We start from the raw sequence: 43398 nt of genomic DNA on the forward strand, positions 1-43398 counted from the left end.
GATGGCTTTGAACGAACAATGTACTATGACATGATAAGCTATGGTGTACCTTTATCGACATATCCGAAAGGTTATCACGTAACCCCAAATACACCACTCCCCTTTATTAGTCTAGCTGCTCAAAAGCGGCATATAGCTGTATATCATATGGGCATTTATGCAGATAAGGTATTGCTTTCTTGGTTTCAAGATGAATATGCAAAGCGTGTACCAACAAAACTGAATATGGGGAAAAGTTGTATTCGTTTTACGAGTATTAAAAATATTCCATATGATTTGATTGGAGAGCTTGTGTCAAAGATGACACCAGACGAGTGGATTTTGAAATATGAAGGAGAGTTGACCAAATGAAAAGCGCTACAACATTTTTAATGTTTCAAGGACAGGCAAACAATGCAATCGAGCAATATAAACAATGGTTTACGGATTTAACAGTGGAGAGCCTGACTTATATGGAAGATTCTCAGCAAGTTGCAATGGCTGTGCTCGATTTAAAAGGTCTGAAAATTATGGTGAATGATAGTGTCATTACGCACAATTTTACGTTTACACCCTCGACATCCATTTTTGTAGAATGTGAGACGCTAGAAGAAATCGGAAGTCTTGCAGCACAAGTATTGGAGGGTGGAAAAGCATTAATGCCACTTGACAATTATGGCTTTTCCAAACAATTTGCCTGGATTGAGGACCGTTTCGGTGTATCATGGCAATTTACGTATAATTAAATATAAGGAGGAGTATATATGAATAAGTGGATGGAGCGTGCTATAGGGCTGGCGCTTGCAAACGTTGCACAGGGTGGACAACCATTTGGAGCTATATTAGTTAAAGATGGCGAAATCATTGGCGAAGGCGTCAATGAACTACACCTACGTCCAGATAGCACAGGGCATGCAGAATTATTAGCTTTACGACGTGCACAGGAAAAACTAGGTACTATAGATTTGCGTGGTACGGTAATGTATGCAAGTGGTGCGCCCTGCCCCATGTGCTTTGGCGCAATGGCCATGGCAGGCGTAGATAAGGCCTATTTTGCCAATTCACTAGCAGATGCACTAGCTGTTGGTTTAGGCCGCTCAAGTGAGGTATATGCTGATTTACAAAAAGCGGAAGCAGAACGAGCATTTCAAATGATACATTTACCAGTAGAGGATGATGAGAAAAATCCGATGCATGTTTGGTATAAAAAAGCGTAATAACGTAAAAGGAGAATAAGGTATGGCAGTAAATTTAGTGAAGCACGACATTAAATATGCAGAAGCGATGCATGCATTATCTTCAATGCCACAGGTGAGAGATGCACTTGGGTTACCTGCTGGCAAAGTAGAAGATACCATTAATTTTATTAAACGAGAATGTATAGATGAAGAAGAGGGGAAGACCGTCCCTCGTGTTGTATTGAATGAGGAAGGACAAGTTATTGGTGTGACAGCATTGATGTTTATAGATCATGCGAAAAAGAGCTGTCATATTGGTTCATGGCTTGGCTATGAATTTTGGGGTAAGGGCTATAATCTAGAGGCCAAAAAAGCAATACTAGAAATTGCGTTTTATGAATTAGGGCTAAAGCGTGTTTTTGCAGGAGCGAGAAAGGTCAATATTCGCTCACAAAAGGCGCAAGAAAAGTTACCGTTTATCCGTTTAGGTGTAGAGCAAGATTTTCCACATGAGCACAAGTGGTTAGAGGTAAAGGAAAAACAACCATGTGTTCTAAATGTCTTTGAACGTGAGGATTTTGTTCGTTACAGTACTTCTTTAGAGTTAGTAGAAGGATCGCGAGAAAGCTATTTGCCACTGTTATTAATTGCGGATGAAAGTGAAGAAGCTGTTCGCCAATATATGAATGATGGTGATTTATATGAGATTAAATGCGGTGAAAAATTGGCTGGAGTTGCCTTGCTTCTTGCACAGTCAACCACAACGATTGAATTAAAAAATATCGCTATTAAACCAGAGTTTCAAGGTAGAGGTATTGGTAAGGTAGCGTTGCAAAAAATTAGTACTGTTAGTAAATCACAAGGTTATAAAAATGTAATAGTAGGGACTGCCAATTCTAGCATTGATAATATTGCTTTTTATCAAAAGTCTGGTTTTCGTATGGAAACAATTGAAAAGGATTTTTTCAGTAGTTATGCAGAGCCAATCTATGAAAATGGTATACGTGCCTTAGATATGATTATGTTTTCAAAGGCGCTATAGATCGAGATCGAGGCGAAACATTCCTCGATTTTTTATGTTGTCGTGCATACTAGTTCAAGCTGTGAAAAAGACGAGTAAAATCCACAGGGCAAAGGCTATAGTGCGACGATGTCCTAATAACCGTAAGTTAATATTAATAACAGTCAGCAACATAAAAAGAAATACCCGTCCAACTTTTGGTTGAGCGGGTATTTCTATTTGCCTAGCAGTAAAGCCATCAATTTTTCTTTAGAATGTAAAAAATCATCGAGTGAATAGCGATCTAGTACAGCTAAATAAGCTTGTAATGCTTCATATAGGACGCCCTTTAGCTGACATTCAGGAGCTATTTTACAGAGGTTATTTTCTTTATCGAAGCATTCCACCAAATGAAAATCTTCTTCTGTATGACGAACGATTTCACCGATTGTTAACGTCTTTGGATCGATTGCTAGACGTATACCGCCACCGCGTCCGCGGATTGTTTCGATGTAACCAAGCTGCCCAAGCTGGTGTGTCACCTTCATTAAATGATTTTTTGATATATTATAGGCATCGGAAATTTCTTGAATAGTTGATAGTTGACCGTCTTCCTTCGCTCCTAGATAAATGAGTGTCCGAAGAGAGTAATCTGTGTATAAAGTTAATCGCATTAGAACACCCTACTTTCTAAAGTTCATAAATAATTATAGCATTTTCATCTATTCCATAGTAATCCGAATGCTTGTTGAAAAGATGTATTTAAAATACATTAATTATGTCTATTTTGTTAAAGATGTATTTTATATATTGCTTTAAGAAAATGAAAGCGTTATATTGTAATCACGAAAGGATGGTATGCGATATGTTAAAACAAGAAACAGTACAAATTATTAAAGCGACAGTTCCGGTATTAGAAGTTCATGGTGTGGCAATTACAAAGACGTTTTACAAAAATATGTTTCAGGCTCATCCGGAATTATTAAATATTTTTAATCACACGAACCAAGAACAAGGGCGTCAACAAACAGCATTAGCAAACACGGTGTATGCGGCAGCTGTTCATATTGAAAATTTACAGGCGATTTTACCAGCAGTTATGTTAATTGCTCATAAACACCGTAGTTTAGGTATTTTACCTGAGCATTACCCAATTGTAGGGGAACACTTATTAAAAGCAATTAAAGAAGTCCTTGGAGATGCAGCAACAGACGATATTATTAATGCATGGGCTGAAGCGTACGGCATGATTGCAGATATATTCATTCAAGTTGAAGAAGAGTTATATCAAAAATCAGAAGTAAATGGTGGATGGCGTTTATTCAAACCATTAAAAGTAGCTAAAAAAGAAGTTGAAAGTGACCTAGTAACTTCTCTTTATTTTGTGAATGAGGATGGCTCACCACTACCAGCTTACGAGCCAGGTCAATACATTAGTATCCGAGTGAAAGTACCTGGGGAAGAATATTTAATGAACCGTCAATATACACTTTCACAAGCAACAGCAGAACAGGGTTATCGTATATCTGTAAAACGTGAAAGTGATCATACACCAAATGGCAAAGTATCAAACTTTATTCACGACGTTTTACAAGTGGGTGATTTAGTAGACGTAAGTGTTCCAGCAGGTCTATTTGTTCTAGAAGAAACATCTACACCAATCACATTCGTAAGTGGAGGTATTGGCGTTACACCACTAAATAGTATGCTTCAATCTCTAAAAGATGATGCGGCAAATGAAGTGAACTTTATTCAATGTGCGCGTAATGAGAACGTAATAGCATTTAGTGATGACATTCAAGAAAAAATAAATACCCTTCCTAATGCAACATATACAGCTTTATACTCTGATGAAGACAAGCTCATTACAAAAGAGTTATTGGCTGAAAGCATAGCGAATAATACGGACGTATATGTATGTGGCCCAACTGGATTTATGGAAGCGGTTATTAAAAACTTACATGAAATTGGCGTAGCAGACGAAAAAATTCACTATGAATTCTTTGGTCCAGCAATGCAATTAGCAAAATAATAAGGATTTCCCTGTTACGAGCGTTTTTGACGCTTGTAACAGGTTTTTTTATTTTAAAGATCTGTGTTAGAAGCTGAGGCGGATAGAAGTAAGGAAATGACGGATAGAACTCACAAATTAACGGCTAGCTTATATATGCTTGACAATATACCTAATGGGGTATATTATGAATCGTGTAAGCAAGATGCGATTTTGATTTGGAAGGAGGCGTGCACAAGAATGGCGTATAATGCAAAAACAGCAAACCGAGTGAAGAGAATGGAAGGTCAATTGCGTGGGATTTTGCGGATGATGGAACATGGGCAACATTGTAAAGATGTTATTACACAGCTATCTGCCGTACGTTCAGCAGTTGATCGAACTATTGGAGTGATTGTTAGCGAGAATTTGTTGAATTGTGTAGCGACCGCTGAAGGAGATTCAGAAAAAATGAATACTGCTATTCAAGAAGCAATGGATTTAGTCGTGAAAAGTAGGTAAATAATATATACCCTTTATAGTATGTGGTTAGGAGGAATTATCACTTGGAAACATGGATTATCATTGCTATTGTTATTGCTTTTTTAGTATGGAGGATGAAGCCGACGAAAGGTGTTCAGTCAATATCAGTAGCACAATTAAAAAATATGTTGGATGATAAGGATAAAGTATTTGTGGATGTGCGAACGCCAGCTGAATACAAGCGAGGGAATATTCAGCAATTCAAAAATATCCCACTTGGCTCCAGCTTTGACAAACTACCACAAGACAAAGAAATTGTAGTCATATGTCAAAGTGGTATGCGTAGTAGTCAAGCGTGTAAACAACTAAAGAAACAAGGATTCGAGCGTGTAACAAATGTCCGTGGCGGCATGAACGCTTACTAGGAGGGCAATAGAGTGAAAGAAATTGCGGCGAAAGAAGTTCAACAAGCATTAGAGCAAGGGCAAGCTATCAAACTAATTGATGTACGTGAAGTAAATGAAGTGGCGTCTGGGCATATTCCGGGCATCATTCATATTCCTTTGGGTTTATTGGAATTTCGATTACACGAGTTAAAGAAAAATGAACCGTATATTATGGTTTGTCGTTCAAGTGCTCGGAGTGCTCAGGCCACACAATATTTAGCAGATCGAGGTTTTGATGTCACAAATATGCTTGGTGGCATGCTTGCCTGGGAAGGCGAAGTGCAGTAAGCGATTTTATTAGCCTCTGTCTATATTTTTTTACTAAAAATAATACCCTTATAGGTATAAGGAGGAAGTTATGAGTATTAAGGCAGATTTTCAGTTAGATGCTAAAGGGCTTTCGTGCCCCATGCCTATCGTAAAAACAAAAAAGGCAATGGCAGATTTAGTGGATGGTCAGATTCTAGAAGTGCTAGCAACGGATAAAGGTTCTAGGGCGGATATAGCTGCTTGGGCTGAAACTGTAGGTCATCGATACATTGGTACAACGGAAGAAGATGCTGTGTTAAAGCATTATATTCGTAAATGCGAAAATGACACAATAGTTGAAAAAGCGTTTGAACCGACAATTGAGTTAGTTGAAGTGGTTGGAAAAAATGGGCTTATCCTAGATGTGCGTGAAGAGGTGGAGTTCGCCTTCGGTCATATTGATGGTGCTCTGTCTATTCCGTTAGGTGATCTTGAGGCGCGCATCTCTGAGCTTGACAAGGAACAAGAGATATATGTGATTTGTCGTACAGGAAAGCGTAGCGATTTTGTAGCGCAAAGGCTTGTGGCAAATGGTTTTGCAAAGGTTTATAACGTACTTCCAGGTATGACAGCCTGGACGGGCGAACTCATAAAAACTATTTAATTGGAGGAATTTGATATGTCAAACAAAGTAGCAATTATTGCAAGTAATGGTGGTCTTTTCGACGCGTATAAAGTGTTCAATATCGCAACAGCAGCGGCAGCTTCTGACAAAGAGGTTGCAATCTTTTTCACATTCGAAGGGTTAAATTTAATACACAAACAAGGTATGCATGCGCTATCTATGCCTGCTGGAACTGAACATTTTGCTGAAGGCTTTGCAAAAGCAAATGTTCCTGCTATACCGCAATTAGTTGAAATGGCACAAGAGTTAGGTGTGAAGTTTATTGCATGTCAAATGACGATGGATGTAATGGGTTTGACAACAGATGATTTCGTTGCGGGTATTGAGGTTGGCGGTGCAGTAACGTTCCTGGAATTTGCTAAAGATGCAGCGCCATCATTAACGTTTTAATGTTTAGTAGATAAAAGTAAGCGGAGAGATTTGTCCTTTCCGCTAAAAAAATCGACAAAATAATACCTGAGGGGGTACTTTGAGTGTCAGTACAACAATGGAGCGCTGCAGATGTAGCGAAAAAAGTAATTAATAATGAGGAGTTATTTATTTTAGATGTACGTAATGCGGATGCATTTGAGGATTGGAAAATTGATGGACATAAGTTCGAATACCTTAATATTCCGTATTATGAGTTACTAGATGGCGTAGAAGGTATTTTAGCGAAAATCCCAACTGACAAAGAGGTCTTAGTCGTTTGTGCGAAAGAGGGCTCGTCAATGATGGTAGCTGATATGTTAGCGGAAGCTGGTCTTAAAGCAGCTTATTTAGCCGGCGGTATGAAAACATGGAGTGAATATTTAGAGCCGATTAAAGTAGGGGATTTAACAGGTGGCGGTGAGCTTTATCAATTCGTGCGTTTAGGAAAAGGCTGTCTGTCTTATATGGTAATTTCTGAGGGTGAGGCAGCAATTATTGACGCAGTTCGTTTTACAGAGGTATTTTTAAATTTTGCAAGTGAGAAAAACGTAAAAATTAAGCATGTATTTGATACGCATTTACACGCCGATCATATTTCAGGAGGCCGTCATATAGCAGCTGCAACTGGTGCGACGTATTATCTACCCCCAAAAGATGCGGAGGAAGTTGTATATGATTATGAGCCGTTAGTAAATGGTACTACGGTACAAATTGGTGCATCGAACATTGATGTAGGGGCCATTTATTCGCCAGGACATACAATCGGTTCAACATCATTTGTTGTAGATAGCAAATATTTGTTAACTGGGGACATTTTGTTTATCGATTCGATTGGACGTCCGGATTTAGCTGGTCTTGCAGAAGACTGGGTTGAAGATTTACGTGAAACACTTTATAAACGTTACCGCGAACTTTCAGATGATTTAGTTGTGTTACCGGCTCATTTTATGATTATTGATGAGTTAAATGAAGATGGCACTGTGGGCAAGCGTCTAGGTGAATTATTTGCTGAAAACCATGGCTTAAATATTGAAGATGAGGTAACGTTCCGAAGTATTGTAACTGATAATTTACCGCCGCAACCAAATGCCTACCAAGAAATTCGCCAAGTGAATATGGGCAAAATCACACCAGCACAAGATGAACAAACAGAGATGGAAATAGGACCAAATCGCTGTGCCGTAAGATAGTGCCTGGCACGCACACAATTTGCACACAATTCGGACATGAGAGGAGATTAACATGAATTCAAACTTACAATTAGATGCAAAGGGTTTATCTTGCCCAATGCCCATCGTGAAAACGAAAAAGGCTATGGACACTCTAGTATCGGGTGAAATTTTAGAAGTGCAAGTAACGGATAAAGGTGCTTTAGCGGATATCCCGGCTTGGACTAAAGTAGGGGGCCACGCAATTCTTGGTCAATCCGAAAATGCTGGTGTTATTACATTCTTTATTCAAAAAGCGTAATGTGATTGGTGAGTGTTCGAGCTTGGACACTCACCTTTCTTCTTCGTATTGTAGTTACTGTTTACTGAAGCAATGGAGAATGTAAGTCTACGGCTAAATGAATTTTCTGGCGAGGGTGGGTTTATTTCGCGAAAGACGTAATTGATAAGAAAGAAGGAAAAATGAATGGATATAACATGGATCATGACAATATTTGTAATCGGTTTTGTAGGTTCCTATGTGTCAGGAATGCTGGGGATTGGTGGCTCGATTATTAAATATCCTATGTTATTATATATACCCCCTTTACTTGGCTTTACAGCGTTTACAGCACATGAGGTATCGGGTATTAGTGCCGTACAAGTGTTTTTTGCTTCAATTGCAGGCGTGTGGGCTTACCGTAAAGGTGGCTATTTAAATAAGTCTCTGATTGTCTATATGGGGGCTGCTATTTTAGTTGGGAGCTTTGTCGGTAGTTATGGTTCCCGGTTTTTATCGGAAACAGGTGTTAATGTCGTATATGGTATATTAGCGCTAATTGCGGCGGTAATGATGTTTATCCCGAAAAAGCACATTGATGATAAGCCAATGCATGAGGTTAGTTTTAACAAAGTTTTAGCATCAATTTTAGCGTTCATCGTGGGGATTGGTTCAGGGATTGTTGGAGCGGCAGGTGGCTTCCTGCTCGTGCCGATTATGCTTGTTGTATTAGGGATTCCAACGCGTATGACCATTGCAACAAGTTTAGCGATTACTTTTATTTCATCCATCGGTGGTACAATAGGGAAGTTAATGACAGGTCAAGTTGATTATTATCCAGCAGCGATAATGATTGTGGCTAGTCTGATTGCTGCGCCATTAGGAGCGAAGGCAGGGAAAAATATGAATACAAAGGTATTGCAAGGTATTTTGGCGGTACTTATACTCGCAACTGCAGTAAAGATTTGGATGGATATTTTGTAGGAGGTATACAATGAAAATTGAAATATTTTCCGATTTTTCCTGCCCTTTTTGTTATATAGGGGAAAAGGAATTACAACGTGCCATTGAACAGGCTGGATATACTGGACAAGTAGAAATAGAATTTAAAGCGTTCCAAATAAATCCTAAGGCACCAAAAGAGATAGGACAGAACTTTTTGGAATATTTAATGGCCGATCATGGGATGACGATGGGAGAAGCGAAGCAAATGACAGTTGGTATTGAAAAGCGAGCAAGGGAAGTAGGGCTTGCTTATTATTATAATGACATGAAAATTGCGCATACAGAGAAGGCTCATCGCTTAGCAAAATGGACAAAACAATTTAGTAAAGAAGTGGCATATAACGAAGCTTTGATGGCTGCTTATTTTATAGAAGGTAAAGATTTAAATGATGAAGCTGTTTTACTAGCAGTTATCGAAGACTTAGGTTTAAATGTAGTTGATGCACAAGAAGTGCTTTTTTCAAGTGAAGCTTTTATAGAAGAATTGAACATGGATCGTTATGATGCACAGCAAATTGGTGTGAAAAGTGTACCATTCTTTGTATTCGAAAATCGTTATGGCATTAAAGGTGCAGAGCCAAATGAAGTATTTGTACGTACATTGCATCAAACTGCTGAAATGGTCGGTGTGAAGTCTTCGTTGAAGTGGGCTGGGGATGGTGAGTTTGCATGTGCTGACGGAGACTGTAAACTATAATAAAATGGAAGTGACCGAGTACAGTGATGTGCTCGGTTTTTTTCTAGCATAAAATTAAATATACATAAAGGGGTATTAAGTCTAGGTTTTTCTGTTATAGCACAATATTATTTTCAATATTTATCCAACTTTGTTGTATATAAGGTTCAAATATTTAGTGGTGTGAGAAAAATCACATCTAAAAATACATTATTTTGCTAAAGTGAAATTAAAGATACAGAGGGGGGTATGGAAGATGAAAGCTATAGTAACGGGGATAGCAGGAACGGTATTATTAGCTGGTTCACTTTTTGTGGGAGCGGTCATCAGCGATAAAATCTTAGGTGATGCAAATGGAGAGACAGAAGATGCAACGGTACAAACGCAAGTACCGACAACAGCAGCTTCTCAGAAAGTTGTCTACGCACCACCAAGTATCGAAGAGGTACCAGATGGACCTATGAAAGAAGCTATTTTGTATGGCTATGAACTTGTGAATAATACACATGTTGCCGCAGATGAATACGTTGGCAATCAATTATCTTGCACAAGTTGTCATGCAGGAGCAGGTTATGATGAACAAGTTTCTTCTTTGGTAGGCGTTATGGCAAATTATCCGCAATACATTGGTCGTTCGGGAAGTATTGTAACGATAGAAGAACGCATTAATGGCTGTATGATACGAAGTATGAATGGTAAGAAATTCGAAATAAATAGTGACGAGTTGGAAGCGATGGTAGCGTACTTTGCCTATATTTCAGAAGGTGTTCCAATTGGGGCAGAACGTGAATGGGCTGGTGCAAGTAATATGAAGAGTGTACCAATACCGGATGTAGCAAATGGTGAGGAACTATATGCACAGTCTTGTATCGCTTGTCATGCTGCAGATGGCTCGGGTACTGGTGCAAATACAGGTCCAGCATTATGGGGTGAAAATTCCTTTAATGATGGTGCGGGAATGGCTCGTATGTCGAAAATGGCTGGTTACATTCAAAATAACATGCCAATTGGTGCGGGTGGTACTTTAACAGATCAAGATGCTTCTGATTTAGCGGCATATATTTTATCGCAGGATCGACCAGAATGGGCAAATCATGATAAAGATTGGCCAAAAGGTGGCCGTCCGAACGATATTATGGACAAAGAGAAACGACAACAAGTAAAGAACAATACGATTGATTGGGAGCAAGTACTTTCTACAAATTAAACCAAAAGGGATGCTGTGATTTGACGGCATCCCTTTCATATTATTTGAAGTTATATGCTGTAACAATTTTTTCTTGATTTGTTGTCATGTCATTGAAGTATTCGTATAAGCAAATGCCTAGGAATGATCCTGCCACATTAAAGACATTGGTGTAGCCGTTATTTTGCAGAGCCATAACGGCATTATAACTGCGCTGACCCGAGCGGCAGTGTACATAAATTGGTACGTCCTTTGGAATTTCATTCATACGTTCACGAAGCTCACTTAATGGAATATTTATCGCATTAATTAAATGTCCAGCCTCATACTCGTTTTTCTCGCGCACATCCAAAATATATGCCTTACGTTCAACTAGACCTCGAACCTCATCTACGTTAACTTGCTGGTAATGACCGAATAACTGATTCTGTGCTACTAGTGCTGCTAGATTAACCACATCCCGCGCTGTACTAAACATCGGAGAGTACGATAATTCAAGCTCTTTTAAGTCTGCTAATGTACCGTTCATTGTAATCATTGTCGCAATGACGTCGATTCGTTTGTCTGCATTGCCCTTTCCAATAGCCTGAGCACCAAGAATTTTCCCTGTTGGCACCTCGTAGACAAGTTTAAAATGTAGCGGATTACTATTTGGCATTAAGCCTACTTTGTCGGGTGCTATAATATATACACTTTTTGCTTGGAAGCCATTCGCAAGTGCTGTTTTTTCATTTAACCCCGTAGCAGCGCACGTCAGATCAAAAATTTGTACGCTCGCAGATCCGATTACTCCCTTGTTCTGTTGAGGCATATTATACATGTGATTAGCTGCTGCGCGTGCTTAACGAGTGAGACGTTGAAACCTGCAAGACGTAAATTTTCCGCCACTTCTACACCGATAAAGCCACCACCAATCACGGCAATATCTTCTACATCATCACTTTTAACATAATTGTTTAATCGTTCGATATCTACTACATTACGAACAGTGAATACATGAGGAGAATCGACTCCCTCTAAGTTTGGTACGATGGGGCTTGCGCCAGGAGATAACACCAACGTATCGTAGCTTTCTTCATAGCTAGTGTCGTTTATTAAATTCTTTACAGTTACGGTTTTTGCATCGCGGTTAATGGAAACTACTTCGTGACTAACTCGTGCTTCGATATTGTATTTTGATTGAAAAGTCTGTGGTGTCATTAAAATCAATTTGCTACTGTTTTCAACGATTCCGCTTAAATGAAACGGTAAAGAGCAATTGGAGAATGATACATTGGGTCCTTTTTCAAACATAATAACCTCGGCTTGCTCATCTAAGCGACGAATTCTTGCAGCTGTTGAGGCACCACCTGCGACACCACCAACTATTAAAAACTTTTTACTCATATATACACATCCTTTTCCAATATATACTTATAAGGGTATTGAGAATGTTAAATGTTGAATTATTAACGATTTATTTGGCTTATAATCTTATAGAGCATTAATATAAATGAATTGTATACCTTCTCGGGTATATAATCAATGATAATTATTTATTCTTTTCAGTAAACTTGGCTTAATAATTATATATTGAAATAAAGTACAAGGAACCGAGGGTGGTGAATGCTGCTTCTGTCGCTTTGTTTTCGTCGCAGAGCAAAGTACGAGCAATGAGGATGCTCAGCACAGGCGCGAAAAAGCGACCGTCCGCAATGACATGTGTAGTCAAGTACATATTTTGAAAAAGAGCCAAAAAATAACGAATAGGACTTCTAATATTGACAATGGTTGTACGAAATATTTGATGGGATGGTAAAAATAGCTATTAACTTCATTTACAACAGGGGGTTAGTAAAAGAAAGTACATGCATGAATTTGTTATACTAGCAGTATTAGGAAGAAACAATGGGGGCGGTACTGTTGATTTTTGTTAAATTTCTTATTCAAATTATAGTCGTTTCGGGGATCATTTACTTTGTCAGTGGTCGTTTAATAGGTTCGAGTATAAATTTTGTACGAAGAGTGTTATCAGTTGTGATTAGTGTGACACTGACGTCCTTTGTTTACTGGTATTCATACTTGCGTCATACAGATTTTTTATCGGAATCAATGGTGCAAACTATAACAGAGGTAAGTACGCTCATTTGGATAGGCAGTATGCTCCTAATATCCATGCTACTTTACCTCGTGTTTGAACTCTTTGATTCGAGTGGTATTGCTAGTGGAGATCGACGACACGGACAGAAATCTATACTGTTAAGGTTACGTAGTTACTGGCGTCAACAAAAGCGATTGCGCCAGGTATTAAAAATTGCAGTCACTAATGGTGTTGTACAAACAATTAAATATGCAAGACAGCGTGAAAATGAAAAGGAGCTTGCGATTGCACTAAGAAAGACATTAGAGCAGTGTGGTGGGATATTCATCAAGTTTGGTCAAGTATTATCTACACGCAAGGAGTTGTTTTCACCCATATTCATAGATGAATTAGAGCGGCTCCAACAAAGTGTGAGGCCGTTGCAACCTGAGCAAGTAACAAAGATATTGGAACATGCCCTTCCTAAACCTGTAGATGAGGTATTCACTACTTTTCATATGGAGCCTTTAGCGGCTGCATCTATTGGACAAGTACATAATGCACGACTGAAAAATTACGATGAAGTTGTGGTGAAATTACTCCGTCCAGAAGTGAAAGGTATAATGCGTGATGATCTGGATATATTAGAGGAATTTGCGAACTGGCTTACAAGCAAGTCAACGTGGGCAGAATCATTGGGGTTTCGAGAGTTGGCTGGTGGATTTGCGGATGGTTTGCGTGAGGAAACTCATTTAGACATTGAGGTCCGTAATACATTGCAGGTGACGAATGCGCTTGCGAAAAGTGATTATAAGGTGCGCATTCCTAAAATTTATACGCAATATAGTGATGAAGATATTATTGTCATGGAGTACGTACGAGGGAAAAGCGTGGCAGAAGGTGCATCAGAGTTTAAACGACTATCAATAGATCGTAGGCAGTTTGCACAGACAATACTGTATTCTTTCTTTGAGCAAATGCTTTTTTCTGGTATATTTCACGCAGATCCGCACCCTGGCAATATTTATATCGATGAGACAGATGGTGCACCAATTTTGCTCGACTTCGGGGCTGTCGGACGTTTAGGAACTACCCAACAAGAAGGTTTAAAGCTATTTTTAATGGGCATTCAGCAAAATGATTCGAGCATCTTATACGACGGCTTAATGCTATTAGTAGAGAATGCAAATCATGTAGAACGGGCACGAATGGAGCAAGCAATAGATCAAATTTTGTTAAAAATTTCTTATGTCGATCGTATTCCAACCGAAGAATTGATTCATTCGTTATTTACCGTTGTCCGTGATTTTGGCCTTGCATTTTATCCGTCGGTTGGTCTAGCGCTTCGATCGTTAGTGACGTTGGATGGTACGTTGCGAATTATTGAGCCGCAATTTGATATTTTCACAGAAGCAAAGGATTTTTCTTCCGCCTATATGCGCGCAGCATTTTTAAAACCTTTTAAAGAACCAATGGCTACAAAGGAACGTTTGCAAGAAGAACTATCGATGCTAATTCCAACGTTACGAAAGATGCCAAGAAGAGTTGATCAACTCATTCAACGTGTGGAAAGTGGAAAAATCATATTACATCATGATATTTTTTCAGATGAACATAATGCTCGTTTTATTACACAACTGTTTTCACGTTTTGTTCTGTTACTAGTGGGGATTACGTTTGGCATAATTTCAGTAGCTTTATTAGCTATCTCACAATTTATACATGATTCCTATGCCGTATACTTAAATACAGCAGCGTACTTAGGTTTATTCTTATGTGCCATCCTGTTAGTACGGTTATCGATTCAAGCTTTACGTTCAATGAAACAATAGGTAGGGGAAAAATGCCCTTACCTTTTTTAATTCCTGAGAAATATATAATTTGTATATTACAAAACCATTACAAATAATGATGAGTGGTTGGTGGAGTGAAGAGGTAAATAAGTATTAGTGTAGCGTATTATCGGTTATTGTAGAGTAATTGAGCAGTGTTGGTAATATTACAAAAATGTTTCGAGTTTTACTAAACTATTAAAACGACGAGAAATAGTATAAAAGTTATGCTTTTAATGCTAAACTTTAAAAGGCTAATAAAAGTATAAAAAAATTCGAATATATATAGAAATCGTTCAAGTGATTACATAGAACACCGAGAGCGAAATTGATGGATGAAGGGAAATGAAGTTTAGTGGGTAAGCGCAATAAATGGCGTAAGTCGATGGTGCTAACATTAGCACTTGCTGGCGGCTTATTATTTAATACAGTACAACCAACCGAAGTGCACGCAGAAGAAACTTCTCAACAAATGATTGAGAAAAAAGCTCAAATTGATGCAGAAGTTAAAAAATTAGAGGCAGAATTAATAAGTCTTCAAAACGATATTGATGAAAAAGTTAAAGTATTTAATCAAGTACAGGCAGATATTAAAGAAGTTGATGCTAGTATCGTGGAAACAGAAAAGCGTATCGAGCAACGTTCTGCTATTTTGAGTGAACGTATGGCTGCATACCAAGCGCAGGATAACACTGTGGGTGTTTATTTAAGCGTAGTGCTTGAAGCAAAAAGCTTTGCAGACTTAATGGATCGTGTCGTAGCGGTTAAAACATTAATGGACGCTGACCAAGAATTGGTTAACCAACAAGAGGCAGATAAAGCAAAATTAGAAGAACAAAAAGCAACTCTAGATGAAAAACAAAAAGAATTACAAAAGCAATTCCAAGCGCTTCAACAAAAAGAAAGCGAAATGGAAGTTAAAAAAGCTGAAAACGAAGCAAAATCACTTGCGTTAAAGGCTCAGATTGCCACTAAACAAGAAGAGGAACGCTTAGAGGCGGAGCGTAAAGCAGCTGAAGAAGAAGCGGCTCGTTTACGTGCACTACAATCTGCTACACCTGTAATGCAAGCAACTAGTAATGGCGGTGGGAAACCACAATCAATCGTAGTTGGTTCAGGTACAGGTACAGCTTCTTCAGGCGATGCTATTTCAACAGCTAAGCAATTTTTAGGCCGTGGTTATGTATGGGGCGGTAGCAATCCTTCAACAGGTTTTGACTGTTCTGGTCTTGTACAATGGTCATACAAGCAAGCGGGAGTTTCATTACCACGTACAGCATCTCAACAATATCTAGCAACACAACGCATTTCAGCAAGTGAAGCGCGTGTAGGTGACTTAGTATTCTTTAGTTATGGTTCAGGCGTAGCACATGTTGGTATTTACCTAGGCAACAACACGATGATTGATGCTCAAAACAAAGGTGTTGTCATTGAATCACTTGATTGGTGGAATCAATATTTAGTAGGCTTCGGTCGCATTCAATAATCCTACTATTTATAAGACGATTTAAATAGCAAAAAGGTCATCTTTGTAGAGCAAATTACAGAGATGGCCTTTTTTAAACGTTAAAGAAATATAAATTTTCTTATTCAATTTTAGGTATTCATGCAGCGATAAATTAATGACGCGGCGAAAGCCACTTTATGTGGCATGTGCGCTATACATTCTTTTTCAGCGCTTGTCGCAGCTATATGGCCGCGAGTGCGCTTTTCTTATAAGTTAGTTAAACTTTGAAATTCAACTTGATAATACCTGTTTCTTTTAAAGCAATGAATAAAATAATAAAAAATGGTCCAGTGAGTAAACCAATGATACCAAATAGCTGAAGTCCGATAAACATGGCTATTAATGTTGGCAAGGTAGATAATCCGATATGATCTCCCATCAACTTGGGCTCGACTACTCGACGAATTATGAGTAGAATAACTGCTAAGATGAATAATTGGACAGAAATGGATGTGTTTCCCATTAATAAATGATAAAGCCCCCAAGGTGCTAAAATAATAATTGATCCCAGAAATGGAACGATGTCAATTAGCCAAATGATTAAGGTCATTGTGACAGCATATTTGGGCTGAATAAGGAGAAGTCCAACAAGTGTGACACCTCCAATAATAAAGCTCACGAGTAGATGTGCCTTCATAAAACCAAAAAATGCGTCTTTTAAACGATTAGAAATTATTTTCATTTTTTTCGCAGTAGATGGCTTCAAATATTTGTAAGTAACTTGTTTTAATTTTGGTAAATCTAGCATAAATAGAAATAGAGCAATCATATATACGAGAAGACTAATAAAGAGGCTTGGAATTTCTGAAAAGAATGCAGTAACTTTGGTATAATTAAAGATGTTTAGAAAAGATTCTTCAATTTTCTTAATGAAATCCATTGTTGTACTTTGAAGTGAAGCACTCACTTCAGCGGGGAAGTCTTCCGTATATTTAGAAATGTTATCTTGCATGTTTAACCACATTTCCGATAGTTTAGAAATATAATAGGGGGCTTGCTTTGAAACTACTATAATTTGCGACATGAGCTGTGTAATAGTAAAGTAACAAATAATAGAAATAAAGATAACGCTCATTATGTAAATGAAGGCGACTGCAATTTTCCGAGACATTTTCCATTTTCGTTTAAAAAACATTACAATTGGTTCTAAGAAAAAAGCGGTAATCCCCGCCAATATAATAGGCACGGAGACTGGTATGATAAAATATGCCGCAACTATTAGACATATAATCACAAGCGTTCGTAAAATCAACTTTCGGGTAATAGATTTATTCATAAACTCTCCTTCTTTGTATAAACTAAGTTAAGTGTAACATAAAAAATTTAAAATTTTATAACGTTCTGACAGAATAAAGGTAGGGATGAATCATGGAAAAAGAGATTTTGCAACTTTTTAGTAATATAACAGAGCATGACCGTGAAATCCAATTCGAGTCTTATGAAGAATTGATAAAAATTATGCAAGAACCAGTTGACTGGACATACTCAGTCTGGGAGCATCTCGTTCAAGCCCTTACATATAAAGATGGACATGTACGTGCACGTGCAGTACAGTTTTTATGCGCATTGGCGGCTAAAAGTGATCCAGAAGAACGTGTACTAGAGGATTTTTTGAAAATTTGGGCAGTAACGTATGATGATAAAACTGTAACGGCAAGACATAGTCTACAAGCAATCTGGCAAATTGGGCTTGCTGGACAAGTGCAAAGAGATTTAATTGTTTCGTATTTAGCAAAAAGATTCCAAACGTGTATTGACGAAAAACACCCGACACTGATCCGCTACGATATTATTGTATCCTTTAAAAAGTTGTTTGATGCCACGAATGACAGGAATCTATTAGAAATTGCAAAGAGATTAATTGATGAAGAACAAAACGTAAAATATAAAAAGAAATATCAGACAGCCATTCGATAAACAAGCGTAATGGCTGTTTTTTATGTTGAAATTCATTTGTTGGAGAAAATTTAGTTTATTGCCATAATCATGAAAAATATGAAAATGAGGTTTAAAAGCCAAATGGTGAAATTTTATCGATGGAAACATATCGTGGGAAGCCGATGCTTATTGTCAACACAGCAAACAAATGTCGTTTTACATATCAGTTTGAATATTTACAAAAAAATGTATGAAAAATAGGGCAAGGATAATTTCGTTGTGTTAGGTTTTCTTTGTGACCAATTTGACAATCAAAATCCAGAAGATGGTGAAGAAACTACACAGCTATGTAAAGTAAATTATGGTGTGATATTTCCAATTTTTGAATTAGTGCAAGTAAATGGTGAGACTACACATCCATTATTCAATTATTTAAAGCATGAAGTGAATTTTCGTGAATTTGGAAAGGCAAATATACAGGAGAAAATGTTAGCTCAAACGATAGTCCAAATAGCACCTAGCTTTTTAGATGGTCGCAATATTCGCTGGAACTTTACACAATTTTTAGTAGATGGTAATGGTAAAACAACTGCGCGCTTCGAACAAACGGATTCTCAACTTGATATTGAACAAGCTATCGAAAGAATTTTATAGTCATTATTGAATTTAGAATTTTCAGGTGAGAACTACAAATAGCTAATCGTTATGTAGAAATAGTGCTAGGTTTTATATGTTTTTGACCGAGTTTTCCGCAATTTCGCAACTACTTTTTCATCACAATATATGATAAACTGCTTTACAAGTGAATAATTCTTGCAGAATAAGGGTGCTAGGCCATAGCATAATCGGGAATTCGGTGTAAAACCGAAGCTGTTTCCGCAACTGTAAGTACATAAATCATAAATTTAAGCCACTGTCTAAGATTAGATGGGAAGGTATTTATGACATCGCTACATCTAGGTAGTGAACTGTACAAGCCAGGAGACCGACCTTTATTTGAACGTATAAGTACTCTTCGGAAGTTAGGAGGATATGCGGCAAATACATAGGCAATGTCGTGTCAAAGCGACACTATTTATGCATTTTCGTCGTTACTCTATTAATCGGGAGTGGCGTTTTTTTTATGCACTTTAACCTTCATCCAGTAAGTAAGGAGAATTTCACGAAAGAAAGTGGGGGTCTTAGTTTTGAAAAAAGATGCGCGTTATTCATGTTATCCGTTTATGCGTGAAAAAGTATCAACGGTTGATTATGAAATTCGTACAGATAGTTTAACAACACATGTAGGTGTTGCCCTGGCGGCTGTAAAGAAAGAAACGGTGGAGGTTGTAGCAGGCGATTTGCTGGCAATTTTGCCGATGGCTTATCATGTCAATGGTTCAGTACGTGGCAAATTGGCAGTTACCGATGAAGATTTAGCATGGTTAAGTAATCGTTATGATTTTTACGTTGAGCATGTTAGGGAAGAGATTCAAAACTTTGTTTTACCACAAGGAACGGAGGCTGCTGCTGCCCTTCATTTATGTCGAAGTGAAGCGAAAAAATCATACCGTGTCTTGCACAAAGTGTCTGAAGAGCGAGAAGTACCAGCTATTCTCTTCGATTATTTAGGATTACTGGCGAATGTGTTTTTTGTCATGGCTGTATACATGAATCAACAAGCTGGAATTGCTGAAATTCCGTTTATAAGTAAATCATACCCAATGAAAAAGAAAAAAGGAGAATGAGATAAGTGAAGAAATTATTTAATTTCCAATGGCTATCAATTTTGATGTTAGCACTTGTCCTAGTGGGCTGCGGTACAACTGATGAAGCGAAGAATGGGGAAACATCTCAGAAACAAAAATCAACTGAAGCAACAGGCTATAAAGTGACTGATGATCGTGGTGTAGAAGTGACATTTGATGCTGTACCAAAAACTGTGGTGTCATTACAGCCAAGCAATACAGAAATTTTATTTGCATTAGGTGTTGGGGATAAAATCGTAGGCGCAACAGATTATGATACATATCCAGCAGAAGCACAAAACATTGAACGAGTATCAGATTCTATGACGTTTAATAGCGAGCGCATTTTAGCATTAAAGCCAGATGTAGTGATTGCTTATACTACTGGCAAGGATGACGCGTTAAAAGGACTTGAAGATGCAGGTGTAAAAGTATTTGTTATCCAGTCAGCAGCCTCATTTAAAGATGTTTATGGGGATATAGAACAAATTGCGACTGTCATGGGTGTTGAGGATAAAGGTGAGCAATTAAATAAAGACATTAAGGCTAAAATAGCTAATGTTCAAGCAAAAGTAAAAGATGTAGAAAAACAAAAAAATGTTTACTTGGAGATTAGTCCAAAGCCAGACATTTATACAACAGCAGCAGGTACATTCCAACAAGAAATTTTAAATGCTGCTAATGTGAGCAATGTATTTGCTGACCAAAAGGGTTGGGTAAAGGTTTCTGAGGAAGACGTCATTGCTAAAAACCCTGAAGTTATTCTAACAACTGTGAATTACGCTAAGGATCCTGCGGCAGAAATTATTGCCCGTAATGGTTGGAATACGATTACAGCGATTCAAAACAAAGCAGTATATTATGTAGATGCTGATATTTCCACTCGTCCTGGTCCACGTATTGGGGAAGCGGTTGAGTTAGTAGCCAAAGCTGTTTATCCTGAGCTGTTTCAATAATTAAAGACTTTTAAGAGCCGTTCTATTAGATTAGGACGGCTTTTTGTTAGGTATGACACCTTGCCGAAATTAGCTCGGAAAGAGGGAGAAGCGCTCAGGTGCCCTGGAAATGCGCTCTGGTAAGAAGGCAAGATTTATTTTAGATAGCGCTATACATCGCATGTCTTTTTGGTGAAAAGGCATTGCTATGTACAGAAAAGCCCTGGTGTGAAAATTGGTATTATCCTCAGTTGTTTTATAGAATAGAAAGTAAGGTGATTGCTAATATAAGGGAGGCGTTGTGGTTGACACAGTTTGACATGAAGGTTATTCCGTTTGAAGCAGTCTATAATTTCCGTGATATGGGTGGCTATCAGACGAAGGATGGACGTACTGTCAAAAAAGGCTTAATCTATCGTTCGGCAGCACTTGGAAAAATGACGATGGCGGATAAAGAACGCTTTGAGACACTAGGTGTGAAAACGATTTTTGATTATCGAGACAAACATGAAGCGCAAAATAATCCTAATCCGACATTTCTAAATGCTAGATATATACAAATCCCTGCAAAAGGGAACCATGCTTTTGAAATGCCTACGAATACTGGCGGGCAAAGTTTTTACAAAGTTGTAAGTCCAGAAATGTTCTGTGATTTTTATGCACAAATGCCCTTTAATAATGCTTCTTTTAAAGAATTAATGGCTACCATTCAAAACCCGGAAAATTTAGGGCTTGTTCATCATTGTGCAGTAGGGAAAGATCGAACAGGTATAGGTGGTGCACTGATTTTATTAGCGTTAGATGTCCCTGAGGAGATTATTATGCAAGATTATTTAGATACGAATGAACTTTTACGCCCGATGGTAGACCGAATGGCGCAGGCGATTCAAAAGGATTTTAATGATCGAGAATTACAGCAGTTCTATGCATTAATGTCTGCCAGAGAAGACTATTTACAAGCAGCGTTCGATGCAATGGAAGTTCGTTATGGCTCAAAAACCGCATTTTTAGAGCAAGAGTTTGGTCTAACTCAAGCCAAACGTGAACAATTACAGGCTAATTGTTTAAATGAATAAGAACCCTTTCACATGAGCCCTGTGAGAGGGTTTTTTTTATGCTCTGCTTTTGTGAGATGCCGGGTTTTTTAGTGAGTTAGGCCACTGACGAACAGGACGACAGATTTTGTCACCCTTCTCACTGAATAAGTCTTTACAGCAGACAAATCTATGATAAGATACAATAGATTTTTATGTAATGTAGAGAGAGAAGTGGAAGTAATTGGCACATACGATTAGAGTGAAAAAAGCGGCCGAACATTTAAGTTTATTTCATTTAACGTGGCCGATTTTTTTAGAAGTTTTTTTATTTATGTTAATGGGGCTAGCTGATACATTTATGCTTAGTGCTTTATCTGATAATGCTGTTTCAGGGGTTGGTGCGGCTAATCAATATATTCATATTGCAATATTAATACTTGAAGTTGTCGGAAATGGCGCTTCGATTGTTGTTTCGCAGTATCTAGGCTCAAAGCGTTACTTCGAAGCAGCGAAGATTTCAGCATTGGCGGTTACCATGAATTTATGCGTAGGGCTCATTATGAGTGTTGTGTTCTTCTTTGGTGCAAGCAAATTAATGTCTATGATGAATTTAACGGGTGAAGTATTGCTTTATGCCCAAAGCTATTTAGTTATTATCGGTAGCTTTATTTTCCTTCAAGCAATTATCAATGCATTAGCAGCGGTAATTCGTGTACATGGTTGGACAAAGCAAACGATGTATGTTTCCCTTGGCATGAACGTGCTTCATGTTGTATTAAATTATGGCTTTATTTTTGGTAATTTAGGTTTACCAGAGTTAGGCGTAAAAGGGGCAGCTATTTCCTCTGTTATCAGCCGTGGACTGGCAGTAATTGCGTTTTTATGGCTGTTGTATCAAGTAATGGAAGTGCGGGTCAAACTAGAATATTATTTCACCTATTCAAAAGAATATGTCCGGAAAATATTAAATATCGGTTTACCGTCAGCTTTTGAGCAGGTATTATATCAGTTCTGCCAAATTATTTTCCTTTACTATGCCACATACTTAGGAGCTGAAACGCTTGCGGCAAGACAATATGCTATGAATATTTCTATGTTTACGTACTTATTTGCTATTGCAATCGGTACAGGGACAGCGATTATCATAGGTCGCAATGTCGGTGCTGGTCAGAAGGATGAGGCATATCATCAACTGTGGTCGAGTGTACGTGCAGCATTTACGTTCACGATAATAATGGTGATAGTAGTGACGTTTTTCCGTACACCACTTATGGGCATTTTTACAGATAATCCAGAAGTTATTGCCATTGGGGCATCTGTCTTAGTGTTGAGTATTTTACTTGAAACTGGGCGTACAATGAATATTGTTATTATTAATTCACTACGTGCCTCAGGAGATGCAAGATTTCCTGTGAAAATTGGTTTCCTGTCAATGGTCTGTATGAGTCTACCGCTTGGCTATTTGTTCGTATTCGTTTTAGATTGGGGATTAGTAGGAATTTGGCTAGCTATTTCAGCAGATGAATGGTTGCGTGCCATCATCGTATACTTTAGATGGAAAAGTAGGAAATGGGAGCGTTTTGCACTCGTTTCACCAACAGAGCAGAAGGAGGCGAATTAAATGAGCGCATTATCAAAACGAGCTGCAGGAGCGGTATTGATGAACAACAATATTACGCTATTTGCTTGTCCAATTTGTAAAGAGTCTATGCGGGTGCATGAACAAGGGCGACTTGAGTGTTCAATGCATCATTCTTTCGATATTGCCAAGCAAGGCTATATTAATATGCTGACACATAGTGCTGCGTCAAAATACAGTAAGGATCTTTTTGAATCTCGCAAAGCTATTATTGATAGTGGTATGTACGATGTACTGGAAGGGAAAATTATAGAACTAATGGCTGCTGCTAAAACAGTGCTGGATACAGGCTGTGGTGAGGGCTCACATTTAGCGCGCATAATGGCACATAGAGAGGGTATAGGCATTGGAATTGATATTGCAAAGGAAGGTATCCTTGCTGCAGCTCGCCATTATCCAGAGCAAATTTGGTGTGTCGGTGACTTAGCGAAGAGTCCATTTGCAAAAACTAGCTTTGAGGCCATATTAAATATTTTATCGCCAGCTAATTATGAGGAATTTAAGCGGCTACTAGTACCTGGCGGATGTGTGATCAAGGTTGTACCACAAAGTGGCTATTTACAAGAGCTTCGCGCGCAGCTATATGCCGATTCAGCTAAGGAAACGTATTCCAATGAACAAACCGTAGAACGATTTAGGGAGAGTTTTGCTGAAGTGATGGTTGAACGTGTTACTTATAAGGTTCCACTTGCTTCAGAGCTTGTTCCTGCACTCCTTGAAATGACACCGATGGGTTGGCATAAGACAGAAGGAACAAGTATTACGCTACGTGAAATTACGATTGATGTTGATGTGTTAGTGGGAAAGGTCTAATTAGTGTATAGGTAATTGCAGTATACTAGTCTTTTCGATTACAATAGTGATAACTATTTAACAAGATAGGAATGAGACAGTGTATAAATTCATAGCAAGCGTCGTCAAGATAATATTAAAGTTAATGGGCTCAAAAGCTCGTGTGTATGAGGAGCAGAACCTACCGAAGGATGGTGGGTTTATTATTGCCTGTACACATACAGGGTATGTTGATATTTTAAACTTAGGTGTTTCGATGTATCCCCGAGAAATTCATTTCATGGCAAAAAAGCAGTTATTTGATATAAAAGGCCTTGGCTGGCTCATCGGGCATTTAAATGCCTTCCCAGTTGATCGTGATAATCCAGGACCGAGTGTCATTAAAATTCCTTCGCAGTTATTGAAAGAGGGGAAAATTGTAGGGATTTTCCCCTCTGGGACACGCAATACAGAAGGTGCTGATTTAAAGCAAGGTGCCATTACGATTGCACAGCTATCAAAAACACAAATCGTCCCAGCCGCTTACGTTGGTGCACGTAATGCTGGCGATGTATTTAAGCGTGGTAAGGGTTATCTAATTTATGGTGAACCATTTTATGTAACCGGTAAGGGTAAAGACGGACGTGAGGAATTTATGCACCATTTAGAGCATGAACTACTTACGCTGACAGAGGAGTTACACAAGCGAATTGCAGCAGAGAAAAAGTAAAAAGTAAGCACTCAAAATCATGTGATTTTGAGTGTTTTGTCATAGGGGGACATTGTAATGATTCGAGTTCTTTTCGTTTGTTTGGGTAATATATGTCGTTCGCCGATGGTTGAAGCAGTAATGCGTGATTTAGTAGAAAAACAACATGTAAGTGAGGTCATTGAAGTGGATTCTGCTGCGACAAGTGCGTGGCATATAGGTGAACCACCGCATCGAGGTACGCAAGATAAGCTTCAAGAGTATGGAATTTCGACACGCGGGATGAAAGGACGTCAATTACAAAAGACAGACTTCGAGCAATTTGATTATATTGTAGGGATGGATGATAGTAATATTCAAAATATCCACTCAATGTTAGGCAATCCACATTCACCAAAGATTTTCCGCTTTTTAGATTTAACAAGTCATCGAAAAGACGTACCAGACCCTTACTATACAGGAGATTTTCAAGAAACCTATGATTTAGCGGTAGAAGGATGTCAGGCATTATTAGAAAAAATTATACAAGAAAATAGATTGTGAAAATGCTATTATTTATTGTAATGTAGCATAAAAGAAGTCTCTGAATGATGAAAAAATTAGTAACTGAAGTTTCAAAAAGTAGTACCTTAAACATTGGTATATCTAGCTTTGTAAGCATCATTGTGTTATTATTTGCAGAGTAAAGATACGATAAGTATTTAATTACCATTTACAGATGTGCCGATGCGCATCTATGATTTTTATAAACTTTATTTTCGAAAGAGAGTGGAAACAATGGGTCGTAAGTGGAACAATATTAAAGAAAAGAAAGCGTCTAAAGACCAAAGCACAAGCCGTGTAAATGCAAAATTCGGTCGCGAAATTTATGTAGCAGCAAAGTCGGGCGAACCAGACCCTGAATCAAACCGCGCCCTTAAAGTTGTCCTTGAACGTGCAAAAACATATAGTGTCCCAAAACACATCATTGAAAAGGCTATTGAAAAAGCGAAAGGCGGGGGCGATGAAAACTTCGACGAATTACGCTATGAAGGTTTTGGCCCAGCCGGTACAATGCTAATCGTGGATGCCTTAACAAACAATGTTAATCGTACAGCTTCAGATGTGCGTGCAGCCTTCGGTAAAAATAACGGAAACATGGGTGTAAGTGGTTCTGTAGCTTATATGTTCGATTCAACAGCTGTTATTGGGTTAGAAGGTAAGTCAGCAGACGAAGTACTTGAGATTTTAATGGAAGCAGATATAGATGCACGTGACATTCTTGAGGAAGACGAAACAGTCATTATTTATGCAGAGCCAGATCAATTCTTTGCTGCTCAAGAAGCACTGAAAGAGGCAGGCGTAGAAGAATTCACAGTAGCTGAGCTTTCCATGTTACCACAAACAGAAGTTACATTAACTGGTGATGATGTAGCCAAATTTGAAAAATTAATTGATGCATTAGAAGATTTAGATGATGTACAAAATGTCTACCATAATGCAGATTTAAGCGAATAATCATTTAATAAATATGATAAACCAGTAGCGATAATGCTACTGGTTTTTAATTAGGGAGGAGAATTGTGCAGACTTTTTTAGCTGTCGTGATATTTTTAGGGACATTATTTTTAGTGATTGTGCAGCCACGTAAAATATCAATTGGTTGGTCTGCATGTATTGGAGCAGCAATTGCGCTTATCGTGGGTGTCGTTACATGGCATGATGTTATGGAGGTAACGGGCATTGTATGGAATGCAACATTAGCGTTTATAGGTATTATTATAATCTCACTTATTTTAGATGAAATTGGTTTTTTTGAATGGGCAGCACTTCATATGGCACGACTTGCGAAAGGTAGTGGGGTTCGCTTATTTATTTATATTGCCTGCCTAGGCGCAATCGTATCAGCTTTATTTGCAAATGACGGCGCAGCGCTCATTTTAACGCCGATTGTGTTGGCGATGGTGCGTAAGCTGAATATGACGGAGAAGATGGTTTTTCCATTTATTATAGCAAGTGGTTTTATTGCAGATACAACATCGCTACCCCTAGTAATTAGCAATTTAACAAATATTGTTTCGGCAGATTATTTTGGTATTGGTTTCATGGAATATGCAATACATATGATAGTGCCAAATTTCTTTTCGTTACTAGCTAGTGTAATCGTGCTTTATGTTTATTTTCGCAAATCGATACCAAAGCATTATTCGTTGGAAGCAGTAGAACAACCAGCAGCAGCCATCCGCGATAGAAAGTTATTTCGTTTCTCCTGGTATGTAATAGCAATTTTACTAATCGGCTTCCTATCGAGTGAGTTTTTAAAAATTCCAGTATCCTTTATTTTATGTGGCGTCGCAGCTATCTTTTTATGGCTAGCACAAAGCAGTCAACAGATAGATACGAAACGAGTTGTAAAAGGTGCACCGTGGAGTATTGTGTTTTTCTCTATTGGCATGTATGTAGTTGTGTATGGATTGAAAAATGTGGGAATGACAGGTTTATTAGCTGGATTACTAGAACATGCCGTTCAGCAGGGATTGGTTGTGGCAACTATAACGATGGGCTTTGTAGCAGCAGTACTGTCGGCAGTAATGAATAATTTACCTACAGTTATGATTGATGCATTAGCCATTGCCGAGACAAGTGCAACGGGTTCCATTAAAAAAGGGCTTATATATGCAAATGTTATTGGTACTAATCTAGGGCCAAAAATGACTCCCATTGGATCCCTTGCTACATTAATATGGCTTCATATATTAGCACAACGAGGCATTAGAATAAGTTGGGGGCAGTTTTTAAAGATAGGTATAATTCTAACTGTACCGACACTTTTGGCTACGTTACTAGCATTGATTGTTTGGTTAGTGATTATAGCGTAGCAGAGCAGGCTGAATGTAGAATAGTCAATAATAAGGCATAACAACTTAGAAAATTAAAACTTTAACCTTACTATTTTGGGCAAGTTTTTTTCAAATGTTCATAATGAAGTAAACGGTAGGCATTCATACATTTAAATTATGATAAACATCAAAAAACTATTTTTCTACAGACCATAACCCTGTAGAAAGATAGTTTTTTTCTAATATATAAAAATGCGCATAATAGCATATTTAGCCAATAAAGCAACTAATTTGCCTATTATTTGTGGTTTACCCATTGTGTTAACTTTGAAACCATACCATAATATAGATTAATACATTTTGTGAACGAAGAGAAAAGGGGTGTAAAGCATGAAATTTTTACGTTCAATACAGGGGAAATTAATTATCATTTCATTAGCACTACTAATAGTGCCAAGCTTAATTATAGGGGTAGTTAGTTATGGGAAAGCAAAAGATGGTATGGAGGGTATTGGAGAGCAAGTTATACAAAATAGCGTTGAATCTGCTTTGCAATTAATTGAACTGGCGAATGAAAGTGTAGAAAAAGGCGACATCCCTCTGGAAGTTGCACAAGAAAGAGTACGTGAAGCATTTCTTGGTCCAAAGGACAGTGAAGGAAAACGGCCGATTAATTACCCAGGTGATTTAGGTGAGTACGGTTATATTTATGTTTTAGATGATAAAGGAACATTAACAACCCATCCTACTCGTGAGGGAGACAATCTTTGGGAAGATCAGGATAGCAGTGGTAAGTATTTCATACGCGAAGTCACTGATAGAGCACTTGAAGGCGGCGGTTTTACACAATATGAGTTTGAATTGCCGGGACAAACAACTTTGGCTGATAAAATAATCTACTCCGAAAAAGATCCTCATTGGGGTTGGATTATTGCATCGGGTACATATATGCAAGATTTTAATAAAGAAGCGTATTCATTATTATTAGTGATTGGACTTACATTATTTGGGGCAGTTATTATTGGAAGTATCATTGTTATCTTAGTTTCTAGACATTTAGCTTTACCAATCGGTCGCTTGTCAAAACGTGTTCGTGAAGTAGCAAAGGGAAATCTAACTGTCGAAATCGAAAATTTACAACGTTCTGATGAAATTGGCCAATTAAATGAAGGCTTCAATGAAATGGTTAAGCAATTAAAAACATTAATTACAGATGTTGAAGAATCGATTGTAGAAATACAAGCAACTTCTTCTAACCTTACAGCGGTGGCAGAGGAAACAAATGCATATGGTGATGAAATCGTAAAAGCAATTAATGAGGTATCAAGTGGCGCGGTGCAGCAGGCCTCAGATGCTGAGGATACGAACCGCACAGCTCTTGATTTTGCACAGCAAATCGTCGTTTTACATGATAAAAACACATCCATGTTAAATTCATCACAACTGATGAAGCAATCCAATGTGGATGGTTTAGCAAACTTAAATCGTTTGAAGGAAAAATCATTGGAATCGTCAGCACTAATAAGTAATGTACAAACTGTATTTGATAGCCTGATTGTAAAGGTAAGAGAAATTGAAGGTATTGTCGGAACAATAAATGAAATTTCTGATCAGACGAACCTTTTGGCGTTAAATGCATCGATTGAAGCGGCTCGTGCCGGTGAACATGGTAAGGGTTTTGCCGTAGTTGCAGAGGAAGTACGTAAACTTGCGGATCAAACATCTGTAGCGACAGAATTGGTGCGTACAACATTACGGGGGATTGAAAGTGAAACAAATCTAGTGACAGGCGAAATGCACAAAACCAATTCCATTGTTCAAGAACAAAATGATTCGGTGGCGATTACAGAATCATCATTCAAGGAAATTGAGTTAGCGGTTGAAAAAATTATTTCGGCCATAGAGGAAATGGCAACTGGCGTAGAATATTTGAATCATTCGAAGGATGAAATCATGCATTCCATTGAAAGCATTGCCCATATCAGTGAGAAAAACGCGGGCACATCAGAGGAAGTAACTGCCTCTGTTGACGAGCAACAGCGAGCAATTCAACTTGTGAGTGAATCCTCCAATGACTTAACTGATGAAATCGCGGCATTACAAGAATCTATTAAGCGCTTTATATTACGATAACTGAATTGGATGTTTGTACAGAAGTAATACTTTGTACAAGCATCCTTTTTCATCGTAGCGCGTTGATAGAAGTAAGGGGTGATGCATATGAAGAAGTGGATAATAAGGATAGCGATTCTACTATTCTGCATTAGTGGTGGGATTTATATATGGCTGGGAGAGGACATAAAGCATGGTGCACAACCACTAGCAAATGGGACAGCTACATATATGATTGTGCTTGGCGCCAAGGTAAAACCAAATGGAGTTCCCTCACTAGCTTTAAGAAATAGATTAGAGGAATCGATCGACTATTTAACGAAGTATCCACATGTGAAGGTGATTGTTTCAGGTGGACAAGGATCTGATGAAGACAGAACAGAGGCCTCTGTTATGCTCGATTATTTAGTACAAAGGGGTATCCCCGCTGAACGTATTTTGGTAGAAGATCAATCGACATCAACATACGAAAATTTACTATTTTCAAAGGAGTTATTACCAGAGGCGACAAAGCAAATTACGATCGTTTCGAATGATTTTCATTTGCAACGGGCGAAATATCTAGCAAAATCTTTAGGCTTTGAGGTAGATGTTGTTGTCGCAAAAACACCTAAATCTGTTGAAACTAAGCTAAGAATACGGGAAAGAGCAGCGCTATTAAAAACATATATTTTGGGCTACTAAAGGTAAATTTTGTTTCTTAATCCGATGTATTTGGCATATAATAGAAATATCACCGTGTATACGATAGAAAGAGGGGACTTCTATGACAACGTTTAAAGATTATGAATATCAACGTCCGAATGTGGAGGCATTAAAAGAGCAACAATTAGCTTTAATTAAGCAATTCAAAGATGCTCAAACTGTAGAGGAACAAAGTAATCTTATAGAGAAATTAAATAAGCTAAGTAAAGACTATGCGACCATGGCAAACTTAGTTTATATTCGCGCGTCCATTGATACGAATGATGAATTTTATCAGGCGGAACGCGATTATTTTGACGAGGTCGGCCCAGAGCTAGAAGAAGTCACTACAGAATATTATAAAGCGTTAGTTGCTTCACCATTACGCGAACAATTAGAAGAAAAGTGGGGACAACAGCTATTCGATTTAGCTTCCTACCAAATTAAGGGCTTTTCTCCGAATGTCATCGATTTAATGCAAAAAGAAAATAAATTGGTTTCTGAATATAATAAGCTAGTTGCCTCAGCGCAAATTGAATTTAATGGTGAAACATTAACACTTGCACAGCTTGGTCCATACGCTGAATCGACTGATCGTGCCATGCGTAAAGCTGCAACAGATGCACGTTTTGGATTTTTTGCAGAGCATGAAGCGGAATTTGACCGCTTATATGATGAACTAGTAAAGGTACGTCACGAAATCGCTGTGAAGCTTGGCTATAAAAATTATGTTGAACTTGGCTATATACGCATGAACCGTATTGATTATGATGCGAATATGGTAAAGAAATTCCGAGATCAGGTGCGTGATTTAATCGTACCCGTTGCAACTAAACTTTTTGAACGCCAAGCAAAACGTATCGGCATCTCTGATTTTAAATTCTATGATGAAAATTTAAATTTCTTAACAGGTAATGCTACCCCGAAGGGTGATCCAGAGTGGATTGTTGCCAATGGCAAGAAAATGTACGAAGAATTATCAAGCGAAACAGGTGAATTCTTCAACTTTATGATTGATAATGATTTAATGGATTTAGTGGCAAAGAAGGGCAAAGAAAGTGGCGGTTATTGTACATTTATTGAAAATTATCATGCACCGTTTATCTTCTCGAATTTCAATGGAACATCTGGAGATATCGATGTATTAACACATGAGGCTGGACATGCCTTCCAGGTGTATTCAAGCCGTAATATTGGCATTCCTGAATATTTATGGCCTACATTTGAATCTTGTGAAATTCACTCTATGAGTATGGAATTCTTTACGTGGCCATGGATGGAATTATTCTTCAAGGAAGACACAGAGAAATACAAATTCACACATTTAAGCAGTGGTCTTTTATTCCTTCCTTATGGGGTTGCCGTTGATGAGTTCCAGCATGTTATTTACGAAAATCCTGAGATGACACCAGCAGAGCGTAAGGCAGTATGGAAGAAAATTGAGGAAACCTATTTACCGCATCGCGATTATGACGGCAATAGCTATCTAGAAGTAGGAGGTATCTGGCAGCGTCAAGCACATATTTATGCAAGTCCATTCTATTATATTGACTACACATTAGCGCAAATTTGTGCATTCCAATTCTGGAAACGCTCGCGTGAAGAATTTGCTGCAGCTTGGAAAGACTATATTCATTTATGTGGTTTAGGCGGTTCAATGTCCTTTACTAAGCTTGTGAAGGAAGCTGGATTGATCTCACCATTTGAGGATGGCTGTGTGGAATCGGTAATTGGTGATATTGAAGACTATTTAAATTCAGTCGACGATACAAAATTATAGTTTGGGTTGGAGAATGTCCTAAATGGATGCAGTGCTCCCAAATAATGATTGAATATATATCTTGAAAGAATTTCGCGATATTCTTGCGGGACAACGTGTGAGACCCGCAGATGCTTTAGCATCTGTAGGGCCTTACGAATCCCCGCGGAAAGAAAGCGGAATTTTTTTGTGAACACCTAATATGGTCAACTAGTAAAAGGGCTTGTCTCATACATAGTGACAGGAGCGAGGACAGTCATAGCTCATACTGTTTTTGATGATTAAAAAGTAAGGAATCTGCAAAATTCCTGCGCATCGTATTTGCGTAGCAAGAATAAGTGTTATCATCTAGATGGAGTGGAAATCTGCTGTATAAACATATTATTTGGCGATATGAATTATTTGCTGAAAAAGTTAATACTAGGATACTTGCGAAATGGTTAATATATAAGTAGTATTTTCAGTAACTGTGATAAAAGGAAGTGACTTAGAGTGACGAGGAAAGTCTGGTTTCAGGTTGGAGTAGGAATTTTACTAGCTCTATTAATTGCGAAATATTTTATAGAAATACATTGGATTTTTTCACCGCTCGCTATTATTCTAAAAACTATTTTTATACCGTTGTTATTAGGTGGCGTTTTATTTTATGTGACAGAGCCAATACAGCGATTTTTAGAGAAGCGCAGATGGCCTAGGTGGGCAAGTATACTGACGATTGTCGTTGGCCTCATTGCACTTGTTGGTGGTTTTGGCTTGATTATTGGGAGTCCGATTGCGACACAGGTAAATAATCTTGTGAAAAGTGCGCCTATGATTGGAGCAAGCATTCAAGATGCATCGGAATATGTATTACGAAACAAGGAAAATTTTCCCCCGCAATTAACATCCTTTATTAATCATGTGGCAAATTCTGTGCAAGATATTGCCGTAGTGGCAAGTAAAGGGCTTGTTACGTTCTTACAATCGATTGTATCCGCTTCGTTATTGGCAATCTTAATTCCATTCTTCTTCATTTTTATGTTGAAGGATCATGAGAAACTTGCGCCTTCGATTTATAAGTATTTTAGTGGTGAACGTCGTGAATGGGTGAAAAAAACGTTAAGTGAAATTGACGATGTTTTACGTAGTTATATTCAAGGGCAACTACAAATTAGTTTCTTATTGGCTTTAATTATGTATGTTGGGTTTTTAATTATTGGTTTAGAGTATTCGTTACTACTCGTGATCTTTGCTTTCTTTATGAATATGATTCCGTTTATTGGACCTTGGATTGCATTGGCACCAGCAGTTGTTGTGGCAGTTATACAAGATCCCATGCTAGTTGTTTGGGTATGTGTAGTTACGCTTGTTGCACAGCAAATCGATAGCAATTTTATTACGCCAAATGTGATGGGGAAATCGCTTGATATACATCCATTAACAGTCATTACAATTATTTTAGCGGCAGGAAATATTGCAGGATTTATCGGGATTATTATTGCCGTACCGTTTTATGCGGTAATGAAGGTAATCGTGTCTAATATCTATGATGAACGAAATGCGATAAAGAAAAAGGCTACTAAGTCTGTATAGGGGTCGAAATAAAATGGAGCAAGAAATCGTTAAAGTTTTTAATGAACAGTACGAAGAAATTGGAACAGCTACGCGAGCAGAAGTACATGAAAAGGGTTTATGGCATGAGACGTTTCACTGCTGGCTTGTAAATAAGGATTATATTTATTTTCAAATTCGTAGCTCTCAAAAGAAAGATTACCCTGGATTGCTTGATATCACTGCGGCAGGACACCTATTAGCGCTTGAGACAGTTGAAGCAGGGATTCGCGAGGTAAAGGAAGAGCTAGGGCTTGATATTAATATTCAAGAAGTTGTGAGGATGGGCATGACGTCTTGTAGCATTGTATCTGAAAAGATGATTGACAATGAATTTTGTCATGTTTACTTGTATCCATTTGAACATGATTGGGAGTCTTTTGAGTTGCAATATGAGGAAGTGTCAGGTGTCGTAAGAGCGAGACTTGATGAGGCAGAATCATTCTTCTTGGGAGAAACCGTAACACTTAATATCGAGGGCTATGAATACTTTCCTGATGGACAACGAGGTAGAGTTGTACGACCTGTCAGTACAGCGCAATTTGTACCGTACCGAGAGCTCTATGTTGCACAAGTTATTCAATTCGCTAAAAATGAGATGTTTAAATAGCGCTAAAAACCTTTACTAATAGTAGGGCAGGCCCATAACAAGGTTTGTGCTACTATTTTTTAAAACGTAGAAGTGGATGGGATGTTGGGGTTTCTAGTATTTAAGCGCATATAAATTGCACGAAATAGCAAATACATTTAATGTCCATGGTAATATAGTTTCTAGTCGTGCAGTAAGGAAACGTTAACACCATGTTTAAAAACAGCTATATGTTGACCATAACTTTTATAGTACGATATAACAGCTAAAATAAGTTATACTGTAAGGTAGATTGATAGAAAAGGAGCATTTTTATATGCTAACATTTGAACAAAAACAAGCAGTTATAGAAACATTTCCGGAACTAAAAAGGAAGGAAATTTCATTAAAGCGTGTCAATTATCATTTTAACGATAGCCTTTACGAAAAGACGATTGTTGTAGAAAAACTACATCCAAACGGCAACGGCTTTGTCTTTGTAGGAGATTTACTGCGTTATGAAAACGAAGTAAATGACAAAGGTCTTGTGAATATTCGCGATTACGATGAGCAGCAGCTTCGAGAGATTATTGAAGACGCCATTCAATATTTAGCCGAGGAGCAAGAAGAGGAAAAGCCTACAATTGAACTATGGAGCAATCGTGAAGGTGATAAATTAGAGCTTGCTTTTGAGCAACGTTCTTGGAATATTTATCATGGCGAAAATTTAGAGGAAGCCTTTGGCACATACGATGCAGCGAAGGAATATTTACTGGAAGAGGGCTTTCGTAAAAAGAACTGAGTAAGACGGGGGAACTTTCGATGAATGGGAAAAAATTAGTGGGAATTGTTATTGTTGTTGTTTTAGTTGCATGTTTGTTTTCAATTATTACGATTACCAATTTTTACAAAAACAATGAAGAACAGCCAAATAGTGAAAATCGAGAAATTAATAAGTCAAAGAGCTTGAATTTAATTTTGCCACAGGCTACAATTATCTCGAATTCAAGATAATTGAGAGGTGGTCTGTTTTATGCAGCACGTTTTTCATAAAGGAACCGACGAAAAAAAACTAACGTTATTACTTTTACATGGTACAGGTGGTAACGAGCAAAGCTTAATTGGCCTTGCAAAGGAAATTGATGAGACAGCGAATATCTTAAGTGTCCGTGGAAATGTTCTGGAAAATGGAATGCCACGCTTTTTCCGCCGTCTAGCAGAAGGTGTTTTCGATATAGAGGATTTGATTTTCCGTACACAAGAATTACATGATTTTTTGGCTGAGGCTGCGGAACAGTATGGCTTTGATCGTAAACGAATAGTAGCTATTGGTTATTCAAATGGTGCGAATATCGCAGCGAGCTTGCTATTCCATTATGAGGATACATTAGCTGGTGCAATCTTGCATCATCCTATGGTACCTAGACGAGATATTGATTTGCCGGTATTACCTTTGACTCCCGTGTTTATTGCTGCGGGTACGAATGATCCGATGTGTACAGCGCAGGAATCTGAAGACTTGGAGACGTTGTTGTCTGCTGCCGGAGCCAATGTCATAACGAAATGGTTTAATTACGGTCACCAATTAACAATGCCTGAAGTAGAAGCGGCAAGGGAATGGTATGAAGTTAATTTTACTGAAGCCTAAAAGTGCTATTGATTATAGCTAGAAGTTATTAAAAAACCGAGGACATCTAAGTCCTCGGTTTTTTTATGCTTCACTTAGTCTTATTATTTATTTTTTTTAGCAAATGGTAGCCACCAATTCCAATCTCCAAATAGCTTCATGAGACTTGGCACTAGCATAAGACGAATGATTGTTGCATCTATGGCAACTGCTATTGCAATTCCGACCCCAATTTGTTTCACTGGCATAACATCTGTGAAAGCAAATGCACCGGTAATGACAATCATAATGAGCGCAGCAGAAGTAATAATACGGCTAGTAGATGTCAGCCCATCAATTGTTGCTCGGGTATTATCTGAGCCCTTCAGATACTCCTCTTGAATCCGTGATATTAAAAAGACTTCATAGTCCATACTCAAGCCAAATACAAGACAAAATACGATTACAGGAATAATAAGGACGATAGAAGCGGCCTCTAATCCAAAATGACCGTATTGGAAAATATACACGAGTATCCCGAATGCTGAAGATAACCCAATAATATTCATAATAATCGCTTTGATTGGAATTAAAATAGAACGGAAAGCGAGCATTAAGATAAAGAAAGTTGACACGATAATTATCGATACAGCTAAGAAGATTTTATTGGCTATTTCATCAAAAATTTCCTGGTTAAATTTCGCTTGTCCGCCAAGTGCAAAATCAACGCCTAAATCTTTATCCATCCACGTTCTAGCAAAATCTTGGGCAGCGGCTGATGAACCAGCAACATTTAATGTAATAGGGATAAACAATTGTGTATCCTTTGAAAAAGTATTAAGGATTGCAGTTAATTGTTGTGCTGTTTGCGGAATTTCTAGCGATGCGGATAATTCCTCTGGTGTTTTTATATTGGCAGTAGTATAAATCGTCGATACTTTATCGACAAGCGGATCATCGAGTAGCTTTTCTTGCATCGTGTATATAATGTTTCTCGCCTCGCCATCATTCCAGCCTTCCTTGCGCTCTGCAAGTAAGTATAAAGTGGAAGTGTCGCCAAGACCAAATGTATCATCCAACTTGTCATATGCTGCACGTGCATCGTATTTTGTTGGCAAGGAATCTACCTGTGGGATTGTCAATCGAATATCCTTTAGTGGGATCATACCAATCCCAAGTAAAAGTAAGGCCACAATAACGATAGTTACTGGACGTTTCATCACGAAGCCTGCAAAGCCACGCCAGCGATTCGTCCCCCCTGGCTTCACACGTAGTATACGCCATTTGTTTAAACGATCCCCTAATAACATCATTGTGGCTGGTAATAACGTTAGTCCGGAAATCACTGCAAGTAACACAACGATTGTGCCACCGAGTGCGATATTATGAAAAATTTCTACGTCAATGACAATCATTGCACCAAGCCCAATCATTACACAAACGGCTGAAAATATAATTGAACGGCCTGCAGTTTGAATAGCTGTTTGGATAGCTTGAGCATTGCTGGCATGTCCTCGTTCTTCGCGATAACGATTGATAAATAGTAACGCAAAATCAATGCTTAATGCGAGTCCTAACATTGGAACAATGTTTAATACGAAGATGGATAAATTAACATTACCACTTAGTAAAGTCAGAATGCCAAAAGCTGTGACCACGGTAACGACACCAATGAGTATTGGCAGTATTGCAGCTACAACAGTCCCAAAAGCAAGTAGTAGCACGACAATAGCAATCGGAAGACCAATGGCTTCAGCTGATGCTAAATCTTTTTGACTAGCCGCATTAATATCCTCCGAAATAACTGGGCCACCAGTTATACTGACTCCTTCATCCTCTATTAATGAACGAACTTCTTTTACGACTTCAGGTAGATTCTCAACATTATTGTTAAAATGGACCATCGCATAGGCAATGCCATCCTTTTGCAAAGTAACATCTTCTAATGGTGACTGAATAGAATGAATATCTTCAATCGCGTCTAACTTGTGCAATGTATCTTGTATTTTTTTATCTTCTGCGGGATCAAAGACCACTAAAACTGTATCAGTAGGTAAATCAAATGTTTTTGCTAGCTCATTTGTTACATAGGTATGGTCAGCTTCGACAAAAAAACCATCCCCTTGGAGTTTACTTGGAAGCTGTATTGCAAACACTACCATTACAATGAAAAGAATAAGCCATATAGCAACGATAGCCTTCGCATGAGCGGTGATGAATTTTGAGAAAGTTTTCATATTGAATATGTATCCCCCTTTTTAAACTAGTGTAAAGGAAGTGTCACATTTTGTCGCGTGATCAAAAAAAGAAGCAATTGAAGCTGTAAGGAAAACAAAAAAATGAAAACACTAGGCCAATTGCATTGGTCTAATGTTGGCCTCAAGTGTGATGTGAAAATCAGAAAAGATTAGTTGGAACGATACATTGGAGCATTAAGAAATTTCTCGGTAGTTGTCCTGTGATTGGAAAGGAGGGAAAATGTGTTAGAAGTTAAGACAAGACAAAAAATAAAAAGCTCAACACGTTTTTGGATTGTAGGGTACTTAATCGCTTGTCTAATTGGTTGCATTGGAAGTTACCTGGTCTTTTTATGTTTATGGTCTTTATATGGTGTACCACACATGATGTTTGCTTTACTGGCTATAAGTAGTGGCGGGATCATGAGTTTTATTTTAACTATTTTTTCCATAGGAAGAATTCTTGAAAAATACTTAGACTGACCTAATGGTGAGTCTCTTTTATTTATAAGTGGAGTTTTCGTGAATAAAGCCAATGGAAAATTAATAGAGCTTATACTTTCTGAATTTGCAGGCAAAGCACAAGCTGTAAGTACATCAAAACAATAGAAATTGTCTCAGATATCTTTGAGACAATTCTTTACTTTTGGGTCGTATAATTTTAAATATCTGGTCAAATTCTATAAATCTTAAACAACTTGATGAAGTTCTGAATCCGAAATAAACAATAATAACCCTAAATAGATCTGGTAAGATTTGATATGCTCCCCTCTGACAGGCATAAAAATGTTTATCTAAGGGGAGTATTATTTGATGTAAGTAAAAACTCCTGCCCATGAAGGAACAGGAGTCTTAAAACATCCAATGGAGATTTTAATTTTATTGAGCAGGCGTTTAGACGCATATTCAATAAAATTAAAAGAATAGTGATAAGCAGAAATAAATAATAGCTGCCATCACAGCTGAAATTGGCATTGTGATAATCCATGTAGTCACAATTTTACGTGCCATGCCCCAGTTAACACCGCGAACTCGTTGTGCTGAACCAACACCCATGATAGATGAGGAAATCACGTGTGTTGTGGATACTGGTAAATGAATTAAAGTAGCGCCGAAAATAACTGTTGCGGAAGCTAAGTCTGCTGCCACACCGTTAACTGGACGGATTTTCATGATTTTACCGCCAACTGTTTTAATAATTTTATAACCACCAATAGAAGTACCAAGACCCATAGCGGTTGCAGCTGCAGCTCGAATCCAGAAGGGAATTTCGTCACCAGTGTGCAAGCCACCTGCGATTAACGCCATCGTCATAATACCCATCGCTTTTTGTGCATCGTTTGTACCGTGTGTAAACGATTGAATTGCGGCAGTAAAAATTTGCATTGTACGAAAACCTTTATTTGTACGGTACAAATTTAAGTTTTTAAACAGTAATTTAAACAGTGTCATCATAAGAAAACCAGCGCAAATGGCAATGAGTGGCGAAAGCACTAATGCCGTTATGATTTTTGTAAAGCCACCATAGTTAAGTACATTGAAGCCGGCAGATGCAATAGCAGCACCAGCAATTGAACCGATTAACGTATGAGAAGAGCTTGAAGGTATGCCAAAATACCATGTAAGTAAATTCCAAATAATAGCCGAGATTAACGCCGCTAAGATAACGACAGACCCTGTTGTGTCACCTTGAAAGGCATTTAAAGCAAACGGATCTACAATGTCTTTTGTAAGAGCCTTTGCTACACCTACGAAGGTAATAGCACCGATGAAGTTCATCGTAGCAGCCATAATAATTGCCACACGTGGTGGTAATGCTCTAGTGGAAACCGAAGTAGCGATAGCATTTGCTGTATCATGGAAACCATTGATAAAGTCAAATGTTAGGGCAAAGATGACGACCAGTACGGTTAGTATAATAATTGTGTCCATTGTAAGTGCCCAGCTCCTAATTACGCGTTACGCATGATAATTGTTTCCATTGTGTTGGCAACGTTTTGACAATAATCAGCGATATCTTCTAGTTGTTCATAAATATCTTTAAACTTAATAATTCGGATTGGATCTTTTTCATTTAAAAACAATTGCTTAATAGAAGTACGTTGCACTTCATCACATTCGCGCTCATAGTCTTTAATTAAAATGGCATGTGGGCGCATTCCAATAAGGTTCTTTTTCTTTAACTCTTCAGTTGCTTTAACAATTTCGTCGGCACTTTTAGAAATATAGCCTAGGAAAATACGCATAGATTCGTCAACTTCTGTCAATGAGAACATTTCAAAGTGAGCGATACAATGCTCCGTACCATCTAACACATCATCCATACGAATTGCAAACTCTAAAATATCCTCGCGTTCGATAGGTGTCATAAATGATTTGTTTAGCATCACGATGAGCTCATGAATGAGTTTATCGCCAGCTGTTTCGTAATTTTTCATTGTAATGCTAATCTCTTTCAAGTCAGCTACACTGTTAATCCGAAAATCATTTGCGTAATGTACGGCCTCTCTCATATTCTCAGCAATTTTATGCAGTGCAACAAAGAAAGGGTCTTGTTTTTTTGAGTTAAGCATGTAAATCGAATCCTCCTGGATGTATATAAAATAATCGACCTTTAAACTTTACTATCATAACAAAATCTTTAGTTTATCTACATAAAATTCATCTAATCTCCATAAAACTTTACATTCCCGTAATATACAATTTGTTCACATATTTGATCAATTTCTATTGTGTTCATTTTAATAGATACAGAAAAAAGGCTGTGAAATAACGTTTTATTTTAAAATATGTAGCTGTTTAGTACAGATAAAAGATGTGTGTTTCAGAGTTTTTCACACTTATTCGAGGTTCAATTGTAAAGGTATTGTAAATGCAGTCTGTTTATTATGAATGTTCCTGTTTTCTTAAGAATATCTTCATTTTTATCCTTCCCGATTATTAAGAATTTTTTTTTACAATGGAGAAAGAGTGAGGAAGGAGCGTTAAACGATAATGATTCAAGTCGAGAATTTACAACATACATTTTTAATAGGTAAGAAGGGCAAGGAAAAACGTGTGCCAGTTTTAAAAGGCGTAAACTTCGAAGTGAAGCAAGGTGAGATTGTTGCTATTGTTGGCAAAAGTGGCTCTGGTAAATCAACTTTGCTACAAGTTCTGGCAGGGTTTATGAAATCAGAACAAGGCTCCATAAAGGTTAATGGACAGGAAACCGCGAAGCTTACGGAAACGGAGAGTGCAGCATTTCGATTACAACAGTTCGGATTTATCTTTCAAAACTTTCAACTGATGCCAGGTTTAACTGCGTATGAAAATATCGAGTTACCATTGAAATTACAGGGTACTGGCAAGGCCGTACGAAAAGAAAAAGTAAAAAAAATAATGGGCAAGGTCGGACTAGCTGAGGTAGCAGACCATTACCCAAATGAATTATCAGGTGGTCAGCAACAGCGTGTGAGTATCGCAAGAGCTTTGATTACAAATCCACCTATCTTGCTAGCAGATGAGCCGACAGGGAGTCTAGATTCGGAAACAGAGCAGGATATTTTATTACTCATACAAAGCTTGAACCGTGAATATGGCTTAACCTTTGTCATTATTACGCACGATGAAGAAGTAGCGACAATTGCACATCGACGTTTCCGTATGTATGATGGCGAGCTTGTAAAGGAGGAGGTGTAACATGCTATTTAAGGACCAATTAGACTTTGTCACACAACATATTAAGAAAAATAAATTACGCGTTTTTATGACGGTGTTAGCTGCTACAATGGGTTGTGCATTTTTGATTGTATTAGCCTCCGTAGGTTTTGGCTTACAAGATTCCATTCGCAATGAAATACTATCAGATGAAAAGGTTACGAAAATTCAAGTATATGGTGACGGGCAATTTACAGACGAGCAAATTGCTGAGATTAAAGCATTCGAGCATGTTGAAACGGTACTTGAAACTGTTATGGTCAATGCGAGCGCACACTCATTTTTTAAGGATCGTGATACAAACTCCAATTTATTTATAACGGATATGCATGATTTTGAGAAAGTAACGGGCAAACTTGCAGAAGGAACGTATCCGACAAAGCCAAATGAAATCATTGTGGGGTATCACTTCGCCCAAACATTATTAAATGAAGCTGAACGTGATGTGATTCAAGAAAAAAATAAAAAAGCAGAAGCAGACGGAACATATTACGACGGCAATGAGGAAGGATATAAAGACTCTTTAATTGGTAAAGAGCTCGAAATGTCTTTATTGTCTCATACTTCTGAAGCGACTGAGACTGAAAAAATGAAATATACTATTGTCGGCGTGACTAAAAAACCTTCTTATGATTGGATGATTGATAATTCGGTTTATATGGATACAGAACAACAAGCAGTATTAGCAGCGAATATGTCAGCAGCAGGTGATGTAAAAGACGATGAAATGTTCTCTTCTGAATTTAATATTTTTGCAGACAGTATGGAAAACGTAAAACCGATTTTAGAAAAGCTAAAGGACAAAGGCTATAGTGTTTTCTCTGTAACTGAACAATTAGAGCAGATGGACGTATTTTTCCTTGTATTGAAGATTGGGTTGATATTTGTTGGGACGATTGCGGTATTAATTGCTTCGATTGGTATTTTCAATACAATGACGATGGCTGTTACGGAGCGTACACGTGAAATTGGTGTATTAAAGGCAATCGGCGCTAGTCCAAAACTTATTCAACGTTTGTTCTTAATGGAAAGCACGTTTATCGGGATTTTTGGAACATTGATGGCTGTAGTGATTTCGTATGGCATCAGCTTCGCGGCAAATGCAGTATTACCATTAATTTTAAAAGCAGCAACAGGGGAAGAAGCATTTGGTACGAACGACATTACGTTTTCACTTATTCCGTGGCAGCTTGTTATTATTGCATCAGCTATCAGTATTGGTGTAGCAATGATTTCAGGCTACAGACCAGCACGTAAGGCTACGAAAATAGATGTCATTCAAGCATTGCGACAAGAGCTATAATTTTTTAATGACGTGTTATTAATTTGGAATCTATCTATGTTAGCACGTAAAAACCCGAGACAAAATCTTGTCTCGGGTTTTCTAGTGTGCGCCCGGCATGCGTATGAACTATAGGGTGCAAGTCCCGAACCCCGAAGACAGAAGTAGAGGTTAGCCAAGAGCAAGGGTGTCCGTGGCGACGCGGAATCTGAAGGAAACTGGAGGCAAAACA

Annotated in this window: 43 protein-coding genes, 2 pseudogenes and 1 riboswitch (1 of these 46 cut by a window edge); of the genes and pseudogenes, 39 read left to right on the forward strand and 6 right to left on the reverse strand. The window is 38.0% G+C overall.

Features of this window, described 5'->3' with window-relative positions:
- The 4 genes in view from C9J35_RS07835 to C9J35_RS07850 are tightly spaced (at most 22 nt apart) and all read left to right on the forward strand, a layout consistent with a single transcriptional unit that may run on beyond the window.
- Positions 1-351, forward strand: the 3' portion of a protein-coding gene (locus tag C9J35_RS07835) for a DUF1801 domain-containing protein (RefSeq protein ID WP_054768322.1). 84 nt of this gene lie to the left of the window's left edge; 351 of the gene's 435 nt are visible here — the last part of the coding sequence; the start codon falls outside the window, past its left edge; its stop codon occupies positions 349-351.
- Positions 348-725, forward strand: coding sequence for a VOC family protein (locus C9J35_RS07840; protein ID WP_054768323.1), 378 nt, complete (start codon positions 348-350; stop codon positions 723-725). Before C9J35_RS07835 ends, C9J35_RS07840 begins: the two co-directional genes overlap by 4 nt.
- Before the next feature lie 18 nt (positions 726-743).
- Positions 744-1196, forward strand: a complete 453-nt coding sequence (locus tag C9J35_RS07845; protein ID WP_107924071.1) for a nucleoside deaminase — start codon at positions 744-746, stop codon at positions 1194-1196.
- A gap of 22 nt (positions 1197-1218) precedes the next feature.
- Positions 1219-2199 carry a GNAT family N-acetyltransferase gene (locus C9J35_RS07850; RefSeq protein WP_107924072.1) on the forward strand — a complete coding sequence of 327 codons (981 nt, stop codon included), beginning with the start codon at positions 1219-1221 and terminating at the stop codon, positions 2197-2199.
- Positions 2200-2393: 194 nt separating this feature from the next.
- On the opposite strand, the gene C9J35_RS07855 is transcribed toward C9J35_RS07850, so the two are convergent.
- The gene (locus tag C9J35_RS07855; protein ID WP_107924073.1) at positions 2394-2831 is read right to left on the reverse strand and encodes an Rrf2 family transcriptional regulator; all 438 of its coding nucleotides are present in this window, start codon (positions 2829-2831) and stop codon (positions 2394-2396) included.
- Between the two features lie 191 nt (positions 2832-3022).
- On the opposite strand from C9J35_RS07855, the gene hmpA reads away from it, so the two are divergent.
- From hmpA to C9J35_RS07910, 11 genes are all read left to right on the forward strand, one after another.
- A complete protein-coding gene (gene hmpA, locus C9J35_RS07860) occupies positions 3023-4189 on the forward strand; it encodes an NO-inducible flavohemoprotein (protein WP_107924074.1) in 1167 nt (388 codons plus the stop codon).
- 219 nt (positions 4190-4408) lie between these two features.
- Positions 4409-4669 (forward strand): metal-sensitive transcriptional regulator, encoded by a 261-nt coding sequence (locus tag C9J35_RS07865; RefSeq protein ID WP_107924075.1) that lies wholly within the window; start codon positions 4409-4411, stop codon positions 4667-4669.
- Positions 4670-4713: 44 nt separating this feature from the next.
- Positions 4714-5055 (forward strand): rhodanese-like domain-containing protein, encoded by a 342-nt coding sequence (locus C9J35_RS07870; protein ID WP_107924076.1) that lies wholly within the window; start codon positions 4714-4716, stop codon positions 5053-5055.
- 12 nt (positions 5056-5067) lie between these two features.
- Positions 5068-5364 (forward strand): rhodanese-like domain-containing protein, encoded by a 297-nt coding sequence (locus C9J35_RS07875; RefSeq protein WP_054768325.1) that lies wholly within the window; start codon positions 5068-5070, stop codon positions 5362-5364.
- Positions 5365-5434: 70 nt separating this feature from the next.
- Positions 5435-5989 carry a sulfurtransferase TusA family protein gene (locus C9J35_RS07880; RefSeq protein ID WP_107924077.1) on the forward strand — a complete coding sequence of 185 codons (555 nt, stop codon included), beginning with the start codon at positions 5435-5437 and terminating at the stop codon, positions 5987-5989.
- Between the two features lie 15 nt (positions 5990-6004).
- On the forward strand, positions 6005-6400 hold the full coding sequence (locus tag C9J35_RS07885) for a DsrE/DsrF/DrsH-like family protein (RefSeq protein WP_054768326.1): 396 nt from the start codon (positions 6005-6007) through the stop codon (positions 6398-6400).
- A gap of 83 nt (positions 6401-6483) precedes the next feature.
- Complete coding sequence (locus C9J35_RS07890) at positions 6484-7611, forward strand: MBL fold metallo-hydrolase (protein ID WP_107924078.1); 1128 nt, start codon at positions 6484-6486, stop codon at positions 7609-7611.
- Between the two features lie 52 nt (positions 7612-7663).
- Complete coding sequence (locus C9J35_RS07895) at positions 7664-7891, forward strand: sulfurtransferase TusA family protein (RefSeq protein WP_054768327.1); 228 nt, start codon at positions 7664-7666, stop codon at positions 7889-7891.
- Positions 7892-8056: 165 nt separating this feature from the next.
- Positions 8057-8833 (forward strand): sulfite exporter TauE/SafE family protein, encoded by a 777-nt coding sequence (locus C9J35_RS07900; RefSeq protein WP_107924079.1) that lies wholly within the window; start codon positions 8057-8059, stop codon positions 8831-8833.
- Positions 8834-8843: 10 nt separating this feature from the next.
- Positions 8844-9551, forward strand: a complete 708-nt coding sequence (locus C9J35_RS07905; protein ID WP_054768328.1) for a DsbA family oxidoreductase — start codon at positions 8844-8846, stop codon at positions 9549-9551.
- Between the two features lie 235 nt (positions 9552-9786).
- Complete coding sequence (locus C9J35_RS07910) at positions 9787-10737, forward strand: c-type cytochrome (protein WP_054768329.1); 951 nt, start codon at positions 9787-9789, stop codon at positions 10735-10737.
- Positions 10738-10777: 40 nt separating this feature from the next.
- On the opposite strand, the pseudogene C9J35_RS07915 reads toward C9J35_RS07910, so the two are convergent.
- Positions 10778-12102: pseudogene (locus tag C9J35_RS07915) on the reverse strand (FAD-dependent oxidoreductase).
- Between the two features lie 516 nt (positions 12103-12618).
- Between C9J35_RS07915 and C9J35_RS07920 the strand changes: the two are divergent.
- The gene (locus tag C9J35_RS07920; RefSeq protein WP_107924100.1) at positions 12619-14607 is read left to right on the forward strand and encodes an ABC1 kinase family protein; all 1989 of its coding nucleotides are present in this window, start codon (positions 12619-12621) and stop codon (positions 14605-14607) included.
- A gap of 355 nt (positions 14608-14962) precedes the next feature.
- On the forward strand, positions 14963-16093 hold the full coding sequence (locus tag C9J35_RS07925; protein ID WP_327323092.1) for a C40 family peptidase: 1131 nt from the start codon (positions 14963-14965) through the stop codon (positions 16091-16093).
- Between the two features lie 238 nt (positions 16094-16331).
- On the opposite strand, the gene ytvI is transcribed toward C9J35_RS07925, so the two are convergent.
- Positions 16332-17390 carry a sporulation integral membrane protein YtvI gene (gene ytvI / locus C9J35_RS07930; RefSeq protein ID WP_107924080.1) on the reverse strand — a complete coding sequence of 353 codons (1059 nt, stop codon included), beginning with the start codon at positions 17388-17390 and terminating at the stop codon, positions 16332-16334.
- A gap of 92 nt (positions 17391-17482) precedes the next feature.
- Here ytvI and C9J35_RS07935 point away from each other — a divergent pair, with 92 nt between their 5' ends.
- The 19 genes and pseudogenes from C9J35_RS07935 to C9J35_RS08025 all read left to right on the forward strand — a co-directional run bounded on the left by C9J35_RS07935 (position 17483) and on the right by C9J35_RS08025 (position 35990).
- Positions 17483-18031, forward strand: coding sequence for a hypothetical protein (locus tag C9J35_RS07935; RefSeq protein WP_107924081.1), 549 nt, complete (start codon positions 17483-17485; stop codon positions 18029-18031).
- A 119-nt stretch (positions 18032-18150) separates the two neighbouring features.
- Positions 18151-18646 (forward strand): annotated as a pseudogene (locus C9J35_RS07940) (glutathione peroxidase).
- Between the two features lie 153 nt (positions 18647-18799).
- Positions 18800-19000: riboswitch (cobalamin riboswitch) on the forward strand.
- A 179-nt stretch (positions 19001-19179) separates the two neighbouring features.
- Positions 19180-19719 (forward strand): cobalamin adenosyltransferase family protein, encoded by a 540-nt coding sequence (locus tag C9J35_RS07945; RefSeq protein ID WP_107924082.1) that lies wholly within the window; start codon positions 19180-19182, stop codon positions 19717-19719.
- 5 nt (positions 19720-19724) lie between these two features.
- Entirely contained in the window at positions 19725-20675 is a 951-nt protein-coding gene (locus C9J35_RS07950) for an ABC transporter substrate-binding protein (protein ID WP_107924083.1), read from the forward strand.
- Positions 20676-20974: 299 nt separating this feature from the next.
- Positions 20975-21730: a tyrosine-protein phosphatase gene (locus C9J35_RS07955; protein WP_193767038.1), complete on the forward strand. Its 756-nt coding sequence runs from the start codon at positions 20975-20977 to the stop codon at positions 21728-21730.
- A 202-nt stretch (positions 21731-21932) separates the two neighbouring features.
- Positions 21933-23312, forward strand: a complete 1380-nt coding sequence (locus C9J35_RS07960; protein WP_201262050.1) for an MATE family efflux transporter — start codon at positions 21933-21935, stop codon at positions 23310-23312.
- Positions 23313-24143, forward strand: a complete 831-nt coding sequence (locus tag C9J35_RS07965) for a putative RNA methyltransferase (RefSeq protein WP_054768330.1) — start codon at positions 23313-23315, stop codon at positions 24141-24143.
- Positions 24144-24222: 79 nt separating this feature from the next.
- Positions 24223-24831: a lysophospholipid acyltransferase family protein gene (locus C9J35_RS07970; RefSeq protein WP_107924085.1), complete on the forward strand. Its 609-nt coding sequence runs from the start codon at positions 24223-24225 to the stop codon at positions 24829-24831.
- A 57-nt stretch (positions 24832-24888) separates the two neighbouring features.
- Positions 24889-25353, forward strand: coding sequence for a low molecular weight protein-tyrosine-phosphatase (locus C9J35_RS07975; protein ID WP_107924086.1), 465 nt, complete (start codon positions 24889-24891; stop codon positions 25351-25353).
- A 234-nt stretch (positions 25354-25587) separates the two neighbouring features.
- Positions 25588-26307 carry a YebC/PmpR family DNA-binding transcriptional regulator gene (locus C9J35_RS07980; RefSeq protein ID WP_054768332.1) on the forward strand — a complete coding sequence of 240 codons (720 nt, stop codon included), beginning with the start codon at positions 25588-25590 and terminating at the stop codon, positions 26305-26307.
- A gap of 65 nt (positions 26308-26372) precedes the next feature.
- On the forward strand, positions 26373-27668 hold the full coding sequence (locus C9J35_RS07985) for an arsenic transporter (RefSeq protein ID WP_107924087.1): 1296 nt from the start codon (positions 26373-26375) through the stop codon (positions 27666-27668).
- A gap of 351 nt (positions 27669-28019) precedes the next feature.
- Complete coding sequence (locus C9J35_RS07990) at positions 28020-29762, forward strand: methyl-accepting chemotaxis protein (protein ID WP_107924088.1); 1743 nt, start codon at positions 28020-28022, stop codon at positions 29760-29762.
- Between the two features lie 87 nt (positions 29763-29849).
- Positions 29850-30425 carry a YdcF family protein gene (locus tag C9J35_RS07995; RefSeq protein WP_054768333.1) on the forward strand — a complete coding sequence of 192 codons (576 nt, stop codon included), beginning with the start codon at positions 29850-29852 and terminating at the stop codon, positions 30423-30425.
- Positions 30426-30507: 82 nt separating this feature from the next.
- Positions 30508-32205 (forward strand): M3 family oligoendopeptidase, encoded by a 1698-nt coding sequence (locus C9J35_RS08000; protein ID WP_107924089.1) that lies wholly within the window; start codon positions 30508-30510, stop codon positions 32203-32205.
- A 471-nt stretch (positions 32206-32676) separates the two neighbouring features.
- Positions 32677-33756 (forward strand): AI-2E family transporter, encoded by a 1080-nt coding sequence (locus C9J35_RS08005; protein ID WP_107924090.1) that lies wholly within the window; start codon positions 32677-32679, stop codon positions 33754-33756.
- A gap of 13 nt (positions 33757-33769) precedes the next feature.
- On the forward strand, positions 33770-34384 hold the full coding sequence (locus tag C9J35_RS08010) for an NUDIX hydrolase (RefSeq protein WP_054768334.1): 615 nt from the start codon (positions 33770-33772) through the stop codon (positions 34382-34384).
- Positions 34385-34679: 295 nt separating this feature from the next.
- Entirely contained in the window at positions 34680-35144 is a 465-nt protein-coding gene (locus C9J35_RS08015; protein ID WP_054768335.1) for a hypothetical protein, read from the forward strand.
- A gap of 20 nt (positions 35145-35164) precedes the next feature.
- Positions 35165-35356, forward strand: coding sequence for a hypothetical protein (locus C9J35_RS08020; protein WP_107924091.1), 192 nt, complete (start codon positions 35165-35167; stop codon positions 35354-35356).
- A gap of 19 nt (positions 35357-35375) precedes the next feature.
- Complete coding sequence (locus C9J35_RS08025; protein WP_107924092.1) at positions 35376-35990, forward strand: alpha/beta hydrolase; 615 nt, start codon at positions 35376-35378, stop codon at positions 35988-35990.
- An 83-nt stretch (positions 35991-36073) separates the two neighbouring features.
- On the opposite strand, the gene C9J35_RS08030 is transcribed toward C9J35_RS08025, so the two are convergent.
- A complete protein-coding gene (locus tag C9J35_RS08030) occupies positions 36074-38185 on the reverse strand; it encodes an MMPL family transporter (protein WP_107924093.1) in 2112 nt (703 codons plus the stop codon).
- Between the two features lie 243 nt (positions 38186-38428).
- Between C9J35_RS08030 and C9J35_RS08035 the strand changes: the two genes are divergently transcribed.
- The gene (locus C9J35_RS08035) at positions 38429-38668 is read left to right on the forward strand and encodes a hypothetical protein (protein ID WP_107924094.1); all 240 of its coding nucleotides are present in this window, start codon (positions 38429-38431) and stop codon (positions 38666-38668) included.
- Between the two features lie 432 nt (positions 38669-39100).
- Here the strand turns inward: C9J35_RS08035 and C9J35_RS08040 are convergent, their stop codons facing one another.
- Both C9J35_RS08040 and C9J35_RS08045 read right to left on the reverse strand, forming a co-directional pair.
- The gene (locus C9J35_RS08040; protein ID WP_054768337.1) at positions 39101-40117 is read right to left on the reverse strand and encodes an inorganic phosphate transporter; all 1017 of its coding nucleotides are present in this window, start codon (positions 40115-40117) and stop codon (positions 39101-39103) included.
- Between the two features lie 20 nt (positions 40118-40137).
- Complete coding sequence (locus C9J35_RS08045; RefSeq protein ID WP_010860388.1) at positions 40138-40758, reverse strand: DUF47 domain-containing protein; 621 nt, start codon at positions 40756-40758, stop codon at positions 40138-40140.
- 421 nt (positions 40759-41179) lie between these two features.
- Here C9J35_RS08045 and C9J35_RS08050 point away from each other — a divergent pair, with 421 nt between their 5' ends.
- Positions 41180-41866, forward strand: a complete 687-nt coding sequence (locus C9J35_RS08050; protein ID WP_054768339.1) for an ABC transporter ATP-binding protein — start codon at positions 41180-41182, stop codon at positions 41864-41866.
- Position 41867: 1 nt separating this feature from the next.
- Positions 41868-43187, forward strand: a complete 1320-nt coding sequence (locus C9J35_RS08055; RefSeq protein WP_107924095.1) for an ABC transporter permease — start codon at positions 41868-41870, stop codon at positions 43185-43187.
- Positions 43188-43398 lie beyond the last annotated feature (211 nt).

It is taken from the genome of Lysinibacillus parviboronicapiens, from assembly GCF_003049575.1.
GTDB classification, from domain to species: domain Bacteria; phylum Bacillota; class Bacilli; order Bacillales_A; family Planococcaceae; genus Lysinibacillus; species Lysinibacillus parviboronicapiens.

Bases quoted from the DNA above. Each gene is read 5' to 3' on its own strand.
- C9J35_RS07840 (WP_054768323.1), top strand. From the start codon at position 348: ATGAAAAGCGCTACAACATTTTTAATGTTTCAAGGACAGGCAAACAAT.
- C9J35_RS07845 (WP_107924071.1), top strand. From the start codon at position 744: ATGAATAAGTGGATGGAGCGTGCTATAGGGCTGGCGCTTGCAAACGTT.
- C9J35_RS07850 (WP_107924072.1), top strand. From the start codon at position 1,219: ATGGCAGTAAATTTAGTGAAGCACGACATTAAATATGCAGAAGCGATG.
- C9J35_RS07855 (WP_107924073.1), bottom strand. From the start codon at position 2,831: ATGCGATTAACTTTATACACAGATTACTCTCTTCGGACACTCATTTAT.
- hmpA (WP_107924074.1), top strand. From the start codon at position 3,023: ATGTTAAAACAAGAAACAGTACAAATTATTAAAGCGACAGTTCCGGTA.
- C9J35_RS07865 (WP_107924075.1), top strand. From the start codon at position 4,409: ATGGCGTATAATGCAAAAACAGCAAACCGAGTGAAGAGAATGGAAGGT.
- C9J35_RS07880 (WP_107924077.1), top strand. From the start codon at position 5,435: ATGAGTATTAAGGCAGATTTTCAGTTAGATGCTAAAGGGCTTTCGTGC.
- C9J35_RS07885 (WP_054768326.1), top strand. From the start codon at position 6,005: ATGTCAAACAAAGTAGCAATTATTGCAAGTAATGGTGGTCTTTTCGAC.
- C9J35_RS07895 (WP_054768327.1), top strand. From the start codon at position 7,664: ATGAATTCAAACTTACAATTAGATGCAAAGGGTTTATCTTGCCCAATG.
- C9J35_RS07900 (WP_107924079.1), top strand. From the start codon at position 8,057: ATGGATATAACATGGATCATGACAATATTTGTAATCGGTTTTGTAGGT.
- C9J35_RS07905 (WP_054768328.1), top strand. From the start codon at position 8,844: ATGAAAATTGAAATATTTTCCGATTTTTCCTGCCCTTTTTGTTATATA.
- C9J35_RS07910 (WP_054768329.1), top strand. From the start codon at position 9,787: ATGAAAGCTATAGTAACGGGGATAGCAGGAACGGTATTATTAGCTGGT.
- ytvI (WP_107924080.1), bottom strand. From the start codon at position 17,390: ATGAATAAATCTATTACCCGAAAGTTGATTTTACGAACGCTTGTGATT.
- C9J35_RS07935 (WP_107924081.1), top strand. From the start codon at position 17,483: ATGGAAAAAGAGATTTTGCAACTTTTTAGTAATATAACAGAGCATGAC.
- C9J35_RS07955 (WP_193767038.1), top strand. From the start codon at position 20,975: ATGAAGGTTATTCCGTTTGAAGCAGTCTATAATTTCCGTGATATGGGT.
- C9J35_RS07965 (WP_054768330.1), top strand. From the start codon at position 23,313: ATGAGCGCATTATCAAAACGAGCTGCAGGAGCGGTATTGATGAACAAC.
- C9J35_RS07975 (WP_107924086.1), top strand. From the start codon at position 24,889: ATGATTCGAGTTCTTTTCGTTTGTTTGGGTAATATATGTCGTTCGCCG.
- C9J35_RS07980 (WP_054768332.1), top strand. From the start codon at position 25,588: ATGGGTCGTAAGTGGAACAATATTAAAGAAAAGAAAGCGTCTAAAGAC.
- C9J35_RS07990 (WP_107924088.1), top strand. From the start codon at position 28,020: ATGAAATTTTTACGTTCAATACAGGGGAAATTAATTATCATTTCATTA.
- C9J35_RS07995 (WP_054768333.1), top strand. From the start codon at position 29,850: ATGAAGAAGTGGATAATAAGGATAGCGATTCTACTATTCTGCATTAGT.
- C9J35_RS08000 (WP_107924089.1), top strand. From the start codon at position 30,508: ATGACAACGTTTAAAGATTATGAATATCAACGTCCGAATGTGGAGGCA.
- C9J35_RS08010 (WP_054768334.1), top strand. From the start codon at position 33,770: ATGGAGCAAGAAATCGTTAAAGTTTTTAATGAACAGTACGAAGAAATT.
- C9J35_RS08015 (WP_054768335.1), top strand. From the start codon at position 34,680: ATGCTAACATTTGAACAAAAACAAGCAGTTATAGAAACATTTCCGGAA.
- C9J35_RS08020 (WP_107924091.1), top strand. From the start codon at position 35,165: ATGAATGGGAAAAAATTAGTGGGAATTGTTATTGTTGTTGTTTTAGTT.
- C9J35_RS08025 (WP_107924092.1), top strand. From the start codon at position 35,376: ATGCAGCACGTTTTTCATAAAGGAACCGACGAAAAAAAACTAACGTTA.
- C9J35_RS08030 (WP_107924093.1), bottom strand. From the start codon at position 38,185: ATGAAAACTTTCTCAAAATTCATCACCGCTCATGCGAAGGCTATCGTT.
- C9J35_RS08040 (WP_054768337.1), bottom strand. From the start codon at position 40,117: ATGGACACAATTATTATACTAACCGTACTGGTCGTCATCTTTGCCCTA.
- C9J35_RS08045 (WP_010860388.1), bottom strand. From the start codon at position 40,758: ATGCTTAACTCAAAAAAACAAGACCCTTTCTTTGTTGCACTGCATAAA.
- C9J35_RS08050 (WP_054768339.1), top strand. From the start codon at position 41,180: ATGATTCAAGTCGAGAATTTACAACATACATTTTTAATAGGTAAGAAG.
- C9J35_RS08055 (WP_107924095.1), top strand. From the start codon at position 41,868: ATGCTATTTAAGGACCAATTAGACTTTGTCACACAACATATTAAGAAA.